Source organism: Rhodococcus sp. MEB032 (genome assembly GCF_030208925.1).
In the GTDB taxonomy this organism is placed as follows: Bacteria; Actinomycetota; Actinomycetes; order Mycobacteriales; family Mycobacteriaceae; genus Rhodococcus_F; species Rhodococcus_F qingshengii.
In genome coordinates, this window is sequence record NZ_JARVSY010000016.1 from 113,317 (window position 1) to 170,987 (window position 57,671).

Below are 57,671 nucleotides of genomic sequence, written 5' to 3' on the forward strand. Positions count from 1 at the left end.
GCGGACGAGAGTGACGGGTCGCTGCTGCAGTACGACCCCAACGTGATCGTCGTGACCAACATCGAGGCCGATCACCTCGACTATTTCGGGAGTGTCGAAGCGTATGTGAAGGTGTTCGACGATTTTGTCGACAAGTTGCGTCCGGGTGGGCTCTTGATTGCTTGCCTCGACGACCCGGGATCGGCGGATCTCGCGAAGCGAATCGTGGCCTCGGGCCGTTCGGACATCCGGGTACTCGGTTACGGATCGGCAGACGCGCAGGAAGTGGAGGCGGGCACCGCCTTCGAGCCTGTCGACGGTGTCGAGGTCGGAGTCCGACTACTGGGCTTCCATGCGCACGACGTCGGGGGAGTCCTGCAGTTCCACCTGGCGGGCGAGAGCGCCGCGCGAACCGTGCGGATGGCAGTGCCGGGTCGTCACATGGCGCTCAACGCACTTGCGGCTCTACTGGCTGCCCGTGACGCCGGCGCCGAGACGGAGGAGATCGTCGAGGGGCTCGCCGGATTCGGTGGCGTACACCGCCGGTTCCAGTTCACCGGCCGCGAGCGTGGTGTCCGGGTGTTCGACGACTACGCCCACCATCCGACCGAAGTTCGTGCGGTTCTCGGCGCGGCGGCGGATCTGGTTCGACCGGAGGACGATTCGTCGTCGACCAATTCGGCAGCCGGACGCGTGATCGTGGTCTTCCAACCTCATCTCTATTCACGCACCGCCGCGTTTGCCGAGGAGTTCGCGCAGGCGCTGGACTTGGCCGACGAGGTTGTCGTTCTCGATGTCTACGGCGCTCGCGAAGAGCCGATGCCGGGCGTCAGTGGTGCGCTGGTCGCTCAGTCGGTCACGAAACCTGTTCACTATCAACCGGATCTGTCACAGGCGCCGAAGCAGGTGGCGGCGTTGGCTCACCCCGGCGACATCGTCATCACGATGGGTGCCGGTGACGTGACCATGCTCGGCAAACAGATCCTCGATGCTTTGCGTTCGGCGCCGCATCCCGCGCCGCGATGACACCCGACGCACGAAGTCGGCGCGGGCGTCGAGATCCTCGAGCCAGACAAGCCACCAGTACGCGTCGGCGCAGTACTCGCACCGAATCGCGATACTCGACGCGGTCGACGGAGCCGGCTCCCGAACCCACACCGACTCGTAAGTGGTTCAAGCGACCGCTGATCGTGGCACCGCTGGCAATCGTGCTGGTGGTGGGAATTGCGTTGACGGCTTGGTTGTCTCCGGTGCTCTCGGTCCGGGGCACCGAAGTTCTCGGTGCGACGACCGTCAGTGAGGAACAGATCCTTTCGCTCCTGGCCGTACCGACCGGTCAGCCGTTGATGCGGGTAGACACCGGCGCCGCCGCCGCACGTGTGGCGACGATTCCGAAGGTGGCCTCGGCTCGTGTGCAGCGGATGTATCCGTCGACTATCCGCGTCACCGTCACCGAACGGGTACCGGTCGTCTTCGTCGACTCACCTGAGGGTGCACACCTGCTGGACGAGAAGGGCGTCGACTTCGAGATGGGCGTCCCGCCGCCCGGGGTTCCGCGTCTGGTGACACCGACGCCCGGGTGGAACGACGAGCCGACGCTTGCCGCGCTCGAGGTGTTGTCGGTGTTGCCGCCGGATCTGAGATTTCAAGTGGGAGAGGTTGCCGCTCGGTCGATTTCGAGTGTCACGCTGACTCTGCTCGACGGTCGCGTCGTAAACTGGGGCGGTGTCGAGCACTCGGATCGTAAGGCTGCTGTGACGCTTCCGCTGTTGACCCAACCGGGGCAGACGTACGACGTGTCCAGTCCCGATCTGCCGACGGTCCGATAGCGCACGGTGCAGCCGTGCGTCAGTGCGCAGCAAATACTTCGGTGTGTCTCGGCGCGCCTAATGGCGGAACGCGACGACGGTGCATAGCGTTTCGTTTCAGATCGAATACTTGACATAACTCTAACCCTGTGGTTGAGGTTTAGGGTTTATCTCGAACACCAGCAGTGACAAATACAGCAGCAGTAAAAAGACAGCAGCACTGACAAGCAGCGTGAAACACGACACGGAAGGCGAGAGCCGATGACGCCCCCGCACAACTACCTCGCCGTAATCAAGGTCGTCGGCATCGGCGGCGGCGGCGTGAACGCAGTCAACCGCATGATCGAACAGGGACTCAAGGGAGTCGAGTTCATCGCGGTCAACACGGACGCGCAAGCCCTTCTGATGAGTGACGCCGACGTCAAGCTCGACGTCGGTCGTGAATTGACCCGTGGCCTCGGCGCCGGTGCCGACCCGGAAGTGGGTCGCAAGGCAGCCGAAGATCACAAGGACGAGATCGAAGAGGTCATCAAGGGCGCCGACATGGTGTTCGTGACCGCAGGCGAGGGTGGTGGCACCGGAACCGGTGGTGCCCCTGTCGTGGCAAGCATCGCCCGGAAGCTGGGCGCACTCACCGTCGGTGTCGTGACGCGACCGTTCTCTTTCGAGGGCAAGCGTCGTGGGGGACAGGCGGATACCGGAATCCAGGCGCTCCGCGAGTCCTGCGACACGCTGATCGTCATTCCCAACGATCGCCTGCTCCAGCTGGGTGACGCGGCCGTCAGCCTGATGGACGCGTTCCGCAGCGCGGACGAGGTTCTCCTCAACGGCGTCCAGGGCATCACCGACCTCATCACCACTCCGGGTCTGATCAACGTCGACTTCGCGGACGTCAAGGGTGTCATGTCCGGTGCCGGTAGTGCGTTGATGGGAATCGGTTCCTCGCGGGGTGAGGGACGCGCGATCAAGGCGGCGGAATCCGCGATCAATTCCCCGCTCCTCGAAGCTTCGATGGAAGGCGCCCGCGGCGTGCTTCTGTCGATCGCCGGCGGTAGCGATCTGGGTCTGTTCGAGATCAACGAGGCGGCTTCGCTGGTGCAGGAAGCTGCCCACATCGACGCCAACATCATCTTCGGAACGGTCATCGACGATTCACTCGGTGACGAGGTTCGTGTGACGGTCATCGCTGCGGGATTCGACGGAGGAGCTCCGGCTCGTCGTCCCGTGGAGTCGACCGCGCAGGGACGTGGAGCTATCGGCGCCGGGCGCGCGGGTGAGGTCGGCCGGTCACCGGTGGCCGCCGAACCTGCTGGCGAGCAGCCGATTTCCGCAGCGCGCGAGACCACCGGTTCGGGCAGCTTGCCTCCGATCGGTGGCCCCCGCCATGCGCCGGTCCAGGAAGACGAGGGCGACGACGACGTCGACGTGCCGGTCTTCATGCGTCGCTGACGTAGGGCTACAAACAGTTTCGAGAACAGGGTGCCCGGAATTTCTGGGTACCCTGTTCTTGACTGGATGTCCGGTCACGTCTGAGCCGGACGACAACTTTCGACGTTTGTGAGCACACTTATCTTGAGTACCGAGAAGTCGACCACCCGCACCCGCATTCGCCGCGTCGTGACCAGCCGAGCCGGTGGTGTTTCCGCGTCACCGTACGAGTCGTTCAATCTGGGCGATCACGTCGGAGACGATCCGGCAGCCGTCGATGCGAATCGCCGACGTCTGGCACGCGAAATAGGCGTCGAGCCTGACCATCTCGTGTGGATGGAACAAATCCATTCGCGCAACGTCACTGTCGTGACGGAACCGACCGACGAGGTGATTCCGGTGACGGATGCTCTGGTCACCACTGTTCCCGGCCTGGCGCTCGCCACCCTCAGTGCAGATTGTGTTCCCGTTCTGCTCTCCGACGAGGAGGCCGGTGTGATCGCGGCCGTTCATGCCGGACGGATCGGTGCCCGCATCGGTATCGTCCCGCGCGTCCTCGCGGAGATGGTGCGTCAGGGCGCGGACGTTTCGCGTATCGGCGCCTTCCTCGGTCCGGCTGCGAGCGGACGCCAGTACGAGGTTCCCGCTGCGATGCGCGCGGACGTGGAAAAGCACTTGCCGGGCAGCGCAACTCGCACCGAGAAGGGCACGCCGGGGCTCGATCTGCGTGCGGGACTGCGTAAGCAGTTGCTCGCCGCGGGTGTGTCCGGTGTCGCCGAGGACCCGCGGTGCACGATCGAGGATCGCGCGTTGTTCAGTCATCGCCGAGAATCTCTGACCGGGCGTCAAGCTGCAGTGATCTGGATGGAAGCGCCCGCAGCGCAGGAAACCGTCTAGGCAGAAATGCGCGAGACGGAAATGCGGCTGACAGAAATATCGACGGCACTCGACTCGGTGAGGGCGCGATTGGCGGCCGCCTGCCTTGCCGCCGGTCGCGAGGTTTCCGACGTAGCACTGCTGCCGGTGACCAAATTCTTTCCGGCGTCCGACGCTCGAATCCTGTACGAACTGGGTTGCCGTGAATTCGGTGAGTCTCGTGAGCAGGAAGCAGTGGAGAAGGTCGCGGACTTCGACGGCGCTGCACAGACGGGCGCGATCGATGATCCGGTTCGCTGGCACATGATCGGACAGTTGCAGCGCAACAAAGCTCGATCGGTAGCGAAGTGGGCCTATGCAATTCACTCGGTGGACAGTGCGCGACTGGCCGATGCACTCGATCGGGCTGCGCTGAGTGCTTTGTCGGACGGTGAGCGCACGGAGCCGCTCCGGGCGCTCATCCAGGTAAGTCTCGACGGAGACCCCGCGCGTGGCGGAGTTCCGACGGGCGAGCTAACGCCTCTCGCCGAGAGGATCGAATCAGCCGAAGGTCTCGAATTCGCGGGACTGATGGCCGTCCCGCCGCTTGGATCAGATCCGGACGAGCAGTTCGAAATCCTCCGCAGGGCACATCTTTTGATCCTCGAATCGCATCCCCGGGCAACCGAACTCTCGGCCGGTATGACCGGCGATCTGGAGGCTGCAGTGCGCCACGGATCAACCTGCGTGCGTGTCGGAACCGCACTGCTCGGCTCACGACCAGTAATCTCGAGGTGATCGCTCAGGTGATCGCCCAACCCGTCCACACCGCTGCGACCGGTCGCAGTCGGATTGATTCCGCCGCGCCAAGGAAGGTCGATCAATGAGCAACCTGCATAAGTTCAAGGCTTACTTCGGCATGGTTCCCCTCGATGACTACGAGGACGAATACGTGGAGGAGCCCGATCAGGCTCGCCGCGCACCCCGTCGTAGTCACGACGGCTATGCCGAGCGCGACGACCGCGAGTTCGTCGAACCTGCCTTCTCGAAGGCGAGCTACGCGCCCAGTCGTCGTGACGAAGAGGACGCGGAGTTCGATCGCTACGATTCCCGGCCCCGCGTCGACACCGTTCCCAGCCGCAGCAGCCGCCCGGCGATGGCGCCGCGCCCGGCAAGCCGTGGCAACCTCGCGGTCGACGCGCGCGCAGAGCGACCCGAAGCGCGACGTGCGCCGGTTGTCGACGACGGCGGCCCGCTCGCCAAGATCACGACACTGCGTCCGCAGAGCTACGCAGAGGCGCGCACCATCGGTGAGCGGTTCCGGGACGGCACTCCCGTCATCATGGATCTGGTCGACATGAGCAACGCCGACGCGAAGCGTCTGGTCGATTTCGCGGCCGGCCTGGCGTTCGCATTGCGTGGTTCTTTCGACAAGGTAGCCACCAAAGTGTTTCTTCTCTCACCGGCCGACATCGACGTTTCCGCCGAGGAGCGCCGTCGGATCGCCGAGACGGGTTTCTACAGCCAGAAATGATGGTCTCGACCGCAGTCCGGCCCCTGAGCAGGGGTGACGTGAGCACATTCGAACGGCGGCCCGCCTCGGCGGACGCCGCATTCGGACCCATCGCCGGCCGTTACAAGACGGACTCGATGCGGACCGGTTCCGGAATTGCTGCGGTGTGTCTGTTTTGGACACACCGCAGAAGTCAGGCAGAGTGAGGGTGTGGACGCGCTTCTCTCTGTGATCTATCTGGTGCTGGTTGTCTTCTGGCTGTTGCTGATCGGCAGAGTGATCGTCGAGTTCGTTCGTTCGTTTGCCAGAGATTGGCGACCGACCGGATTGGTCGCAGTCATTCTCGAAACCATTTTTACGATCACCGATCCTCCGGTGAAACTGCTCCGCAGGTTGATCCCCCCGATCAACCTCGGTGGAGTTCGCTTGGATCTATCCATCATGGTCTTGCTTTTCATCGTCATCATCCTGATGTCGGTTGTTCGCTGAGCGCAGTCCGAGTGAGTGGTATGCCAGAATGGATGCCATAACTCATCCAGTGGTTCGCCACTACGTAGTTCGCCACTACGTAGACTGTGTTGCAACTGAATGCTTGCTAGACCGCCAAATGACGCGTGAAGGGATCCTTCCATGCCGCAACTGACTCCAGCTGACGTGCACAACGTTGCGTTCAGCAAGCCGCCTATCGGCAAGCGTGGCTACAACGAGGACGAGGTCGACGCATTCCTCGACCTCGTCGAGCAGGCGCTGTCGCAGCTCATCGAAGAGAATGCGGACCTGCGCCAGCGCGTAGGTGAGCTGGATCAGGAGCTCGCGGCTGCCAAGAAGTCGCCGGCACCTGCTCAGCAGGCAGCACCCGTCGCAGCGCAGCCCAAGCCGGAGCCCGCTCGGGTCGTCGAACCGCCCAAGCCTGCACCTGTTGCAGCGCCGGTTCCCGCCGCCGCTGCCGTTGCAGCGCCGCAGAGCGGCGACACCCACATGCAGGCCGCAAAGGTCCTCGGACTGGCTCAGGAGATGGCGGATCGCCTCACCAACGATGCCAAGACCGAGTCCGAGCAGCTGCTCGGCAGTGCCCGCACCAACTCCGAGCAGCTCATGAGCGAGGCTCGCAGCAAGGCTGACGGCATGATCGCGGATGCGCGCAACAAGTCGGAGGCGATGCTCACCGACGCTCAGACTCGCTCCGAGACCCAGCTTCGCCAGGCTCAGGAGAAGGCAGACGCTCTCAAGGCGGACGCCGAGAAGAAGCACACCGAAATCATGGCGACCATCAACCAGCAGCGTTCGGTCCTCGAGGGCCGTATCGAGCAGCTCAAGACGTTCGAACGCGAGTACCGGGTGCGCCTGAAGTCCTACCTGGAATCGCAGCTCGAAGAGCTCGAACAGCGCGGCTCGGCCGTTCCGGTCGACGGTGGACAGGATTCCTACAGCCCGTCCTTCGCCAAGGGAAACAGCTGACCGAGAGCGCCCCGTCGGCTCAGCTATCGGACCGGACAAAGGTTGATACGTGCTGGTCGTGACGTTGGTTCTCGCGGGAGTTGGTTTCGCTCTCCTGATCGTCGCCCTGACCACAGGGTCGTTGATCTGGGCGTGGGCATGTATCGCGATTTGTGTAGCAGGTGCCGTCCTCCTGCTGGTCAGTGCGCTGACCAGCAGGAAGGCGGTTCCTTCGTTGGATGACCCGGCATCGGGCAGCGGAATGTCGTCGCCTTACGGTCGAGTCGAGAGTTCCTCGAATTCGTCGATCGACGATGCAGCCACCGCCAACGATGACAATCAGAGAAATCATGGCGAGTCGCCGGGTGGCCCCGACAAGTCCTAGGGCGAGTTCCGACAAGGTCCAGGACGAGTATTAGACTGTCCAACACGAATACCAGGCTGTGATCCGGCAATCACCGGGGAGCTTTCGGAAGAACGGTTCTTGTCGCTTCAGGCGCCCAGAACTCAGTAGAACCGAACGGGTGAGCCCGTCACAGCTCGATCGAGTGGCACCTCGGGATCCAAGCGCGGATCTACGGGGTGCAAACGGGGTGGTACCGCGGTGTCGGCGCACAAGCGCCACGTCGTCCCCGTGCCGAGTCCGACTGGCACGAGGAGATCGCCATGGCGAGTAACGGGTATCCCAAAGTCGACTACGGTGTCCCCGCCGACACCGGAGTCAAGTTCCCCGAACTGGAACAGAAAGTCCTGAAACAGTGGGACGACGACGACACCTTCCGTGCGTCGGTTTCCAATCGGGACGGCAGCGAAGAGTTCGTTTTCTACGACGGACCGCCCTTCGCAAACGGTTTGCCGCATTACGGTCACCTGCTGACGGGGTACGTCAAGGACCTGGTGCCGCGCTTCCAGACCATGCGTGGACGCAAGGTCGAGCGACGCTTCGGCTGGGACTGCCACGGACTGCCCGCAGAACTCGAAGCGGAGAAGCAACTCGGCATCAAGGACAAGGCCGAGATCGAAGTCATGGGTCTGGCCAAGTTCAACGAGTACTGCAAGGCCTCGGTGCTCAAGTACACCGACGAGTGGCGCGACTACGTCACCCGCCAGGCACGTTGGGTCGACTTCGACAACGACTACAAGACCCTGGACGTCGACTTCATGGAGTCCGTCATGTGGGCCTTCAAGGAGCTGCACGACAAGGGCCTGATCTATCAGGGCTTCCGCGTGCTGCCCTACAGCTGGTACGAGCAGACTCCGCTGTCCAATCAAGAGACTCGTCTCGACGACGCGTACAAGATGCGTCAGGATCCTGCAGTCACGGTCGACATGCCGCTGGTCGCTCCGGGTTCACCATTGGACGGCGCAAACGCGATCATCTGGACCACGACTCCGTGGACACTGCCGTCCAACTTGGCCACTGCGGTTCATCCCGAGGTCGACTACGTCCAGGTGCTCGGCGAGGACGGAAAGCGGTACGTGCTCGCGGAAGCACGGGTTGCTCATTACGCACGTGAGCTGGGGGAGGACCCCGAGGTCGTTTCCCGTCACAAGGGCGCCGAGCTGGTCGGACTGTCGTACACACCGCCGTTCGACTTCTTCCTCGGACATCCGAACGCGCACGTCGTGCTTTCGGCCGACTACGTGACAACCGATTCCGGAACCGGAATCGTCCACCTCGCACCGGCTTTCGGTGAGGAGGATATGGATGTCGCCACGGCCAACGGTATCGAGGTCGTGCAGCCGCTCGATCCGGGTGGAAAGTTCACCTCGATGGTTCCGCCGTACGAGGGCTTGATGGTCTTCGACGCCAACCCGGTCATCATCAAGGACCTCAAGGCCGCTGGAAAGCTGCTGCGGCACGAGACGATCGAGCACTCGTACCCGCACAGTTGGCGCAGTGGGCAGCCGCTCATCTACATGGCGGTTCCCTCGTGGTTCGTCGCGGTCACCAAGTTCCGCGATCGCATGGTCGAGCTGAACAAGGACATCACGTGGGTGCCCGAGCACATCCGTGACGGCCAGTTCGGCAAGTGGCTCGAAGGTGCACGCGACTGGAACATCAGCCGAAACCGCTACTGGGGCAGCCCGATCCCGGTGTGGGTGTCGGACGATCCGCAGTACCCGCGTACGGACGTATACGGATCGCTCGATCAGTTGGAGGCAGACTTCGGTGTGCGTCCGACCGATCTGCATCGCCCGATGATCGACGACCTGGTCCGCCCGAACCCCGACGACCCGACCGGGAAGTCGATGATGCGCCGCGTTCCCGAGGTGCTCGACTGCTGGTTCGAATCCGGTTCGATGCCGTACGCGCAGGTGCACTACCCATTCGAGAACCGTGAATGGTTCGAGGGTCATTTCCCGGGCGATTTCATCGTCGAGTACAACGGGCAGACTCGCGGCTGGTTCTACACGCTGCACGTGCTGGCCACCGCACTCTTCGATCGTCCGGCGTTCAAAACCGTTGCTGCGCACGGCATCGTGCTCGGCGACGACGGACTCAAGATGAGCAAGTCCAAGGGCAACTACCCGGACGTGAAGGAGGTGTTCAACCGCGACGGCAGCGATGCGATGCGATGGTTCCTGATGTCTTCGCCGATCTTGCGCGGCGGAAACCTCATCGTGACCGAGCAGGGCATCCGCGAAGGTGTGCGTCAGGCATTGCTCCCGCTGTGGAACGCCTGGAGCTTCCTGCAGTTGTACGCCCCGGAATCCGGTGTGTGGCGTACCGACTCGGAGAACATCCTCGATCAGTACATCCTGGCCAAGCTCGCTACCACCCGCGACGTGATCACCGAGGCCCTCGAGGTCAACGACATCGCCGGCGCGTGCGACGAGCTTCGGTTGTTCTGTGATGCGCTCACCAACTGGTATGTGCGACGGTCTCGTTCGCGGTTCTGGGACGAGGATCGCGACGCGATCGACACCCTGCACACCGTGCTCGAGGTCGTGACGCGTCTCGCTGCGCCGCTGTTGCCGCTGGTGTCCGAGGTGATCTGGCGCGGGCTGACCGGGGAGCGCTCGGTTCACCTGGCTGATTGGCCCGAGGCGTCGGAGCTCCCCGCGAACCCCGAGCTGGTAGCGGCGATGGACGACGTCCGGACCGTGTGCTCCACGGTGCTGAGCCTGCGCAAGGCGCAGAATCTGCGTGTTCGTCTTCCGCTGCCCGAGGTCACGGTTGCGGCGCCGGATGCCGAGCGTCTGCGTCCGTTCCTCGGACTGATCGCCGACGAGGTCAACGTCAAGAAGGTTGATCTGACCGATGACGTCGACGTGCACGGGCGCTTCGAGATCGCGGTCAATGCGCGTGCTGCAGGACCGCGTCTGGGCAAGTCCGTTCAGACTGTCATCAAGGCGGTCAAGGCGGGCGACTGGACCGAGAACGCGGACGGCGTCGTGGTTGCGGCGGGCATCGAACTGCTGCCCGAGGAGTACACGCAGAAACTGGTTGCGGCCGAGCCGGATTCGACGGCAGCACTGCCGGACGGTGCGGGACTGGTCGTACTCGATTCCGCGGTGACGGAGGAACTCGAAGCCGAGGGATGGGCGAAGGACCGTATCCGTCAGTTGCAGGATGCGCGCCGCGCCGCCGGTTTCGACGTCTCGGACCGGATCAACGTCGTGCTCGAGGTTCCGCAGGACTGCAAGGAGTGGGCGGAGCGTCATCGCGAATTGATCGCCGGTGAGGTTCTGGCCACCTCCTTCTCGGTGGGTGAAGCGGGAGACGACGCCGTCGATCTCGGTGACGGTATCCGCGCCGCGATCACGAAGGTCTAATACCGCCATAGCTACTCCGGCTCCCCGATGAATGTCTGTATGTCGGGGTGCCGGAGTAGTTTGCTCTCATGAGCACGAGCAAGGAAACCGTGGCGCGCATTCTCGAGCAGTTGGAACCGCTCGACGTGCGGGCAAGGGCGATGTTCGGCGAGTACGGACTGTATTGCGACGAGAAGATCGTGGGCTTGATCTGCGGAGACGTTCTGTTCGTCAAACCCACCGAGGTCAGTACGGAGTTCGGATCAGAGGCCGATCTGGCTCCGCCGTACCCGGGAGCGAAGGATTATTACCGGGTGACGGAGGAACGGTTGCAGGACCTCGATCACCTGCACGCCTTCATTCAACGGACTGCCGACGTATTGCCCCTGCCGAAGAAGAAGTCGCCGAAGAAGAAGGCGCGGACGTAAATTCTGCACCTACTTTTGAGAGAACCGTAACGCCCGATGAATCAAGGTGATCCCACACGAAGTCGTAGGTGGGTGCTGCATCTCGACATGGATGCGTTTTTCGCTTCCGCCGAGCAGTTGACGCGTCCCACTCTGCGAGGTCGCCCGGTGCTGGTCGGCGGCTTGGGCGGGCGCGGGGTGGTGGCCGGGGCAAGTTACGAAGCGAGAGTTTTCGGTGCGCGATCGGCAATGCCGATGCATCAAGCACGCCGGATGGTCGGTGGTGGAGCGGTGGTATTGCCGCCACGGATGTCCCTGTACTCGGTTCTCAGTAAACGCACGTTCGACGCGTTGCGCCTTCGTATGCCGATCCTCGAGCAACTGTCGGTGGACGAGGCTTTCGGGGAACCGGTGGAGTTGGCCGGTGTCGGAGCTGACGAGGTCCGCGCGTTTTGCGAGGACCTGCGGGCGTTGATCAAAGCCGAGACCGGGTTGGTCGCTTCGATCGGGGCCGGCGCAGGTAAGCAGGTGGCCAAGATCGCGTCGGGACTGGCAAAGCCCGACGGCGTCGCAGTGATTCCTCCCGGGATGCAGCACGAGTTGCTCGATCCACTGCCGGTGCGAAAGCTCTGGGGGATCGGCCCTGTTGCCGAGGAAAAGCTCAAGCGTCTCGGCATCGAAACCATCGGAGGGTTTGCCCGCACTCCCATAGCGGAGGTGGCGTCGATACTCGGAACCACTGTCGGACCGGGGTTGCATCGGCTCGCACAGGGGATCGACGATCGGCCGGTCGCCGAGCGTGCCGAATCCAAGCAGATCAGCGCGGAATCCACGTTCGCCGCAGACATCGTCACGATGGCGCAACTGCGCGCCGCCGTCGAAAGTAGTGGTCGTGCAGCATTTTCCAGGCTGGAGAAGGACGGAAGAGCTGCTCGCACCGTCGTACTGAAGCTCAAGAAGTCCGACATGAGTATCTTGACTCGATCCGTGACGCTGCCGTTTGCCACCATCGACCGCCAAATCCTCATCGCGACTGCGCAGAAACAGGTCATCGATCCACAGGAATTGGGGCCGATTCGCCTGGTCGGTGTGGGATTCGCCGGTTTGTCCACCGTTCGGCAAGGATCACTTTTTCCCGAGTTGGATCAGGACGTTCCCGGCTATCCGGTCGAGACTCTCACGGGCGCCCTCGATGAGGCCGAACTCGACGTTCCGGTGGCAGCACGTGTCCCTCAGCGCTACTGGCACCCCGGTTTGGACGTGAAGCATCCAGAATACGGACACGGTTGGGTGCAGGGCGCCGGGCACGGTGTGGTCACCGTTCGCTTCGAAACCCGTTCCAGCGGAACGGGAATCGCCAAAACCTTTGCCGAATCCGATGAGGTGCTCGAGGTAGCAGATGCGGTCGACAGCCTTCTCTGAGGATGTCCTTAGACTTTTTCCGCTTACCGTTGGGTAATGTTGTCGACGATCCTCGAGCAAGCACGATGTTCGACTGACGCTCGAATGTGAACACCCGAATGGATAGGACTGAGAAGTTGAAGCTTCAGAAGATGACCGTTGCAGCCGTAGCGATCGCAGCAGCCCTGACGATGACCGCTTGTGGTTCGGACGGAGGGGACACCAAGGAATCCACTTCGGCGAAGCCTACGACCACTACCTCTTCGGCACCTACGACCACCGTTGAACTGCCGACGTCTGCTGAGCTCAACGGCAAGGTCGCCCAGGCACTCGACGAGACCGTTCCGGCCGCAGACAAGGTCAACCTCGTCCAGGGCGCCGAGCAGGATCCCGAGCTGATCAACCAGGTCGCCGCTGCCGCCAAGGCTGCCGGCGCCCAGGTCGAGATCCTCGACCCGGTCACCGACACAGGCAGCGAGACGGCAGCAGCTTCGCTGAACATCGTCGTCAACGGCCAGCCGCTGCAGCAGGGCCTGCAGGCGTCGTTCGTCTACGAAGACGGCGTCTGGAAGCTCTCGAAGACCACCGCTTGCCAGATCGTCGGCGTTGCAGGTCTGACCTCGCCGGCTTGCGCTGCTTGATCTCTGCGCAACACCTGAAACACCAGAGTGGCCGCCGACCCCCGAAAGGGAGTCGGCGGCCGATCTTCATGCAGTGAGCGTCGTCAGTGATGGAATCCCTCGGTGACGCGTGGCCGCGGCATCGGGCTGTCGAGTTCATCGAGGAACGCGGTTTCCTCTTCGATGATGCGCAGCAGATTGGCTGCCAGGTCCATGCTCAGTCCGTTACGAACCACGATGCGCTGCACTGTCAGATCTGAGAGATCGTCCGGCATGGGATAGGCCGGCACCAACCAGCCCTTGCCCCGCAGTCGGTCCGACAGGTCGTACAGCGTCCAGTTGGACGTGTGGCCCTCGGCGAGGCGCCACGCGAAGACCGGGATGTCGGAACCGTCGTTCCACAGTTCGAACGCGTCGAGCTTCCCGATTCCTTCGGCGAGAAATTTCGCCACGTCCTGTGAGGACTGCTGGATCGCGCGATAGCCGTCGTGGCCGAGACGCAGGAACAAGTAGAACTGCAAGATCACCTGAGCGCCGGGTCGCGAGAAGTTCAGCGCGAAGGTCGGCATACTGCCGCCGAGGTAGCTCACCTTGAAGACGAGGTCGTCGGGAAGTAGATCCTGCGATCGCCAGACCACCCAGCCGAGGCCGGGGTAGACGAGCCCGTACTTGTGCGCCGAGGTGTTGATGGAGTGGACGCGCGGGAGCCGGAAATCCCATTCGAGTTCGGGCTGAAGGAACGGTGCGATCATCGCACCGGAAGCGCCGTCGACGTGGATAGGGACGTCGAGTCCCGTCTTCGCCTGGATCGCATCGAGTGCCTTCGAGATTTCCAGGACCGGCTCGTACATCCCGGTGTACGTGACGCCCATGATCGCGACGACGCCGATGGTGTTCTCGTCGACGTACTTGTCCAGATCGTGACCGTCGAGGGTGCGGTGTTCCTCGCTGATCGGCACGTAACGCGCTTCGACGTCCCAGTAGTTGCAGAACTTCTCCCAGCACACCTGGACCGCGGAACTCATGATGAGATTTGGCTTTTCGGTGGACTTGCCCGCGGCTTTTCGTGCGTGCTGCCAGCGTCGTTTCATCGCCAGGCCGCCGAGCATGCAGGCTTCGGACGAACCGATCGTCGAGGTGCCGATTGCGTCCTTGGGGGAGGGTGAGTGCCAGAGGTCGGCAAGGATGCGCCAGCAATAGGTTTCGATCGCGGCGGTCTGCGGATACTCGTCCTTGTCGATCATGTTCTTGTCGAACGACTCGGCATACAGTTTGGTGGCGTGATCGTCCATCCACGTGCTGACGAACGTCGCGAGATTGAGCCGCGCATTGCCGTCGAGCATCGTTTCGTCGTGGACGATCTGATACGCGGTCTCGGGAAGCATGCCGTCGGGTTCGAGTGTGTACTTCGATGCAACCGAATCCTCGCCAGGCCTCGAGAAGATCGGATTGACGGCTACGTAATCGGTGTGATCTGACCTTCTGGGTTCCGGCATGAACTCTGGCTCCTCACATCAGTGTGTCGCGTTGGTCTGTTTCGTACCTACTCTCACCGTTCAGTGTGGACGGGCAGTTGTCAAAGGGTCCATGATCAATCAATTATCCGGTCTGAAGTCCTAGTCTGCACACATCGTAGAAAGCGGCGAAAGAACACACGGTGGTGACAATCATGAGTGGGCCTACGATGCGAGGCAAGGACAGGCGAGAATCAGAGGCCCTGCGCCCGCCGCGCCGCAATCGAGGACGGACTTCTGTTTCGCTGATCGCAACTGCGACGAAAGGGCCGGATCGCAGATGGCTTGCCTCCTGGAGCGATCCGCCGGTTGACATGAATTCGCAGAGTCACCGCGACTCCGACGGTCTTAGTAGCGTCACCCGGGAGATTTCGTGGCTGGAGGTACGCAGGCACGCTCGAACGCGAGTTGCGCCAGCGCGAGTGAGGCTTCGGGCCGGATCCTGTCGGCAAACATCCTTCGGCCGACAGGATCCGGCCCAGATCGCTCGTCAGTGCAGTGAGCGAGTTCGCATGTCTGTGCCGTGGCGACCTGATCGCCGGTGAGCCTGTCCGCCAGCGGATTCCACATTTTCGAAAACCGTCGAACTTTGGACGTTTGGTGAGTCGGGTGTCGGGGGCGCCTGGCCTCGGCGCTCGGCTCCTTTGGTGAAATTGCGTTCAGGGCGCCGTGCTTGGTCGTGGCGCATCATCGATTCACAGGCTCGCGAGCACCAAGATCCCGGCGCTGATGGCCAAGGTGGCGACCAGCAACACCAGCGCTGAATTTCGTGTTGGCCCCGGGAAGCTGCGGCCGATCCCGAAATCGTCGGATCTGCAGCGGTGCGCTCGGTGACTGATTGCAATAATGCCGACTGCACCGATCAGCGTGCTTCCCCCGAGAATACCGATTGCGACTGGTGGGCCGGGGACATAGCGCAGGTAGATCAGCGCCGCTGTAGCCAAGGAGGTACCAGTCCGAACCCATGCCATCGTGGTCCGTTCTGGCTGTAGCCCTCGGTCGGCATGCGTGGGTTGAAGGGGTGTCACCGCGTCACCTCGACCATCAACAACGTCAGCGCGGATCCCAGTACAAGCCCCGCGGCGATGCCTGCGAACGTAGGGACTGGGAGGCTTCGCCCCAACCGCAAAGCGCGTTCGACCGCGATCCATCGATGAAATGCACTGACAGACAGCATGGTTGACCCAGTCAACACGCCAACTACCAGGGTGGCGTGAACGGTGGGGCCAACCATCTCGGAGCCGAATGCCTCGAAGCCGACGGCGGCGGCTACCAAAGCCAGGGCGGTCCGGATCCAGGCGAGGAATGTGCGTTCGTTGGCCAGGGTGAATCGAGGGTCCGGGTCTTCGCCGACCCGGAACGCACCGGGGCACCAGAACGGTCTCATTTGGCGACGGCGACGAAGGGTGCCGGCGGGGTGAGCTTCGTGAGATGATCCGCGCGATATGCGGCGAAGGCCTCGAGGACCTCCGGCTGTGTGCCGATCCAGAATGCGCCTTTCGCGAGCTGAGCGAAGATGCTCTCTGCAGCCTGCTCGGGTGTCAGGCCCTGGCCGAGGTACCGGTCGAGTTGCTCGCGAAGCGCTTCACCGGCCAGGCCGCTGGCTGAAGCACCTGAATAGATCTGGGTCCGTACCGCGCCCGGGAGTACTGCCGATACCTGAATGGGAGCGCCGACGGTCTTCACGTCCAGGTAGAGCGTCTCGGTCAGGGCTAGCACCGCGTGCTTACTCGTGAGATATGGCGATTGCAGTGCGCCCGCGCTGAGGCCACCGATAGAGCTGAGATTGAGCACGTATGCCTCCCCGCCAGACGCGATCATTCGTGGGAGGAATGCGTGGACCCCGTTGACCACACCGCCCACATTTATCGACAGCAACCGCTGCCAGCGGTCTATCGGAACCTCCCAAAATAGGCCAGGGGCCTCGATCCCGGCGTTGTTGACGAGCAATCGGACAGAGCCGAACCGCTCGTACGCGGCCCGGGCCAGCCCCTCCACCGACGACGGGTCACTGACGTCCGTCTGGACCGCAGTGGCCTCGGTGGCTGCCGTTGACAGTTCGGCTGCGAGTTGTTCGGCCCGGGGCATGTCGATGTCCGCTAACACCACGTTCATTCCGATGGAGGCCGCGTGTCGTGCGAGCCCCTCGCCGATTCCGGATGCCGCGCCGGTGATGACGGCGGTGCCGCCGGAGAACTTGTCATGCGTGATAGTCACTTGTGGCCTCCGTGGGGGACTGTTGCTTGACCGGTATTGTCGGCGGCAGGACGTGCAGTATTCGCGCCAATCGTTGCTCCGCCGGTGGCGGGGGCGCGTCCGTGACTCATCGTGAACGCCACTATGAGACCGATGGCGCCGAGTGCACCGAGTAGCAGGAAGACGTAGGTGAATCCCGCATCCGTGTAAATGATCTGGCGTGTGCCTTGGTCGACGGACCAAATGTGCGCGGAGAGGATCGCGCTGAGGATGGTGACGCCGAATGCAGCGCCGAGGCTGTTGCTGGAGCCGAGTACGCCGGCGTTCGCCCCCGTCTGAGATGGCGGTACCGCTTCGACGACAAGGTTGGCGCTGGCTGCGTAGAAGAAACCCTGGCCGACGCCGAAGATGGCGACCAGTGTGATGATCTGCCACTGTTGGTCGTGCACAAAGGCCAGCAGGCTCAGGCTGATCATGATCGCGGTCATGGCGACGATGAGGCTCGCCCGGGGGCCACTGCTGCGCGCGAGCAGTCCGGCCAGGGGGCCGCTCGCCATGGCGAGGATGCCATGTGGGAGAGTCCACAGCGCGAAGGCGAAGGCAGTGAGCCCGAACCCGTAAGAGATGCCGTCAACCCGTGGCGTCATGAGCATCAGTGGCAACGCGAACGCGTATCCACCGATAGCGAATGAGCCGAGTAAGCTTGCGAGCATCGTGCTGCGCATGGCACGCGCCCACAGCACCCGCATGTCGATCAGAGGTTGTGTGGTGTGCAATTCGTAGAGGACGAACACCGCGATCAGGACCGCAGAGACCGCGAACGCAATCAGCGTCTTTGGTGAGTCCCATCCCCAAGAGCGACCCTGGTTGATGGAGAGCATCAGCAGCAATGATCCGCCGGCCAGCAGGCCCGCGCCTACCCAGTCGAGCTGGTGGGACAGGCGCAGCGGCGATTCCGGCGCGGTGAAATAGACCGCCGGGGCGATGACGGCGACATAGGCGAGGAGGAACCAGAAGATTGCGCGGTAACCGAACTCGGTCGAGAGGTAGCCGCCGATGAGCGGGCCGGCGATACCGTTGAATCCGATGCCGGTGGACACTGCCGACAGGGCCACGGGGATCATGCGTCGTGGGAAGACATCGCGGATGAGGCCGTAAGCGAGCGGGGTCATGCCGACGCTCGCGGCCTCGAGGGCGCGCCCGAGCAGCAGAATCGGAAAGGTCGGGGCGAGGGCGCAGGTCAGCGTTCCGATGGCGAATATGCCGGCGACGATCATCAGCATGCGCTTCTTGCCGTAGATGTCTCCGAGCTTGCCGATGATCGGCAAGCTGACGACCCCGACAAGACCGAGGATGGTCACCACCCAGCCGATGTCAGGAGTGTTGAATTCGGCCGCCATGTATCGCAGTGATGGGTACACCATGCTGTATTCGAGGGGAGCGACTTCGAACAGTAGAACGATCGAGATCAACAGGCCCACATAGTATTTGGTTGATCGTTCAGGCGCTCGGCGTTGTTGCGGCGGTGGGGGGGTAGGTCGAGTCACGACAGTCTCGTTTCCTTGAGTTGTGGTTTCGTGGCGATTCGAACGTCGATCCATGAGTCCGCGGGCCCGGAACATTCGGCGATGTCGGCCATGAGGGACTTTGGTAGCACGGAGTGCGCGTATCAAGGTTGTGTCGCAACTGGTCGAAATATCGACCGATGCGGTAAGGTGATGCGCGTTACTGTAAGTGCCTTGGGAAGGATTGGTCAATGGTTGATTCCGAAGTGGCGGACCGCTCGGCGGGCAGGGAGGTCGTGTCGCCGCCCACTGCGCGCGTAGTGCAGGTTATCGACTTTTTGGTGCGTAACCAGGGGAAGCGCTTCGGTCTTTCAGAGCTTGCGCGACGATGTGAAATCACCAAACCGACCTGTCTCGGCATCGTGACCGAACTGACCGCGTGCGGATATCTCATTCGTGACACACAGACCAAGTCTTACGGTCTTGGGCCAGCATTGGTCTCGGCCGGGCGGGCGGCCCAGCGCGATTTTGCGCTGGGCTCGATGGTGCGCGACCGTCTCGAGGGCCTGAGTGAGCAATTCAGCGCTATCTGTATGGCATCGGCTGTGGTTGGCGACAATGTCATGGTTCTCGAGATGGTCGCGCCCCCGGGCGTCGTGCCGCCGGCCAGTGTCGGCGACGTGTATCCGTTCGCGCCGCCGCTCGGGCTCATGTTCATGCTGTGGGAACCGGACGAGGAGCTGGAACGTTGGCTGCGGAGCGAGTCCGCGCTGGCTGTCGGGACAGACTTCGAACACATCCGGCTGATGGCCGCCGAGTGCCGGGCGGAAGGATATCTGGTTGAGAACCTCTCGCCGACCGTTCAGCGGTTGCACCGGCTGATGGCCGGGGTTGCTGCGCACGACGTGCCGCCTGCCGTACTCGAGCTTGTCGGTGACCTGGTGTCGAGTCTGGGCGAGCGGAGATTCCTCGGGGAAGCGCTTCGCGCTTCCGCTGAAAAACACCCAGTCAGCCTGGTAGCGGCCCCGACCTTCGACGCGGACGGTCACCAGTCTCTCGTTTTGACCGTCTACGTCGGCGGCGAGATCAGCAACCTTGAAATCGCCAACCGAGCGTTGGCACTGAAACAGGTGGCCGACGCGGTGACATCCGACGTCGGTGGCCGCAATCCCTTTGCCGGCCGCGGAAATTGACCGTTGACTGGTAAGGAATTGGCTTGTAGCCTCAATCCGTTCCCATATCCGACCGTGCTGGTCGATATTTAGACCGTCAAGGAAGTTTGCGGCGCCCGAGTCCGATTGCTCCCGGTCGCCGCACTGCCCGGGTCGTTCAGTTCTGGGACGCAATTTGTGTGAGGCGTATCGACGCTAAGGCTGCGGCCGTGCGAGGAGGCTGTCGCCGACGCCTCTTCGGCGATGTGTGGGGCTTTGCGTCGAGCCAATCTCACTGACACGTAACGACTCCCGAGGAGTTCCTTGATGACCACCATGATCGACCAGTCTCTGAGTGTCGACGATGTCAGCGATCTGATCGCCGATGCCTTCGACTGGGGTATACATCTTGCCGGGTTTTACGAATTGCGGCACGTCTACACGGGTTTGGAGGGGCAGCCGGCATATCGCGGGCTCAATCGTCTCCAGCCGATCCTCGATTTGTTCGACGCCAAGGTTCGCATCGCCACGACAGTAAATGCCTCGACGCTCTATTCCGGTGGGATGTTCGACTTGTCGAACGATCCGGTCGTCATCGAAGCTCCGGGCGTAGCTGACGGTCGGTACTGGAGTATTCAGGCACTTGGCCCGAACGTTGACTGGTTCTTCATGGCTGGATCGCAATTCACCGGAAATGGGCCGCAGCGATACGTGATCGTTGGTCCGAGGTGGAGAGGCCTCCTACCTGCCGGGTTCGCCGGCACTGAGGTCGTGCGATCACCGTCCGATGCATTCGTGCTCACTATTCGCGTGGCAGTGACTAGTCGAACTGAGCAGGACCTGGCCGGTGCACGGGCCGCGGTGACGGGCGTCCGCGCGGCTCCACTTTCGCTGTGGCACGCCGGCGGTGGCCGCGTTCCGGACCTCGTGGATCAGCCAATTGTCAAGTCCGACTACGCCACGTTTCCGCGGATGGACCTGATTGCCGACATCGGAAAGTCGATGACCGCGATCGACTATCTACAGCTCCTGAGTTTGGTAATCAACGATTCTTCCATGACTCGCCGGTCGGATTCGGTAAAGGAGCGGGAAGCCCTCGCGAATCTCGCTCGGCTCGGGTTGCGTCCGGGGACTTGCTTCGACCCCTCGCAGATCACCGATGAACAGCGCGAGGTGATCGATCGCGGATTCGCGCGGGCGCGGACCGATGCCAGGCAGGCGTTCGAGAAGACGCAGGTGGATATGAACGGGTGGAAGCTGCAATCCAGCCTTTTCTACGACGATCTCGACTACCGTGCCAAAGCTGGTGCTAACGACGTGGCGTGGGGCACCCCAGTGCCCTTTCAGTCCCACACAATTGGTTACCTGTTCGACGACGCCGAGGGTTTCCCTCTCGATGGTGCGAACTGCTACACCATTACATTCGACGTGGAGGATTTGCCGCCGGTCACCGAGTTCTGGGAGCTCCCGGTATACGACTCTCAGGGCTACTTTATCGATAACTCTGAGAACCGTTACAGCGCAACGAGTTACCTCGCGCGAGCCGGAGAATACGCCGTTCGGGACGGGAAGTTGACGTTCTACCTCCAGGCTGAGCGACCCTCTGATTCTGATCTTGCCAGGAATTGGCTTCCTGTCTCCGCGACGGATGGCTTCCAGATTGCGGCTCGCTTCTACGGCCCTCTGACGCAGCTGATCGACGGCACCTATCCGATGCCCCCGGTGGTGCGCGCGGGGGCATGACCCTCGGGTTTCGGTCCCCGCCTTCGAAGGCGCGAATGGCCCCTTTCATCGACTATCTGTGTATGAATTGAGTTGGTGTACAAGTTGAGTCGGATCCATGATGCGAGCCCCACCCGAGCCGGACCCAGTGCCGAGGCGGTCCGGCAGTAGTGGAAATCTGCCGGACCGTATCGGTTCCGCGACTGTCGAAGGCAACCTGTGCGAGATCAGATTACAGATGGCAGCCTATGTGCACTCGACGTCGATGTCCCGCTGACCGAACGGACCTGTCACGATGGCGGGCGCAGATGTTACTCCGAGTTGTCGACTCCTCTAACCGGTTTAACCCAGATGCAACGGGATTCGATGGACATCGACGATCCGATGCGCGCGGCGCCGACGGCACCTTCGGCAGGAGAATGCAGCCGCGGATCGCGAAACGCCGATACTCGGTCCCTTTGTCCGACGGCTGATAGGCGAAGAGTTCGACAAAACAATATGACTTCCGGCACCCGAGACCAATCGGTTCGTCACGACTTCTTCGACGGAACCAGTTCGGTTGCCCCGCCGGAGACGCAAAACGAGGGATTCCACTCTCCTAGGTCGTCGTCTGAATCACGGACTGAATCCATTCGAATGGCGAGATCATGAGGCCGACACCTCGACGAATCGACCTGAACATTTCTGGATCCAAGAGAAGGGCTAGCAGAGCGGTCCGCGGAAGTCCCTTGACGCCGACCTGTTCGCCGTACCGAATGGGCCTTCATGATCGAACCGGACCCATTCGGCACGGGGAACATGGAACGCGCGGCAGAGTGAGTTGCACATCTCCCATGCTGACAGCATGCCGCCCAGAGCAACCGCACGGATACATAAGTTCTGCACCCCTGTCTGGCGGAGTCGCTTTCGAGCCGGAGTTGGCGGATTACCTGCTCACTGATCGGGTGGATCGTTTGCCGGTCTGAGAATGAGGCCGTACGTGCCGCGAAACGATGTGCGCCATTTGGCACCAACAATCTCGGTTCTCGGATCGAATTGAGCCCTCGCGCGGGGCAGTCGGCAACACTGCGTAATGGCTTCGATTGCAGATCAAAGTATTTCGCTGAGGTCGCTCGCGCGTGATTTAGCCCCCCACCGCGCGTCGACCGGCGGTCGCCCCTCCGTCGACGACCAGATCGTGTCCGGTGACGTAGTTACCTTCGTCCGAGGCGAGAAACAGGATCCCAGCCGCCATCTGAGACGGATTCGCGGCATACCCGATGGGCTGGATCTTGTCGAGGACCTCAACGATTCCGTCTACGTCCGGTACCATACCGGTGAGCATCGTTCCGGGTGAAATCGTATTCACACGAACACCTTTGGGTGCCAGTTCAATTGCGCATGCCTTCGACAGTGCTACCACAGCTGCCTTCGTGCCGCAGTAGACGGCCATTCCCTCCGAGGGAGAACAACCTCCGTTCGAGGCCGTGTTGACGATGACCCCGGATCCCTGTTGCGCCATCACTCGGCCTGCCGCCCGCGTACCGTGGAAAACCCCTCCGAAGTTAACGGCCACCATCCGATTGTAGGCTTCGTCCGTCGTTTCGAGTACCGGCGTGGTGGCGATTACGCCGGCGTTGTTGCACATCACGTCAAGCCGTCCGAAACGGGTCACAGTACGTGTAACCAGGGCATCGACGTCCAATGGATTGCCGACGTCTGCGCGGATGAATTCCGCCCCGATGGTGTTTGCTACAACCTCACCCGTCTCTTGGTTGATGTCCGCAACGACCACACGCGCACCTTCGGCGATCATCAATTCGGCTGTGGCTCGCCCCAGGCCCGACGATGCGCCGGTAACAATGACGATCTTTTCCTGCATTCGGTTTGTCATCTATCAACCTTTCCTGGTTTCGTGCTGAGGATTCGAAGCCTGGCGCAGGTGTTTGGGCTCGCGCCGAACTGTTCGAGCAGAGCGACGATCAAAACATGTATCGTCGAAGTATTTGTCTGCCGGATGATCCTGGGTTGGCATCACCTCGCGAGTTCGTCCACCTCGGGTGGAGAGACTGCGCCAACCGGACTGACGTCGTGCTCGACGTTCATGTCCGATGTCAGCGTGTCCCAGGTATTCATCCACTTCTTCATGCGCTGCGGGGCATGTCGTGAATTCAACTGCAACGGTGGCAAATGCACTCCCGCGTCGAGCAAGGAGTTGTAATCAGGAGATAGTGAGTGGAGTGGTACAGCCGACGGGGTCCTGCGCCTGACCGCACCAGCGTAGCCATTGGCTTCAGCAGAGTCAATGGCTTACGTGGACTCTCTATCGTCTCTCCCACTGTCAGCCCCCAGATCGGTCGCGATCAGTCCGGACCTTTGTTTCGGCTCGGAGACGATCCTGTGAAAAGCGACAGGAAGTGTTGCGCTGCTTTAAGAGTCGATATCTCGGATGTAATTGTGTTTTGCGGGCGGTCGATTGCAGGGTGCATCGTGCTTGTGAACGGCTACGTTTCACGACCCCGAAACTGGAATTGATCTCCATGTGTCTTGCGCTGTCCGACGAAGTTGTGGAGCCAAGTGAGCAACGTCAATCCGGTGGCTGACGTCCGTCAATGCAAAGACTCCAATCGGGTAAGGCTCCAATCGGAATGTTCGATGGTCCAATCGCCACGGCGATGGAATCATGGCCTGATTGAGGTTCGTTGCGCCCGAGCGCAATTCCCGACCGGCGAATGAAACTCAGTTCTGAGTGCAGTCGGTTGAGGGAATCCGTTGATTGGTTGCAATGAGATGAATGTCCTGGCGAAAGCAGTCGGCGGCGGAGACTTGGTGAGGCGGCAAGAATTGCTTTGCCCATGCTGGTCCGGTGGGCCGGTGGTCGTTTGCCCGGCGGTGGCCAAATATCAGATTCTTTTCGGGAGTCCGGAATTCGAGCGATCATCACCAGGTCTTCGCCGTCGAGTGCACCCAGGTGGGTACCCAGCCTCGTGTGATGATGAAGAGTGACGAGGTGGGGCCACGCAGCCGTGTGTCGACTCACTCGGTTTCGAGCGTGATACCCAGTTTGAAAAGCCTTATCCCCAATTCGAATTGGTTGTGAACTTTGTGAATCCACCAGCTCTGACATGAGCTTCAACAGTCTGTTGGTGGAGTTGACAGGCAATCCGGTATTTCTCGATATCTCACGCGCGGCGAGTTGGGGGTGCATTGAATTGCAGTCAGGATGCGGGCTGCTCTCCCGAGCGAACACTTCTGGACGTCAAGTGGGATCAACGCAGGGTCCCTTTTTGGTTCTGGATGAGACTTCCGGTAAGGGCTCGGTTGGGTGTGACCGGTTACGCCATTTTTGAAATACCCTGTTGTATAGGGAATTTGGTCGATGTTTTTTTGGTCTTTCCGGCTGCTCGTCCCTCATCGAACGCCAGCCCCCGCAACCTGAGGCAACCTACTGCAGAGAATCGGTTACCGATACGTGTTCGGGTGCTCTACGGTAGCGATATCTTCCGCTTCTTCTCGAATCCCGCGTAGTCCTGAGTCGTTGCGCGAGTGCACCAGTTGGAGTACCGCGTGAATCCGCCTACATACATCAGGAGCGCTCTCGGCTTGCCAGGGATGTTCGCGCCGGTATACCAGGAGTCGGTCTTCACGTGCATCGTGCGTGAGGCAACAGCTTCCATCTCCGTGGCCCATTCATCCTCCTGATCGGGGGTGGCACCGAAACGAGAGATGTGGTTGTGTTCGAGAAAGCCGATTGTTCGCAGGATCCAGTCGACCTGCCACTCACCCGTGGTGATCATCTGTGCCAGAACCGACGGGCTGCCGGGGCCATGCACCATGAACAGATTCGGGAGGTCGGCGGTCATCAGACCGAAGACCGTCTTCGGACCGTCGGCCCACCTGTCGGCGAGTCGTACTCCGTCGATCCCGGTCGCGTTCAGCTTCAGCATCGAACCGGTCATCGCGTCGAAGCCGGTGGCAAAGATGATCACGTCGAGCTCGTAGTCCGAATCGTCTGTGCGAATCCCTGATTCGGTGACTTCCTCGATGGGATGCGCCCGTACGTCGACCAGCTTCACGTTGTCCCGATTGAAAGTCTGGTAGTAGCCGGAGTCCACGCAGATCCGCTTGCCGCCGATCGGATAGGTCTTCGGGCACAGTAGTTCGGCGGTCTCCGGGTCATCGACGACGGCCCGGATCTTGTTCCGGACGAACTCGGCGAGAATCGCGTTCGCCTCAGGATCACTGGAGGTGTCGGTGAACGTACGGATGAACTCGAGTCCGTTCCGGGCGTTCCACGCGCGCTCCATCACCTCTTCGCGCGCTTCTTCGGTGTAGTCGAAGATCGAGCGCTGCTCGGCCACATTGCTCATCAGCAGGGCGCCGTGGGTGTTCAGCACCTCCTTGCGTCGCTGTGGGTAGTCGGCCTTCCACTCCCGCTCGTACTCCGGATCCAACTCCCGGTTGAATGAGGGGAGGCTGAAGTTCGGTGTCCGCTGGAAGACGGTGAGGTGGTCGGCGACCGTGGCCACCTCCGGGGTGAGCTGAATGCCGGTGGAACCGGTGCCGATCAGGCCAACGCGCTTACCGGCGAGCTCGACGCCCTCCTTAGGCCACCGCGAGGTGTGGTAGGTCTCGCCGTGAAAACTGTCCAGGCCGGGCCAGTCGGGGACGTTGGAGACGTCCAGGCTGCCAGTGGCCGCAATCACGTACTTTGCGACAAAATGTCGACCTGACGCGGTGCCGACGTGCCATACGTCCTCGGCGTCATCGAAGGTCAGTTCGTTGACACGAGTCTCGAAGCGGATGTCATCACGCAAGTCGAAGCGGTCGGCGACGTGGTTGGCGTACCTCTCCAGATCCGGCTGCGGCGAAAAGTGCTCGGACCACGACCACTCCTGTTGGAGGGTCTCGTCGAAAGAGTACGAATACTGCATACTCTCGATATCGACACGGGCACCCGGATAGCGGTTCCAGTACCAGGTGCCGCCGACGCCGTCGCCCGCTTCCAGGCACACCACCCGTCGGCCCTGCTGGCGTAGACGGTGCAACGCATACATTCCGCTGAAACCCGCGCCGATGACGACGACGTCGAAGTATTGGTTTGTGCGGTCGGCTGTCGCGGTCGAGGTGGACATGTTCCTCCAAATTCGGATCTGCATGATGGTGCATTGTGGGGTCGGCTGGGGAATGGAGCTGCTACCCGAGTAGGGATCCGCCATCGGCGATGACGTCGGTTCCGTTGACGAACGACGCGTCGTCGGAGGCGAGGAAGAGCACGACACTTGCGGTTTCCTGGGGGTCGGCCTGCCGTTTCAGGCCGGTCGGCGAGTCGGCGGATGCGGTCGTCGGTGACATCCCGGTCCGGATGTTGCCGGGGAGAACAGCATTCACGCGGATGTTCGACGGCGCGAGTTCGATTGCCGCGGTCCTTGTCAATCCACGCAGGCCCCACTTGGACATGCTGTACGACGCGTGCGCCAGGTATGATGTCGCTCCAGCGAGGGACGAGACGTTCACTATCGCGCCTCCTCGTCGAGCACGCATGGCGGGAGTAACGGCCTGGATGCCGAGGAATGGTCCGCGAAGGTTCACGGCAAGGATCTTGTCGAGGTCGGCGACGGTCTCGTCCTCCAGCAGCTGCCTGCGGTAGATCGCCGCGTTGTTGACGAGGACGTCGAGCCCACCGAACGTCGACGTCGCCACAGTGACGGCCTTTGCCCAGTCGGTCGGGGCCGTGACGTCGAGACGGGTGTAGACGACGGACGCGCCGAGGTCGTCGGCGACGACCTTTCCCTGATCGTCGAGGACGTCGCCGATCACGACGGAGCAGCCTTCGCGTGCCAGCATTCGAACTATCTGTTCGCCCTGTCCACCTGCGCCTCCGGTGACGATCGCAACTTTTCCTTCAAAGCGGTTCCTCATGATTCTCCAATTTCAGTGGTGCTCGTGCTTCAGCTGTCAAGCGCTCGCCGGATGGCGGCTGTGTAGTCGGCGTGGATCCGATTCGAAATCGCGGTCTGTGGGAACACCCCCGACGAACCGTGAAAGGTTCCGGGGGAGAGGTGCAGTTCGGTGGGCACTCCGGCCTGCGTCAGCCGTCGTGCGTAGTCGATCCCCTCGTCGCGGAGAGGATCGAACGACGAAACGGCGATATACGCTGGCGGAAGCCCGGCGAGGTCTTGGGCGCGTGAGGGAGCGGCGTATTCCGATGTCTGATTTCGGTCGACGTCTGCGTCGGTGCCGAGGTAGTGACGCCAACTGTCGATAGCGTTTTGTCTGTTCCACAGCGGGGAATCGGTGTATTCGGTCGCAGAGATGGTGTGTAGGCGGTCGTCGAGGACCGGCGAGTCCAGTGCCTGGAAATGGACAGCGGGACCGCCGATATCGCGTGCTTTGAGCGCAACCGCAGCTGCAAGCCCGGCGCCGGCGCTGATTCCGGCGACGACGAGTCTGGCCGGGTCGATACCGAGGTCGATGTCGCCTGCAATCCAAGTCAGAGCGTCGAAGCAGTCGTTGAACGGTGTGGGGAACGGGTACTCAGGGGACAGGCGATAGTTCACCGACACCACCACCGCGCCGAGATCTGCAGCGAGTGCCGATGGAACTCGGACATCGGTGCTGGCATCGCCGAAGACAAACCCTCCACCGTGAAAGTAAGCGATACAGGGGAGTAGCTGTTTTCTGCGGTGCTCCGGGCTGAACACGACAAGCCCGATATCCGATCCGTCAGCTGCCGGCGCTTCTCGACGGTTCACCACTACTCCTTCGGGGACACCCGCCATCGGGTCCACCTCGCCCATCGAGCGAACGAGCGCACGGACCGACACAGCGTCCGAGACATCAAGACGCGGGACGTATCCCATCATCGGCAAGTACTCGGGGTCGACGGTGTATGACATCGATTCCTCTCTTGATGTACTCGGGGTTGACGCCTCATTGCGCCCCTGAGGGCTCGACGCAACGTGAGCGCAATCACTGTGGTTCTCTTCAGATGAGACCGTAGCCATTGGCTACTCTGGCGTCAACTGAATGTTCGGATGAGTCTGTCCCGACAACTGTCAATGCATGTAATTACGTTGGGTAATAAGGAAATTCGCGTGAATGCGATATCTGTGGATTGGTCGTAGTGCCCCTGGATTCGGTGGTTGTCGCGTCGAGAGACCTCATGCGCGTGCGTGCACGTGGATCGTGTCCACGTGGCCCTTGTTCTTCGCGAGCGACGCCCAAATGTCGGAGGTCGCACAGTTTTCCCATGCTCGGAGTGGCTTCACCGCCCGACCGTTGGGCGGCCGCATCCTCGGGCGGCCCGGCCCAGCGGATGAGAGCATTCCCGACCTTCGGTGCGATCGCCATCGCTGCTCCGTCGTAGCTTTGTTGCGTTCGGCCGCCAGAGGATTCTCGGCCTACGGCGAGCTGGCAGCGTCGAGAATGCGGGTGCAAGCGGATTTTCAGGCTGTACTTGGGGATCGGCCGAATTCGGAATTCAAACTACTGCCAACAGACCGACGACGTGACGAAGTGGCAGGGCGTTGTTGTTGTCGGCGCCGCGGGTTCGGCGACGATGCGCGAATTGCGCTGCCGCCTATCATGATAGAGTTCGTCGGGTATGGGAACCATCCGCAAACTCACCGTATCCGCCGACGACGTCTGGAGCACGACGCAAGCGGCGAAGTTTCTGGATATCAGCCGTCAGGCGATCAATAGGCGCGTCCAGAATCGTAAGATGCTCGGTTATCCGGGTGGCGGAGCGACGTTATTCCCAGTGTGGCAGTTCGATGTGGAGAATCGAGGAATCCGTCCGGAGATCCCCGAGTTTCTTGCGGCGTTCGACGAGGATGTCGAGCCGCAGGTGATAGCCGAGTGGTCGATCACGAAAATCGACGAGTTCGATCGAACACCTGCCGAACTGTTGTTATGCCCGAACACCAAGCGAGATGCGCTTCACTTGGCCGGCATCTGCAAGGCCGCAGCGATCGAAGAAGGTCCGGTATCGACTGCGGAGTCCAATGTAAAGCGCGCGGGCAAGGAAATCGCCGAGTGGCGACCGTCTCAGCCGGGGTCGACGGGCGCGCAACACGCGATCCTTCTTGCTGCCGCGGATCTCTTCTCCCGCAAGGGGCCTGCGAAGGTGACGCTACGGGAAATCGCCGCCGCGGCGGATGTGTCTTACGGCCTGATCTACCGGTTCTACCGCACGAAGGAGAACCTGTTGGTAGCGGTCATGGAGCTGCTGGTCAGTTATGGCGGCGAGCGTCTCTCCGGCGAGGAAGACGTCTACGCTGCGATCGACCGCTCGTTCGGCGCCGACATCGACTCCGGTCAGTTCGGTCGAATGTTGATGTGGTCGATCTTCGAGGGCACGTCACCGGATCGTCTGCTGGGTGGAGCTCGTTCGGGCGGCTATTTGTCTCAAATAAACGCACTGTGGGAGAACCCCGTCGAGCCGCAATTGCGGGCCGAGTTCGATTCGAGCGTGCTGGCGTCGCTGATCGGCCTCGTCGCCTCGGTGTGGGATCTGTACGAGCCGTATCTTACCGAGTTGGCCGACAATCCGGGTCGTGATCGGGAAGGCTCCAGGCAACAGGTCACAGACCTGCTCAAGCTTCTCGTTTACGCGGCCCGGCCGAACAGATGAGGCGGAGGATCGAGTGCGCGGAACAGGCGGACGGAGGCGGTGGCTTCCACCCGTTCCAGCGAACGGAGTGTCGTCGTCAGGACGGCATCAGCAGTACGCCGCGATCGAGCTTTCCGTTCCGGGCGTCCTCCGTGAGGGACTCGAAGTCTTCGAGGTCGTAGGTCTTGGTGACGAGTTCGTCCAGCAGGAATCGTCCGGAACGGTACAGGTCCAGATATTTCGGGATGTCGGCGCCGGGTCGTGACGAGCCATAGCGGCAGCCCAGTACCGATCGATCCATGTAAAGACTAGTGGCCAGAACCGAAAGCTTGGTCTCCGGAGCAGCAACACCTAGCATGATCATCTGCCCACCCCAGTCGAGCATCTCCATAGCCTGGCTGGTGATCGCCTCGCCGCCGACGCAGTCGAAGACGTGATCGACCCCACCGTCGGTGAGTTCACGGACGGTAGCGACGGCAGTGCCTGCTTTCGCATCGATGAAGTGCGTGGCACCGAACAGGCTCGTCCGCGACTCCTTGTCTGGATTCGTGTCGATGGCGACGATCGTCGCCGCGCCCGCGAGGCGAGCCGCTTGAATTACGTTGAGACCGATGCCACCTGCGCCGATGACGGCTACTGAGTCGCCGGGGCTTACGCGGGCTCGGTTCAGCACCGCTCCGGCGCCGGTCAGTACGGCGCAACCAATGAGACACGCGGTCGACATCGGAATGTCCTTCGGTATCGACACTGCCTGCCCGGCCTGGACGACGATTCGCTCGCAGAAGGTCGAGAGCGCTGCGAAATTGTGGATCGGTTTGCCGCCAAGGTCGAACGGGGTTGCCTTCTTCCCGAACGACTCGCGGCACATGGTGGGATGTCCGGAAGTGCAGAAGGCACATTGGCCGCACGTCACCAGCGTCGTCAGCACTACGTGGTCGCCGACCGAGGGTATGGTGACGCCCGGCCCGACTGCCTCGACGATGCCCGCACCTTCGTGCCCGAGGATCACCGGGGACGGGAATGGGATCTTTCCGTTGGTCACGCTCAGATCACTTTGGCACAGGCCGCTCGCGACGATGCGGACCTGGACTTCACCGGGGCCTGGTTCGCGGACGGTAACACCGTCGACCAGCTTGTTGTCGGTGCCGTCGAAGACGATTGCTTTCAATTTGTGACCTCGTTCTTTGAGAAGCCCCGCACGATGCGCGAAAGCGCAGCAAGTTGCAGCGCGATATGGAGGGTGATGAGGAAATGAGGCCCAGCTCTAGGGCATCCGTCTCATTGCTGGTGATGCTAAGGGCAGAAAGTTTCACCGTCAAGATCTGGGTTCGAGTCAACTGAAACGTCCGGCGCCTCATGTACTTGTGCTCGCCCACCACGCGAATGTAGCCGAGTCAGCGAGACCTGCGACAGGATGGGCAGCGTATCGACTGCAAACCATCTGTGCAGCTTGGCAATTCGAGCAAGATTTGGAAACTGGAGACGACGTCGAGATTTGATTCAACCTGCGTGGGGACGATGCCGACGCTGACTGCGGTCCGTATTTCAGGGCTGCACCTAATACAAGGCTGCACTGAATCTGTGGAGTGCGAAGTGCTTATGCGGTAGCCGATTTGGGATTTGGTTGCGGGATTCGGCCTTGCGCGCGCCCCATGGTGTGCGGCGGTGTTGGCGGAACGTCGTGCACCGTCGAAGGCCTTTCACCTGCGACGATTGACGATCAGTCCCTTCGTGTTGACGCAAGCGTAGCCAATGGCTACAGTGATGGCAGTCACGATTGATGTCTGAGATCCGTGGTCATGATGGCGGGTCGCTCGGCCGGTTTCGCGCTCCAAGTGGAGCGTTGACACATTCTGTCGGTTGAAATCCGTGAAAGCCCTTGTCGTAGAGCAACTTCTGCGCAGTTTCCGAAAGTGCTGCTGTTGCAACAGTTCAGGAGGATGAAGTGTCACCAATGGCGTTATCGATGAAGCCGACGGGATGGTTCCAGATCGGCTGGTCTGGCGACCTCCTGGCCGGAGACGTTAAGCCGCTGCGCTACTTCGGGCATGACCTGGTCGCCTACCGCACCCAGAGTGGCCGCCTCGTGGTTCTGGATGCATACTGCGAGCACCTCGGGGCCCACCTGGGGCATGGGGGCTCGGTGTTCGGCGACAACATTCAGTGCCCGTTCCACGGCTGGCAGTGGAGTCCGGAAGGTCGAAACACCTGCATTCCGTACCAGAAGGCCACCAACCGGGTACGCAAGATCGGTACCTGGACCACCGCCGAGCGTGACGAAATCATGTACATATGGCATGACGTCGAAGGCGGCCAGCCGCAGTACGACGTACCCAGCATCTTCGAGCTCTTCCCCGACTCGGGCCCGGCGAGCGATTACCACGACTTCGGTGAGGCCGGGCGCTTCGAGACCGCCGAGCTGGCGATCCACCCGCAGTACGCGGCCGAGAACGGCGTCGACTTCGCGCACTTCAAGTATGTGCACCGTGCCGACCAGATCCCGACCGTCGTCGCCCGGGAGTTCGGCGAGTACGACTTCCGGACGCAGCTGTCGCTGCACTTCAAGCGGCGCGGCGCCGACGGCGAGCTCGAGACCGTCGAAGGACGCACCTTCGCCTCGCTCCTGGGCCTCGGTCTGGGCTTCTCGTTCGCCGACGGTGTCGGCGGCATCTGTGCGCTCACCGCGGTGACGCCCGTCGATGACGAGCACTCGATCCTGCGGTTCTCCGCGTGGGCCAGCAAGGAGGACGGCGAGGACGACTCCCGCGTGGCCAAGCGGCAGCGTAGTGCAGTCGGGCAAGTCAAGGCTGACGTCGCAATCTGGGAGCATCAGCGCTACACCGAGCCTCCCGGCCTGGCGACCGCCGAAGCCGCAGGCTTCCGCGAAATCCGCAAGTGGGCTCGTCGCTTCTACCCCGAGGGTCACCTCGGCCATGGCGCCGCAGAGCAGACCGCAGGCGCCGATGAACTACAGGCGGAATTCGCGTAATGAGACTTGCACTGACACAAGAGCACGAGGGCTGGCGCGCTGAGATCCGGGAGTTTCTCGACGCCGAGCTGCCCAAGGCGAACGCCTTCAACCCAGAATTCGACGATGCCCCGGACCAGTGGGCGATCGCCCTCGAGTTCAGCAAGAAGGTTGCGGCTAAAGGCTGGATCGGCCTCACCTGGCCGGTGGAGTACGGGGGTAAGGGTTTGTCACCCATCGTGAACCAAATCTTCCTGGAGGAGCTGTACGCGGCCGACGCACCGATGATCAACTCGGTCGGAATATTCCTCGCCGCGGGCACTATCTTGGCGGGGGGTACCGAGGAGCAGAAGAAGCGACTGCTTCCGGACATCGCAGACATGCGGACCCTTTGGGCCGAGGGTCTGACCGAGCCGGAAGCCGGCTCCGACCTCGGCTCCCTGCAGACCAAAGCAGTCAGGGACGGTGACGAGTGGGTCATCACCGGGCAGAAGGCATACACCTCGTGGGGGCCGATGTCCGACGTTTTGTACGTGGCCGCTCGCACGACGACCGGCGAGGTCGCGCGCGATGAGATCAGTATCTTCGTGGTCGATCTGACGAGTCCAGGCGTCACCCTCCATCCCATGCGCAATTATGGGGGCGGCGTCCAGTCCAGTACCTACCTCGACCACGTCCGCGTGCCGACCACCTCGCTGATCGGTGAAGAGGGCCGAGGCTGGCAGTACATCATGCGCGCCTTCTACGCCTCAGGGACTGTCGAGCCGATTTACGCAATGCAAGAAGCGCGGCTACGCGATCTCATTGCGCACTGCAAAAATGTTCCTGGCAAGCTCGACGATCCGCACGTGCAGGCTGACCTGGCTGAACTTGCCGAGATTATCCAGACTCAGCGTCTGCTCGCCTACGAGATCATCGGCGACAACACCACCGGTCGACAGACCCCGTGGGGCGGCGGTGTCCAGCAGGTCGCAGCCAAGGAATACGAGCCGCTGTTCGCTCAGATTTACGACCGAGTACTAGGCCCGACCAGCCAGCTCCGATCGGGATCGTCGTACGCCCCCCTCAACGGAAAACCCGAAGCGTGGTATCGGCAGTCGTTTGCCAACCATGCCGGAGGAACGTCCCAACTCAAGCGGATGGTGCTCGCGACGCGGGGCCTCGGCCTGCCGCGATAGGAGCAGATGATGGAATTGGCATGGGGCGAGGACTTCGCCGCCCTCGCAGATGTGAGCAAGTCGGTCTTTACACGCTACTCGCCGCTGGAAGACCGGTCGAACGATGTTTCGTTCGTGGATCAGATTGCGCAGTTCGCCGAACTCGGCTGGCTGCAACTCGGCGATCCGATCGGGGTCGACGCCGATAGCCCATCGCTCGGAACAATCGCCGGCGTCTTCGTAGAGATGGGCCGCGCTTTGGCCGATACGCCTCTGCTCGATCTGACAATGGCACGCGACGCGGCGCTGGTGATCGGCACAGAGAAGTCGGCAGCCGTGGCCGAACGGATCGGCAACGGCGAGGCCGTGGTGATTCCGGTATTCCCGTCCGCGAACTGGGGCTCGGCGGTGACGTACGAGAACGGGGCCTTGAACGGAGTGGCGCTGGCCGTAGGCTACGCCGACCGCGCCGACAGCTTCCTTGTTCACGCCGTTGCGGGCGAAAGCGTTGTGGTCGTGTTGGATTCGAAATCGTTGATCCGCTTCGAAGCAATGCCGAATATCGGCGAGCACCCGATGTTTGCTCTGACCTTCGAGAATGTGCCGGTGGCTGACGGCGCCGTGCTGGCGCGCGGCGGCAATGCCGACCGCGCCGTCGAGGTCGCCAATCAGCGCGGCGCTGTACTGCGCGCCTCGCAGGTCTACGGCGCGGCGCTAACGCTGCTAGACATGACCGTGCTGTACGCGAAGCAGCGGCACCAATTCGGTGGACCGATCGGCCGATTCCAGGCGGTGCAGTACCTGTGCACCGACATGGCGATCGCCGCGCACCTCACTTCGGCACATGCGCGCTCGGCCGCCGGAGCCCTCGACGCCGGCATCGACCCGCAACCACACATCGGGCTGATGTGCAAGCAAGCTGCGAAGGCGGCGCTGCAGATCGTCCACTCGGCGCACGAGGTCCATGCAGGAATCGGGTACATGGTCGAGTCGAACGTGCACCTTTTCACCGACGCAGCCAAACGCTGGCAGTACGACTTCGGTTCGGCGGCGTACAACGACGCCGCGATCGTGTCAGCCCTCCACCGGATCTACATGGGAGCATGACGATGAGTTTCATCGATTACGAGGTGGACGGCGCCGTCGCCGCAATCACCCTCAACCGCCCGGACAAACACAATGCCCAGGACGAGTCCCTGTTGCGCGACCTCGATGCCCGCTGGCAGCAGGCATCTGCCGACGACGCGGTCAAGGTGATCGTCGTGCGCGCCAACGGCGACCACTTCTCGTCGGGCCACGACCTCAAAACGCCGGCACCGGGCTACTTTCGGGAGGGCAAGACCGTGTTGGAGAGCGCCTACGACTGGGAGAACGAGCACTACCTCGGCTTTTCCCGCAAGTGGCGCGACGTGCCTAAGCCGTCGATCGCGGCGGTCCAGGGCGCCTGCGTCGCCGGTGCCCTCAACGTGATCTGGCCGTGCGACCTGATCGTCGCGGCCGACAATGCCTCTTTCAGCGATCCGGTCGTGAAATTCGGCGTCGGCGGCGTCGAGTATCACGCGCATACGTGGGAGCTCGGCGCCCGACGCGCCAAGGAGATGCTGTTCACGGCGCGAAACTTCACAGCCATCGAGGCATTCGACGCCGGCATGTTGAACCGGGTGGTCCCGCTCGACGAGCTCGATGCGCGGACGATGGAACTTGCGCACGAGATCGCCGAGATGGACGCGTGGGGACTGGCCACCGCAAAACGTGCCGTCAACCAGACTCTCGACATCATGGGCCAGCAGGCCGCGTTGAAGTCGGCGTTCGACATCCACTGGCACGGACACGCGAATGCGCTGCTCCGTACCGGCTACCCGCTTCTGGCGCCAGACCCGCTTCCGGCGAAAGCCATTGAGAAGAAGGAGGACTCGTGAACTTGGACATCTCGCCGAACGATGCGACCTCTCTGTGGGATCTGCTAGCGCTGCGGGCAGAGGCTACCGGCGACGCCGTCGCCGTCATCGACGAGTTCGATCGACGTTTGACCTTCGCTGCGGTGGCCTGCGCTGCCGAGCGTGTCGCGGCAGGGCTGCTGGCCTGGGGTATCGAGCCAGGTTCCACGGTGAGCTGGCAGTTGCCTACCCGCATTGAAACCATAGTTCTCAGCCTTGCTCTTTCTCGTCTCGACGTGACCCAGAACCCGATCATTCCGCTTTACCGGGCGCGCGAGGTCACGGCCATGACCGAACAGTGCGCATCCGAATGGTTTATTACCGTTCCCGAGTTCCGCGGTTTCGACCATGCGGCGATGGCCGACGATCTGCGGGCGGCCAGCGGCGAGAGCCTAGAAGTGCTGATCCTCACCGATGAGCTGCCCGATGGCGACCCGGCCACGCTGCCCGCCCCGCCGCTCAGCCGCGAGGAGGAGCGCTGGATTTACACCACCTCCGGCACCACGTCAGCACCGAAGGGCGTCTGCCACACCGATAGCACGCTCATCGCCGGAGGAGTTGCGCTTGCGGATGCGATCGGCGCCGGCTCCGACGATGTGGCAACAATCCTGTTCCCCTACGCCCATATAGGCGGCCCCGACATGCTGATTGCATCGCTTGTCAGCGGCATGGCGCTGGTGGTCATGGAGGTCTACGAGCCGGTTGCCGCGGTCGAGCTGATGCGGCGGACGGGTGCGACCGTCACCGGAGGATCGACCCCGCACTACGCTCTTCTGCTCGAGGAACAGCGGAAGAACCCGGGCACCCCGGTGGTTCCGACGTTGCGCATGGTCACCGGCGGCGGAGCGCCGATGCCGGAGAAGCTGTTCCGGGAGGTACTCGCCGAGATCGGCATCCCTGTTCTGCACGCCTACGGGATGACCGAGTGCCCGATGATCACATCGGCGCGGATGAGCGACAGTATCGAAAAGTTGGCCAACACCTCGGGACGTCCCGTTCGGGGATGCGAAGTGCAGATCCGCTCCGAGGAAGGCGAGATACTGTCGTCCGACGAGGTGGGTCGGGTGTGGCTGCGCGGTCCTATGCTGTTCAAGCAGTACAGGACCGCCAGCGAGATCGTCCGCCCCTTCGACGCCAACGGGTGGATGTTCACCGGTGACACCGGAAAGCTCGATGTGGCCGGGCATCTGGTCCTGGTGGGCAGGGAGAAGGACCTGATCATCCGTAAAGGTGAGTCGATCAGTCCCGTCGAGATCGAAGAGGTGCTGGCGAAGCATTCCGCGATCGTCGATGTCGCCGTCATCGGATTGCCAGACGACACGTCGGGCGAGCGCATCTGTGCAGTGCTTCAGTTGCGCGAGGGCACAACGGCCGCGGATCTCGGCATCGAGCAGATCCGAGATTGCTGCCGCGCCGCAGGTATCTCGCCCGTGAAGTTCCCCGAAGAAGTCGTGATCGTCGCGGAGATACCGAAAACACCGACGATGAAGATCCGCAAGCAGAGCCTGCGACAGTCCGTCATCGACCAGCGGGTCGGGACAGGCGCAAGCGCTCACTGAGGTGTACCCCCTTTGCTGCCAACAGATTTGAGAATTGGAAGTTCTTATGCCAGGACGTGACTATATAGAGCGCGCCGTCGAGTTCGCCGACGCGAACGCGTTGCGGATGGCGCTGTACCAGGCGACCCGAGATGTAGACATCGCCGCGATCACCCCCGAGCGCGTCTTCGGCCCGGTTGCGGACTCCGTCGAATTCTCCGACGTCGATATTGCGCTCATCCGGGCGAAGGCCGTCGAATACTTGCTGACCGAACCGGACGAGAGTGCGCTGCCGATCCCTTCGCGTGACGAGATAGTCGAACTGCTCGAAATGGCAGAGGCTCGAAAACTGGCACCGGACGACGTGGTTATGCGACACCACATCCCGGCCTTCGTCGACATGCCCTTCCAGGCAAAATGGACCGGAGAGAAGGTGATCCCAGATGGCTACCACGTCGCGATCGTCGGTGCCGGCTTCGCCGGGGTCGCCATGGGGGTGCAGTTGTCTCAGCTCGGCATTCCGTTCACCGTGTACGAGCGTCGTGCCGATGTCGGCGGCGTGTGGAGTATCAATACCTACCCGGACGTCCGTGTCGACACCCTGAGCTTCACTTACGAGTACGCGTTCGAGAAGAAATATCCGTGGACCGAATACTTCGCTCGTCAGTCGGAGGTCCGTGCGTACATCGATCACGTGGCACGCAAGTACGGAGTCTACGAGCACATCGAGTTCGGCTCCGATGTTCAGCAAGCCCGCTTCGACGAAGCGACGCAGCGTTGGACTCTGACTGTCCAGGGCGAGGACTCGGTCCTTGACGTCGAGGCGAATGTGGTGGTCGCCGCCAGCGGTGTGTTTGCGACTCCGCGGGATTTACCGTTGGAGGGCATCTCCGGATTCAGCGGACAGATCGTGCACACCACCGAATGGAATGACGACATCGAGTACGCAGGTAAGAAGGTCGCTGTCATCGGAAACGGATCGACTGGAGTCCAGCTCCTGTCGAAGGTGGCCGAGAAGGCGGAGTCCGTTGTCGTTTACCAAAGGACGCCGCAGTGGATCTCACCGCGCGCCAACTACGGTGCGCCCATCGCAGACGAGCTCCAGTGGCTGATTCAGGAAATGCCCTTCTACTGGAACTGGAACAAGTACGTCGCCGGTCTGAGCACTATTGATCTGCGGAATGCGCTTATTCCGGATCAGGAGTGGATCAAAAATGGCGGCGCCGTCAGTGAGCGCAACGACATGCTGCGCGAGATACTGGTCGGCTACATCTCGCGCCAGGTCGACGGTCGGCAGGAACTCATCGATCAGCTCGTACCGAACTACCCGCCGATGACTCGTCGTCCGGTGGTCGACAACAATTGGTATGTCACGTTGACCAGGGACAATGTCGAGCTTGTCACGGCGCCGATCGATCGCGTAACTGAAACCTCTATCGTCACAGCAGACGGCGAGAGTCTCGATGCAGACCTGATTATCGCCGCTGTCGGCTTTCAGACTGAGAAGTACATCTGGCCGACTCGTTACTACGGCATCGGCGGTATGACGCTGGAGGACGTCTGGACCGCCCACGGGGCGCAGGCCCATCTCGGAATGACCGTCCCGGGATTTCCGAACATGTTCATGCTGTACGGCCCCAACTCGCAGCCGGTGGCGAGCGGATCGGGACTGCCCACGTGGTTCGAGATATGGACCCGTTACATCGCCGAAGGCATTGTCGGCATGCTGGAGAAGGGTCGTTCGTCGATGGTCGTTCGCCGTGATGCGTTCGACGAATACAACGACCAACTGCACGAAGAGGCCAGGAAGCTCATCTACCTCTCGCCGAGCACCGCGATGGTGAGGAATTACTACGTCAACGAGTTCGGGCGGCTGCAGATGAATGCACCGTGGAGCGGCGAGAGATTCTACGAATTGTGCGCGAGCCCCGATGAGTCGCAGTTCGACTTCACAAGCGCGCCATAGTATTTGTTCGACGATACATCGTGCCAGTGCTGTGTCCGGCGGAGTTTCTGTAATCCGAGACGGTAGTCCGCAGACGGAAATCGATCGCGACGGGGCAAGGCACTTCTTCCGATATCGCTTCGCCTCCAGTGTCTCCCGACGCAGATCGAGATTCAGGTGGGCGGCTGTGTGCCTTGCCGGTTGCTGCTCGGCGAATCGCAGGAAACGACTGGCGGAGCGACGGAGTAGTTGCTCAATTTCGGTCTCAAACCGGTTGCCCCACAGCTGATTGCACCATCGGCTATTTCCTTCCGTGCAGCGCACAGGGGGATGTTTCCGGGCCGGTCAGGTGACCACGTCTCATCTGTTGACGCACGAGTAGCCGATGGCTACAGTGAGTCCAGTCACAATCGGATGACCAGTGATGCGGCTGAAATCGTGGGCACGCGGCATTCGATTCATTCAGAGCCGATTGGCAGCCACCCCGAACCTCGCTACCGAGGACATGAATGTTAGGAGTCAATGTTGAGCACTCGGAAGACGAACTGGGGTCGCTGGGGCGAATCGGATGAATTGGGTGCGCTCAATCTCCTCACTCCCGAGCGGGTGCTCGCTGCGCTTAGCCTGCCGAAGACCGGCAAGACCTACAGCCTCAGCATTCCGATCCAGCGGTCGGGTGTGCCGAACCTCGACTACCGCGGCATTCCGCAGCGACTGACCTTGACCAACCACGAAGACGAAGCAATCGCCCGTGCCAACGGTGGCGCTCCCGGTGTAGGCGCCAACGAGGATCAGTTGATCATGCCGTCGCACACTTCGACTCACATGGACGCGCTGTGCCATGTGTATGCAGACAACAAAATCTACAACGGATACTCGGCCGACCAGGTCACGCCGTACTCCGGCGCGGCTAAATGCAGCATCGACAAGGTAGGCGGCATCGCCGGTCGCGGCGTCCTCATCGACGTCGCGGCGTCGAAAGGAATCGATTTACTCGACCCCGGATATGTCATTACCGCGGACGATCTTCAGAAGGCCCTGGACGGTCAAGGCGTCGAACTGCACTCGGGTGACCTGGTGCTCATCCGCACGGGATGGCTGGAGGATTACATGGCCAATCAGGGTGAGATGATGCCGCAGCCGGGCATCGGCCTCGAAGCAGCCACTTTCCTCGCCGAGAAAGACGTCGCGCTGGTCGGCTCGGACAACGCAGCCATCGAGCCGATCCCGTTCGACCAGCACGTCTACCTCGGTGGACACATCGTCCTACTCGTCGAGCACGGCATCCACCTGGTGGAGAACATGAACCTGGCAGAGCTGGCCGCCGACCAGTGTTACGAGTTCCTCCTGACCATCGGCGCGCTGAAGATCACCGGTGGCACTGCGAGCCCGGTCACTCCTGTGGCTATCGGGTGACCGAAACATCTCACAAGACAAGGACCCCGATGACTGAAAACTCCGACACGGTCGGGCATTCGTACCGCGCGTCCCATATAGGGCTGTGCGTCTCCGACCTTGCGAAGAGTCTTCGCTTCTACTGCGACGGACTGGGTTTCGTCAAGATCATGGAATACGACCTCGACGAGCAAATTCCCGAGGTCGATGCGCCGTGCAGCCTCACCTCGACTTTCCTGGAGAAAGACGGTCTGCGAGTCGAGCTGCTCACTTACCGGCAGCCCGGTGTGATCGGTGCCCCGCCTACTCGACGCAACCATCTTGGAATGACTCACCTGTCGTTCTTCGCCGAAGACGTCGATGCCGCATCGGAAGCGCTGCGCGTGTACGGGGGAGTGCTGGTGCCCGACACACGCGCCGGCACCGACGACCCGACCGCACCACAGATCGTGTTCGTGGCCGACCCTGACGGCAACCGAGTTGAGATCATGCACATCCCTGCCGGCGTCCCGTGGTGACCCGCGGGCGCCGATCACACCGGATTCGGGCCGCCAATCATTCAATCGTCGAACGCATCTCGGTGACGGACCCTTCTGCCGCCGTAACGCACAGTTGACGCAGTGACAAGCAAAGGACACTTATGAGCACCCCAGAAAAGACCGCACGAGATCCGCACCTCTGGGTACCACAACGGAAGGTGGAAGATCTCGAATCGTTTCGGGAGAAGTACGCGGCCGAGCGCGACAAACGTCTGCCGAATACCGGGGCCGACACCGTTCAGGCGATTGATTTCGAAGGTACTTTCGCATCGTTCGACAGCGATCCGAATGCGAGCGATTCTCGCACCGCACCGCCGTTGACCGCCGATCTCGACGTGCTCATCGTCGGCGCCGGTTTCATGGGCATCAGTGCTGGCGTCGAACTGAAGAAAGTCGGTGTCACCAACTTCAAGATTCTTGATGTCGCAACGGACTTCGGCGGCACCTGGTATTGGAATCGGTACCCGGGTGTGCGCTGTGACGTCGAGTCGTACGTCTACCTGCCTTACCTGGAAGAGACCGGTTACATCCCGACTGAGCGGTACACTCGCGGCAGTGAGATCTTTGCGTACTGCCAGTCGCTAGGCGAACTTTTCGGCCTCTACGACCATGCCCTGTTTCAGACCAGGGTCACCGACATGGAGTGGGACGAGGACACCGCGCGATGGACGGTTCGGACCGATGGCGGCGACGAGTTTCGCGCGCGCTTCGTCTCGACGCAGAGCGGTACATTCAGCCGCCCCCAGTTGCCCAGCATCCCAGGGGGCGAAAGGTTCACCGGCCGCAGCTTCCACACGAGTCGCTGGGACTACGAGTACACGGGCGGCGACATCACCGGGAATCTGGACAAGCTCCGCGACAAGCGCGTGGCTGTCATTGGAACGGGTGCCACCGGTGTGCAGGCTATTCCGCAACTCGCTGAATATGCGAAATCTCTGGTCGTATTCCAGCGCACGCCTACTCAGATTGCTCCCCGGGAGAACGCGCCGACCGACGTCGAATGGTTCAAGTCGCTGCCGGAGGGTTGGCACCGTGATCGTCGCGCGACCTTCGACAAATGCGCGATGGACCGTGCCACCGCCGATTGCGACGTCGACGACGGGTGGATCAAGTTCGCGAAGTACCAGCTCGGAGCGGTCTACGATGCCGGCGGCGCGGAACCGACCCTGGACCAGTTCATGGACGCGATGGAGCGTTCGGATTACGAGTGGAACGAGATGTTGCGAGATCGCATCGACGCCATCGTGACTGATCCTGCCAAGGCCGAGAAGTTGAAGAGCTACTACCGCACCATGTGCAAACGGCCGGGCTTCAGTGACGACTTCTTGCCTGCCTTCAACAAAGAGTCCGTGGACATCGTAGATACTTCGACCACTCCGATCGACCGGATCACCGAGAAGGGCATCGTCGTTGGCGACCGCGAGTACGAAGTGGACCTCATCGTCTATGCGACCGGGTTTCAACTGGGGCGCTCTTGGACCGACAAGGCGGGCTACGACGTGGCGGGTCGAAATGGCAACAGACTGTCGAAGAAGTTCGCCGACGGAGTCAGCACTTATCACGGTTTCCTCAGCGCAAACTTTCCGAATCTGTTCTTCCTGGGCTTCATCCAGTCTGCGCAGGTGTCGAATATCGCTAACCTCATCGACCACCAGGCCAGACATATGGTCTACATGATCGACAAGTGCCTCACCGAGGGTTTCCGAGCCATCGAACCTTCCGCCGAGGCCGAGGCCGGGTGGAACCAGACCATTCTCGAGCACGCGGAGATGCGACGGGAATGGAATATGACGTGCACCCCAGGCCAGTACAACAACGAAGGCCGCATCGACGACAAGCGCAGCACGCTGGTGGGTGGCCTTTACGCACCCGGGTACGAGTACTTCGATCTGCTCCGCAAGTGGCGCGAGGACGACATGCTTGATGGCATTGCCGTGACCCGTTAAGTCGCCCAGCGCTTTTCGCGTGAATATTTCGAGGTCTGCAGACAGCCGATAACCATGGCTATCAGTCCGTGCTCGTTGACGAAGGAGATGGTAATGACATTGACACCTGTGAGAATCGGTCAGGCACTGTTCACCCTGGTGGATCCGACGCGCGGCCACGAGGTCGCTTACAACCGCTGGTACGAGCGAGACCATATCTACTCGGGCTGCATGATCGGTCCAGGCTGGTTCGCAGGTCGCCGTTGGGTGGCGCCGATGCGACTCAAGGACCTGCGCTTCCCGGCGAGCGGACCGGTCGCGGCCGAGATCGCGGACGGTTCGTACCTTGCGATCTACTGGGTACACGAGCCGGAGACGGAACAGGCCGAGGCATGGGCCCGTACCCAGGTTGGCGAGCTGTACGCCGCCGGCCGCGGATTCGCCGAGCGTGAGCACGTGCACACAGGCCAGTACTTGCCGGACTCTACCTTCAGTGCGCAGGAAGACAGCGTCCCCCTCGAACTCGCACTCGACCATAACTACCGTGGCCTCGTCACCGTGATGATAGAGCCGGTCGGCGGCGTCGACCGAGCCGAAGCAATCGAGACCATCAATGGAGGCCCAGTCAAGTTGTTGCTCGACACCGGTGCTGTCGACTTGTTGAGCAACTGGCGGATGAAGCCCTGGCCCGCCGATCACAGCGTGCCTATGAAGATGGGCAACGACGGTGGAACCACTGAGCGAATCCTGCAGTTGTGTTTCCTCGAGGGAGATCCCGTCGATAGCTGGGACCACATCGTCGACTACGCCGCAAACATCGAGCGCTCGGGCGCCGGCCTGGTCACCTTCGCTTCACCGTTCATTCCGACTGAGGTCGGTACGGACAAATACACAGACGAACTGTGGTGACCCGCGTGTTGAATGGTGAGAAAATCCTGGTGACCGGGGTCTCCGGTCAGATCGCCTTCCCGATCGCGAGCATGCTCGCCGCCGAGAATGAAGTGTGGGGGTTGGCGCGGTTCAGCAGCCCCGACGATCGGCGGCGGGTGAGCGCAGCGGGGATCACCCCGGTCGCCTGCAGCCTCGGTGACGGTGACTTCACGGGTGTCCCAGACAATTTCACCTACGTCGTGCATCTCGCGGCAAATCAGGCTCCGGGATGGGACTATGACGCTGCTATCCGCGCGAATGCGGAGGGAACCGGACTCCTCCTTCAGCACTGTCGTTCGGCCAAGGGCGCCCTGGTGATGTCGACTCATTCAGTCTATCGGCCACAGGCTGACCCCCTGTACGTGTTTACCGAGGAATCGCCGCTCGGGGAGTGCAACAGTAGTCACGCCCCTACTTACTCGGTATCGAAGATCAGTCAGGAGGCAAGCGCACGGCTCGCTGCGCGTGCCTTCGGCGTTCCGGTCACGATCGCTCGGATGAACTCCTCGTACGGCCCGAACGGAGGTCTGCCGGCCATGCATATCGACGCCGTCGCCGATGGTCGGCAAATCACGACCCGTTGGGATCCGTGCATGTACAGCCCGATCTACGAAGACGACATCAACTTGCAGGTCAGTGCGCTCCTCGATGCAGCATCCGTACCGGCCACCATCGTCAACTGGGGTGGAGACGAAGTGGTCAGCGTCCAGGAGTGGGTGGCCTACGCCGGCGAGCTGATGGGTGTCGACGCGACCGTTGAAGTCGTCCCGGTCGAGGGGACGCTGCGCGGATCGATCGCGGACACGAGTCGGCGCGCATCCATCACTGGACCGTGCGCTGTGGACTGGCGCGAAGGCATCCGCCGGACAGTGGCGCTCCGCCATCCGAGCAAGCTCGTCGAGATGACGCAGTCGTGAGCATCACTCTGTGGAACACATTTGGGTAGAACACATTTGGGAGACGACAATGCCTACGACACTGCGCGCGTTGCTGCCCGCAGAGCGAGCTGGTGGACCGGCGAGCCCGGAGCTGTTGGAACGCCGTGCGAAGTTCATCGCGACCGAGATCGACCCCGAACTGAGGGTCACGGCGGGTGATACAGACTTTGCAGGCGTAGATTGCCGAACCGTCTGTGCCGGAGACCGTATCACCGTTCTCTACCTCCACGGGGGTGGATACCGGATGGGCCGTCCGGAGGCATACGACGCTTATGTTGCGGCGCTGGCGGCAGGCGCCGAGACAACGATAGTCGCTCCGCGGTATCGGCTCGCGCCGGAGAATCCGTTCCCGGCCGGACTGAGCGACGCTCTGGCGGTTTACGAGGAACTTGCATCTGCGACGGACAGACCGATCGTTGTAGCCGGAGATTCGGCGGGAGCCGGTCTCGCCGCCGCTGTCGTCGTGGCTGTGAGCGCCAGCGACGTTCGCACTCCAGGCGGACTGATGTTGCTGTCTCCGTGGCTCGACCTGCACTGTTCGTCGCCGTTTTATGGGACCTCCACCGACACCTACTTTCCGCTTGCGAACGCGGAGTCGGCGCGGGATGACTATCTGCAGGGTGCCTCCGCGGGAGACCCGTTGGCCTCGCCGTTGTTGGCCGACCACACCGGCTTCCCACCTACCCTGATTCAAGTCGGCGGCAACGAGGCACTGGTCGGCGACGCTCTCGGCCTGGCTCGGGCGCTCGCGACCGCCAACATCACCTGCACACTGGAAGTGATTGCGGATCAGGGACATACGTGGCCGCTGATCTGTCCCGATCACGGCGATTCCATCCTTTCTATCGAGTCGTGCGTCCGGTTCCTCCGGACGATCGACGCCGGCAAGCTTTCGACTGATGGAGCCCGGGTGAGCAGGGGCCTTCCCAAACCTGATGGCCGAATCAGCGAGGAGACGAGATGAACGACTTCTCTGGTCACGTGGCACCGGTGACCGGCGCTGCCACAGGACATGCACGCCGTCTCGCTCGCCGAGGCCGGCGCCGATGTTGTCAACTGTGATTGTGTGAGGACGGCGCCTGTGTCGCAGCCGCTCGGCACCAAGGACAAGTTTGACGAGACTTCACGTATCGTCGAGTCGACCGTGCGGCTGTCGCCGCTCTGGTCATGAGGGTGGAGGGTACTCGGAAGAGTCGACATTGCGGTTGCCGACGCCGGGTGTCGGCCGGCGCCCCATCCACGAGGTATCCAGTAGACAGTGGGCGGCGGTACTCGGATCGAACCTGACCGGTGCGTTCCACACTATCTCTTCTGGCGCTCCCGGAATGGTTGCGTGGGGTCATGGCCGCATCGTCACGATCGCCTCAATGCTCGGCCGGGGCGCGGCACTTGGTCGGGCAGCCTCCTGTGCCTCGAAGTGGGGTGTAATCGGATTGACCAAGAGTGTGTTACTCGACCTCGCAATGCGTAGAATTACGGTCAATGAGGTTGCGCCAGAATATATTTCAACCCCATGGTGCATAATGACGCCTGTCGAATGAGGCACCCTGATCTCGATACGCCGGCGCGTGCGGACATCGAGCCGATATTTTGCGAGCCTTAACGGCCAGTCGGTCGACGCGGGCGCGGTGGCCGTCACCAATTGAAATTCCCTGCTCGGCGTAGATGTTCGAGACGGTGCTGTTCACTGCGGTCGTAGATGCATTCGCACGCTCGCCAGGGTGCCGGTGAACGGAACGGAATCGACGGCTGTCGGCGCTCTGCGAACGCCGCCGTCCTTTTCGTGTTCCAAGGCCGAAGACAGCGATCTTCCGAGCGCTGACAGACCACAGAAGCGTCAGCGAGGCAATTCCATTCACAAGAACATAGTCCGGAGGTTCGCGAGAGTGTTTCCGGCCGAACTGTTTACGGTGACTGGGCGCGCAGGCGATCTGCGGCGGCCGATGCCATCGAGTGGAGAACATCGGGGGCGATCGGACTCGGCGCCGTCGCGGACAGCTGAGTCAACGTCGTCCCGACTGCGGCCACGATCGCGTCGGCAACCAAGGTGAAACCGCCACTCTCCGTGATGATTCGGAAAGCGAAAGACGCATCGCCGATGTTCGGGTCCGACGCTCCGCCGACGCGATAGGTGATTGTCGTTCCGTCGGCATCGGTTCCCGAATACTCCGCACACTCAGCCAGCGTGGTCTGAAGTTTCTCGAAAGCTGCTACTGCCGCGGTGCCGTCGGCGTACGAAGCAGAGTCCTGATCGATGCTCGTGAATTCGGGGCCGGTGAACATGTCGGAGAGGTCGGCGACCGATCCGGGAGCCTGGGTGGCTATCGGCGCCAGAACCTGGGCGCAGACGGCGGGGTCGGTGCTCGACTTGTCCGCCTCCGAATTCTCCGGCGCCGGTGCGAGGCCGAGGTCGTCGACCGGGTCGGGAACTACGTCGAAGTCGGCAGGTAGCTCGGACAGGGTGAGCGCGGCTCGTTGCAGGCCGTCACGGTCGAGAGGCGCCCCGCTCAGCGGTGCGGCCGGAGCAGCCGTGAACGGCGCCAAGCCGACCTGTGGGGCGGAAACCTGCGTAGTCGTGTCGGCACCAGGCGAGTCGTCCGAGCCGCAACCGGTCACGACGAACAGTGCCGCCGTTGCGGTCAGACCAAGTGCGAGAAGCGACCGGCGTGTCACGATTCCCACCGAATGCTGTTGGAGATGGTCTGCCGGATCACCGAGGAGCTGTCCGGGTCGCCGTATGCCTGGTCGCCGCCGACGGTCATCTGTCCGTCGATCGGCAAGGGGAGTGAGAGGTCGACGGTGAGGTTTCCGGAGCCGGCCATGACGTACTGATCGATGTTCAGCGTTCCGGCGTCACCGGCCAGGTTCCAGACCGGGCTCTGCGGGGTCTGCGATACGTCCACCGCGAGCGAAAGCCGATTGCCCTCGCGCGCGGTGAGCGTGACGGTGGTTGTCTGATCGAGCAGGATTTCGCTGCTGACTTGCTGCCGAACCACCCAACGTGCGCCGACACCGACCGGAGCGTCGGGGAGTGCGACGGTCCGGTAGACCGCTTGGCCCAGCGCTTGTTCGATTGCAGCGCGGGCAGCATTGGCCGAGTTGGCGGAGGGCTTCAACCGTAGGGCGGTGATGGCGCCCGAATCCGTGACCGACAATCCGGCCGCAGACCCGTCGGCCCCGCTCAGCGCAGCCTGCAGCGTTGCATCGGGCGAGGTCATCGACGACAGCGTGAGGTCAACGACTGCGGTGGGATCGTCAGCGGTCACGTTTGCCGAGAGCGGGATCGTGATCTCCGGCGAAGAGAAATCCTGCGCCGGTTGTTGATCGATCTGCTGACTCACGACGGCCTGGGTGACGAGCGTCGCCGTCTGCGTGGTGCCGACAGGCAAGTTCGTACGCAAAACCTCGCGCGGCTCGCTTCCCGCCTCGAGAACTTCGACCGTCGCGGCGGTCACCGGAACAGTCACCTCACTCGGCGAGGAGGTCGGGGTGTTCGGAGGTTGATCCGAACCGCCGCAAGCGGTGAGAACGGTGGTGAGAGCGAGGGCAGCGAGGGCGAACGGAACGCGTCGGCCGGTCGTGGACAGCAGTGGCACGCGCTCCAGGCTAGCCGCAGTTGCAGAGTGCGTGACCCGGTGCGGTGAACATGAGGGATGATGGTTGCGTGAGTACAGACCACCCAGACCGAGATGTCAACGCGGAGGATCAGCCGATTACCGAAATCTCGAAGGCCGACGAGTCCGAAACCGTGAAACCGGAAGCCGTGAAATCGGAAGACGGTGACCTGGCGGTTGCGCCGGTCGAAAAGCCCCGCCGGCTGACCATGCTCATTGCCATCGCCGCTGTCATCCTGCTCTCGGACATTCTCACGAAGGTGTGGGCAGTCGCCGCGGTCAAACCGGGGCAGCCGATCGAAATCATCGGTGACGTGGTCACATTCACGATGGTGCGCAATCCGGGGGCAGCGTTCTCGATGGCGACGTCGATGACGTGGATCCTCACTCTCGTCGCAATGGGTGTGGTCATCGGTGTGATCAAGATCGGTCGCACGCTCCGATCACCGTGGTGGGCGCTCGGTCTCGGCCTCGTTCTCGGCGGCGCGCTGGGTAACCTCGTCGACCGATTCTTCCGCTCTCCCGGAATCATGCGCGGACATGTGGTGGATTTCGTCTCCGTCGGCTGGTGGCCGGTGTTCAACATCGCGGATTCCGCGATCGTCTGTGGCGCGATTCTGCTCGTCGTCCTGACACTGTTCGGCTTCGAACCCAACGGTGAACGCCTGCGTGATCACAAGGCGGACGACAAGAAGCTCACCGAATCGAAGGCTGCAGCCGAGGGAGAAACCAAGTGAGGGAATCCCGTTCGATGCCAGTGCCCGACGGTCTCGATGCCATGCGCGTCGATGCCGGCCTCGCGCGCCTTCTCGGACTCTCGCGCACCGTGGTCGCGACACTCGCGGAAGAAGGCTCGGTACTCGTCGACGGTGTGGCCGTCGGCAAGTCCGATCGTCTGACCGCAGGGTCGTGGCTCGAGGTAGTCCTGCCCGAACCGCCGCGGCCCCTGACCATCGAAGCGACACCGGTCGAGGGAATGGAGATCCTCTACGCCGACGACGACGTCGTGGCAGTCGACAAGCCCGTCGGAGTTGCCGCGCACGCCAGCGTCGGGTGGACGGGACCGACCGTCATCGGCGGACTTGCCGCGGCCGGTTTCCGCATCTCGACGTCCGGTGCCCACGAGCGTCAGGGCATCGTCCACCGCCTGGACGTCGGAACGTCGGGTGTCATGGTGGTTGCCACATCCGAGCGCGCGTACACGTTGCTCAAGCGCGCTTTCAAGCAGCGGACCATCGACAAGCGCTACCACGCTCTCGTGCAGGGACATCCCGACCCGAGCAGCGGAACGATCGACGCGCCCATCGGACGCCATCACGGGAACGACTGGCGATTCACGGTCACGGCCGACGGCAAGCCCAGCGTCACGCACTACGACACCATCGAGGCGTTCCAGGCAGCGAGTCTGCTGGACGTGCACCTCGAAACCGGTCGCACACACCAGATCCGTGTCCACTTTTCGGCGTTGCGCCATCCGTGCTGCGGTGACCTGACTTACGGCGCGGACCCTCGACTTGCCGAAAGGCTCGGCCTCGAGCGCCAGTGGTTGCACGCCGTGTCTCTTGGATTCGCACATCCGGCGGACGGTCGCTGGGTCGAGATCAAGAGCAAGTACCCGAAGGATCTCGAACACGCACTCGAAGTTCTCCGGTCCTCATGACACCGCGCGGGCTTACCCCCGCGCCGGCCGTCGTCGCGGTGGTGGTCGGTGTGGCGGCGGTGGTGGGCGTAGGGTTCGCGAATCCCGTGCCGACCCCGCCGATCCGGACGGACACCCTGGGTCCGGACAGTGGGGAAGCTGTCCCGGACTACCTCGACCGAGCGCGAGATTCCGTCGCGTCGGTCGATGGGCCGGTATGGGCGTTGGTCTCGTTCACGAAGGCACTCACCGTCGACGAGGTCATCACGTCGACCAGCAGTGTTCAGGTGCCGGGCGCTGAGGTCTCGGGCGTTCGCGTGTCCAGGGTCATGTTCCGAGTTCCGATCGAGCGCGTCCAGACGCCGCTCATGTCGGTGCCCGTTCCCGACAACGACGAAGCAGTACGCAGATCGCCCGGTGTTGCAGCCACGCGACTGGTCTCGCTCGGCGGCGACACCGATCGCCAGCAACAGGTGGCGCTCGCGTCGGCGAAGCAATTGTCGGCCGGGTGCGCCTGCGCGGTGGGCGTGCTGGTGCGAGCGACTCCCGAAGGACTCGAAGCGATCGAACATGACTCGAACGTCCGTGCAGTGGAAGCGTTGCCGTCCGACGCCTCGCCGTGGTTGGCAGCCGTCCGTCCCTTGCTGCCGGAGTACGTGGACGTCGTTGCTCCCGGCCCCGACGATGGTCCGGTCCCGTGAACTCCGGTTCTGTGAACAAGGACGAACGCGCTGAGTCCCGTTCGTCCTCGGGGATCTTCTACGGTGTGGCGGCTTTCCTGTTGTGGGGAACGTTCCCGGCATTCTTCGGGCTACTCGACTTCGCCGATCCGGTCGAGATCCTGGCGCACCGGGTGGTGTGGACCCTTCTGTTGATGCTGATCGTGTTGGCCTTTGCCGGCCGCCTCGGATCGCTTCGCGGAATCAGCGCACGCACCTGGCTGCTGGTGACCGCGGCGTCAGCCGCGATCGCCGTGAACTGGGGAACGTACATCTATGCCGTGGTGTCAGGCCGCGTCGTGGAGGCGGCTCTCGGGTACTTCATCAACCCGCTGGTCACCGTTCTGCTCGGCGTCGTGATCTTCCGCGAACGATTGCGTCCCGCCCAGATCGCCGCGCTCGTTCTCGCTGCCACGGCAGTTGTGGTGATCACGGTCGACTTCGGGAAACCTCCGATCGTCGCTTTGCTGCTCGCCGGCTCGTTTGCCACCTATGGGTTGGTCAAGAAGGTGGTTCCGCTCGATCCTCGAACCAGTTTGACTGCCGAGGGAGTCGTTGCCGCACCGTTCGCGGTCGGCTATCTCGTGTTTCTCGGCCTGACCGGGGCCGGTGCATTCATCAGCAGCGGTACCGGGCACAGCCTGTTGCTGCTTGCCGCCGGCCCGGTCACCGCGCTGCCGCTGCTCCTGTTCGGCGTCGCCGCTCAGAGAGTTCCGTTGGCGACGATGGGCATGCTGCAGTACCTCACCCCGGCGCTCCAGATGGCGTGGGGTGTGGCCGTCATGCACGAGGACATGCCGGCCTCACGCTGGATCGGCTTCGTTCTGATCTGGGCTGCACTGGTGATCTTCACGACAGACACCTTCGTCGCCGGTCGACGTTCGCGGCGTTCGGTGAGGTCGAGCGCCGAACCCGAGGTTCCGGTCACGTGACCGGAGGCGGCGCACGGCGATTCCGCTACGTCGGTCGCCGGTCGTGTCGGCAGCGCGGCATACACTCGATCTCGCTCCCAGACCTTCAGAGAGGCGCACGTGGCTGACTCGTTCGTACATCTTCACAATCACACCGAGTACTCGATGCTCGACGGTGCGGCCAAGGTCGGCGCCATGTTCGAGGAGGCCGCTCGTCTCGAAATGACCGCAGTCGGCATGACCGACCACGGAAACATGTACGGCGCCAGCCAGTTCTACAACGAGGCAAAGAGCGCCGGCATCAAGCCGATCATCGGCATCGAGGCCTACATCGCACCCGAGTCTCGCTTCAACACCAAGCGAGTTCTGTGGGGCGATCGCAGCCAGAAGTCCGACGACGTCTCCGGTAGCGGTGCGTACACCCACATGACGATGGTGGCCGAGAACGCGACCGGACTCCGCAACCTCTTCAAGCTGTCGTCGCTCGCGTCCATCGAGGGCCAGCTCGGTAAATGGCCACGGATGGACGAGGAGCTCATCGCCGCGCACGCCGAGGGCATCATCGCGACCACGGGTTGCCCGTCCGGTGAGATCCAGACCCGCCTTCGTCTCGGTCACGATCGCGAGGCTCTCGAAGCTGCCGCGAAGTGGCAGGAGATCTGGGGCCCGGACAACTTCTTCCTCGAACTGATGGATCACGGTCTCTCGATCGAGCGCCGTGTGCGAGAGGGTCTGCTCGACATCGGCAAGCAACTCGGTATTCCGCCACTTGCCACCAACGACTGCCATTACGTCACCAAGGACGCCGCCGAGAATCACGAGGCGCTGCTCTGCATTCAGACCGGCAAGACGCTCTCCGACCCCACTCGCTTCAAGTTCGACGGCGACGGCTACTACCTCAAGTCCGCTGCCGAGATGCGCGCCATCTGGGACAACGAGGTACCGGGGGCATGCGACAACACCGTTGCCATCGGCGAGCGTGTGCAGTCGTACGAGGACGTCTGGGCATTCCACGACCGGATGCCGATCTTCCCGGTCCCGGAGGGACACACGCAGCAGACCTTCCTGCGCGCCGAGGTGATGCGCGGACTCGATCGCCGCTTCCCGAGCGGACCGCCGCAGGAGTACCTCGCCCGCGCCGACTACGAGATCGGCGTCATCAACGAAATGGGCTTCCCGGCCTACTTCCTCGTGGTCGGCGACCTGATCAACCACGCCAAGGACGTCGGGATCCGTGTCGGGCCCGGCCGTGGATCGGCTGCCGGTTCGTTGGTGGCCTACGCGATGGGTATCACCAACATCGACCCCATCCCGTACGGGTTGCTGTTCGAGCGATTCCTCAACCCCGAGCGTGTGTCCATGCCCGATATCGATATCGACTTCGATGATCGCCGTCGCGGCGAGATGGTTCGCTACGCGACGGACAAGTGGGGCAACGACAAGGTCGCCCAGGTCATCACCTTCGGCACCATCAAGACCAAGGCTGCCATCAAGGACTCGGCTCGCGTCCAGTTCGGCAAGCCGGGCTTCGCCATCGCCGATCAGATCACCAAGGCACTCCCGCCGCCCATCATGGCCAAGGACATCTCTGTCTCCGGTATCACCGATCCGAAGCACGAGCGGTACAAGGAGGCCGTCGAGGTTCGAGCACTCATCGACTCCAGCCCGGACGTCGCGAAGATCTACAAGACCGCGGTGGGTCTGGAAGGGCTGATCCGTAACGCCGGTGTGCACGCCTGCGCGGTCATCATGTCGTCCGAACCGCTCACCGACGCAATCCCGGTCTGGAAGCGCGCCCAGGACGGCGCCATCATCACCGGGTGGGACTACCCCTCGTGTGAAGCCATCGGCCTGCTCAAGATGGACTTCCTCGGTCTGCGAAACCTCACGGTCATCGGCGACACGCTCGAGAACATCAAAGCCAACCGCGGCATCGACCTCGACCTCGACACTTTGCCGATGGACGATGCGGCAACATACGAACTGCTCGCCCGCGGTGACACTCTCGGTGTGTTCCAGCTCGACGGCGGCGGTATGCGCGAGTTGCTGAAATTGATGCAGCCCACCGGATTCGGCGATATCGTCGCCGCCTTGGCGCTGTATCGACCGGGACCGATGGGTGTGGACGCCCACATCTCGTACGCCAAGCGCAAGAACGCCTTGGAAGACGTCAAGCCGATTCACCCCGAACTGGAGGAGCCGCTCGCGGAGATCCTCTCCGAGACCTACGGCCTGATCATCTACCAGGAGCAGATCATGCAACTGGCGCAGAAGGTGGCCGGGTACACCCTGGGTCAGGCCGACTTGCTGCGTCGCGCCATGGGTAAGAAGAAGCTGTCCGAGCTGGAAAAGGCCTACGCCGGCTTCCGGCAGGGCATGTTGGACAACAACTTCAGCGAAGCCGCCATCAAGGCGCTGTGGGACACGGTCCTTCCCTTCGCCGGCTACGCGTTCAACAAGTCGCACTCCGCCGGCTACGGACTCGTGTCGTACTGGACTGCGTACCTCAAGGCGAACTACCCGGCCGAGTACATGGCGGGTCTGCTGACCTCCGTCGGTGACGACAAGGACAAGTCCGCGATCTACCTCGCCGACTGCCGCAAGTTGGGCATCACCGTTCTCCCGCCGGACGTCAACGAGTCACGCGTCGACTTCGCGACCGTCGGCGACGACATCCGTTTCGGTATGGGGTCGGTGCGCAACGTCGGCGCCAACGTCGTCGCCTCGATCATCAAGGCGCGCACCGAGAAGTCGAAGTTCACAGATTTCTCCGACTATCTCGGCAAGATCGACGCGATGGCTTGCAACAAGAAGGTCACCGAATCGCTCATCAAGGCCGGTGCTTTCGACTCGTTGGGTCATCCGCGCAAGGGCCTGATGTTGGTCCATGCCGACGCCATCGATTCCGTGATGAGCACCAAGAAGGCGGAGGCGATCGGACAGTTCGACCTCTTCGGCGGTGCCGAGGCGGACGAGTCGATCACCTCGGTGTTCGACGTCAAGATTCCTGACGAAGAGTGGGATTCCAAGCATCGCCTGGCGCTCGAACGAGAGATGCTGGGGCTGTATGTCTCCGGTCACCCGCTCAACGGCGTCGAGCACATTCTTCGCCAGCAGTCCGACACGTCCATCGCCGCGATTTTGGAAGGCGGCGTCCAGGACGGTGCCCAGGTAACTCTCGGCGGCATCATCGCCTCGGTGGACCGCCGGGTCAACAAGAACGGTCTGACCTGGTGCATCGTGCAGCTCGAAGATCTCGTGGGTGGAATCGAGGTGCTGTTCTTCCCGCAGGCGTACGCCGTGTACGGAATGGACATCGCCGAGGATGCCATCGTGTTGGTCAAGGCTCGCGTTTCGATCCGAGACGATCGGATGTCACTGATCGGCAACGACCTTGCGGTACCTGATATTTCGGCGATCGGGGTTGCGCGTCCGCTGTCGGTCTCGCTGCCGCTTCGGCAATGCACCAAGGACAAGCTCAGTGCTCTCAAGCAGGTGTTGACCAGGCATCCGGGGACGTCCGATGTCCATGTCCGACTGATCGGCGGAACCGAAATCAGCTTGTGGAAGGTCGACGACGTCCTTCGGGTCGAACCGTCCTCGGCACTGATGGGCGACCTGAAGGCATTGCTCGGACCGAGTTGCCTGACGGTCTGACCGCCGAGCGGACCTGAACCGAACGAAGGGACCTTGCTGCTGATGCAGCAAGGTCCCTTCGTGGTTCGCGGGAGTTCGGGGGAGTGCGGTGATCAGGTGGTGCGTGAGTAGTGCACGCGCCGTACCCACCACGTGACTACAGCGGCCGTTGCGGCAGTCAGTACGGCCACCTGCATCGACTGCGTGACGGCACCGGCGACGACGAACAGCACGAACCCGACCACGAGAGCTTCGATCTTGTACAGCGGCCACCGAGTTCCGGCCAGATCGACGCAATAGTCGGGGGAGGGGCGTGATTCGCGAGTGGAGATATCTGCGGTGGTCATCTCGTCCCCTTCTGATACGGCTGTTCGAAGCTGTGGTTTCAGAGTAGCCAGAGATGAGAGTTCGGGCAAGCGAACTTTATTGATCGGCAGCTCACTTAATCGATCAACCAGGGGAGTGCGCGGGCGACAGGCCTGGTCGGCGTGGTTCGGTGGCCAAGGTGCTCGAGTGGGTGTTCACTGGTATACATGCCAATCACAGGTGAGTACGAACCCAGTCCAGCGTCGTGGGCCGCCGATCAGGTCGCACGCATCGAGAACTCCGGTGGCACCGAGGGAAACGACATGAACGGCATGCCCGTCGTCGTTCTCACGACCATCGGGGCAAAGTCCGGAAAGGTCAGGAAGACGCCGCTGATGCGGGTCGAGCACGACGGTTCGTATGCCGTTGTGGCTTCGCTCGGTGGCGCCCCGAAGAATCCGGTCTGGTACTACAACGTCAAAGCCGACCCGCACGTCACGCTGCGTGACGCGACGCAGGTCTTCGACCTGGTTGCTCGGGAAGTCACCGGCGACGAGAAGGCGGTCTGGTGGGAGCGCGCTGTCGCTGCGTACCCCGACTACGCCGATTATCAGACGAAGACCGATCGTGAGATTCCGGTGTTCGTGCTCGAACCCAAGTAACCCCGCATTCCACAAGAAGCGCTGCATCAATCACAAGTAAATCGTCACTCCCGGGGGTCGGCGATCCCGACTCCCGGGAGTGTGTCATGGAGGTCTGATGAGTCCGAAAACCGTTGCAGATCAATTGGTTCAGCAGCTCGTTGACGCGGGTGTCAGTCGGATCTACGGCATTGTCGGTGACAGTCTCAATCCCATCGTCGATGCGGTTCGTCGCACCGGTGGTTCCGAGAAGGGCGGAATCGATTGGATACACGTCCGGCATGAGGAAGCAGCCGCCTTTGCGGCCGCAGCGGATGCCCAGATCACCGGAAAACTCGCAGTGTGTGCCGGATCCTGCGGTCCCGGAAACCTTCACCTGATCAACGGCCTGTACGACGCTCATCGTTCGGGCGCGCCGGTCCTCGCGATCGCCTCACACATCCCCAGCGCCCAGATCGGAATGGGCTACTTTCAGGAAACGCATCCCGAGCGGATCTTCATCGAATGTTCGAGTTACACCGAACTCGTCAGCACGGCAGTCCAATCACCACGCGTGGTGCAGTCGGCGATTCAGCATTCGGTGGCTCGAAACGGCGTCTCGGTGATCGTGCTTCCCGGGGACATCGCCGATTGTCCGGCAGAAGGCACCCCGCCGACGCTCGTCGAAACCCGAAGGCCGACAGTCGTTCCGGATGCCGGTGACATCAAGGCGTTGGCAGATGTGATCAACGGCTCGCGTAAGGTTGCGATCTTCGCCGGCGCGGGCGTGCGAGATGCGCGCGCGGAGGTTCTGGCGTTGGCCGAAACCGTCGGCGCTCCCATCGGGCATTCACTGCGTGGCAAGGAATGGATCCAGTACGACAATCCATACGACGTCGGGATGACCGGATTGCTCGGTTACGGTGCGGCGCACGACGGTATCCACGGCGCCGATCTCCTGCTCCTGATCGGTACGGACTTTCCCTACGATCAGTTCTTGCCCGACGACGTTCGTACCGCTCAGATCGACATCGCGGCCGAGCGGTTGGGGCGTCGAACCAGCCTG

The 57,671-nt window shown here is 62.1% G+C and carries 50 protein-coding genes (2 of these 50 only partly in view); 36 read left to right on the forward strand and 14 right to left on the reverse strand.

Annotation, left to right across the window (positions count from 1 at the left end):
• The 13 genes from murC to QRN54_RS18390 all read left to right on the forward strand — a co-directional run.
• Positions 1-1,005: the 3' portion of a UDP-N-acetylmuramate--L-alanine ligase gene (gene murC, locus QRN54_RS18330; protein WP_030537033.1), read on the forward strand. The gene continues 504 nt to the left of window position 1, outside the view; only the last 1,005 of its 1,509 coding nucleotides appear in the window; its start codon lies off the left edge, out of view; it ends in the stop codon at positions 1,003-1,005.
• A gap of 164 nt (positions 1,006-1,169) precedes the next feature.
• A complete protein-coding gene (locus QRN54_RS18335) occupies positions 1,170-1,808 on the forward strand; it encodes a cell division protein FtsQ/DivIB (protein WP_007733212.1) in 639 nt (212 codons plus the stop codon).
• A gap of 240 nt (positions 1,809-2,048) precedes the next feature.
• Positions 2,049-3,236 carry a cell division protein FtsZ gene (ftsZ, locus tag QRN54_RS18340; RefSeq protein WP_003941788.1) on the forward strand — a complete coding sequence of 396 codons (1,188 nt, stop codon included), beginning with the start codon at positions 2,049-2,051 and terminating at the stop codon, positions 3,234-3,236.
• 108 nt (positions 3,237-3,344) lie between these two features.
• Positions 3,345-4,112, forward strand: a complete 768-nt coding sequence (pgeF, locus tag QRN54_RS18345; protein WP_007733207.1) for a peptidoglycan editing factor PgeF — start codon at positions 3,345-3,347, stop codon at positions 4,110-4,112.
• Between the two features lie 6 nt (positions 4,113-4,118).
• Positions 4,119-4,868, forward strand: coding sequence for a YggS family pyridoxal phosphate-dependent enzyme (locus QRN54_RS18350; protein WP_030537030.1), 750 nt, complete (start codon positions 4,119-4,121; stop codon positions 4,866-4,868).
• Between the two features lie 85 nt (positions 4,869-4,953).
• Positions 4,954-5,604 (forward strand): cell division protein SepF, encoded by a 651-nt coding sequence (locus QRN54_RS18355; RefSeq protein ID WP_003941752.1) that lies wholly within the window; start codon positions 4,954-4,956, stop codon positions 5,602-5,604.
• A gap of 189 nt (positions 5,605-5,793) precedes the next feature.
• Positions 5,794-6,072, forward strand: coding sequence for a YggT family protein (locus QRN54_RS18360; protein WP_003941780.1), 279 nt, complete (start codon positions 5,794-5,796; stop codon positions 6,070-6,072).
• 141 nt (positions 6,073-6,213) lie between these two features.
• On the forward strand, positions 6,214-7,041 hold the full coding sequence (gene wag31, locus QRN54_RS18365; RefSeq protein ID WP_003941722.1) for a DivIVA-like cell division protein Wag31: 828 nt from the start codon (positions 6,214-6,216) through the stop codon (positions 7,039-7,041).
• A gap of 49 nt (positions 7,042-7,090) precedes the next feature.
• Entirely contained in the window at positions 7,091-7,405 is a 315-nt protein-coding gene (locus QRN54_RS18370) for a hypothetical protein (RefSeq protein ID WP_007733197.1), read from the forward strand.
• Between the two features lie 281 nt (positions 7,406-7,686).
• The gene (ileS, locus tag QRN54_RS18375; protein ID WP_047270136.1) at positions 7,687-10,800 is read left to right on the forward strand and encodes an isoleucine--tRNA ligase; all 3,114 of its coding nucleotides are present in this window, start codon (positions 7,687-7,689) and stop codon (positions 10,798-10,800) included.
• Positions 10,801-10,868: 68 nt separating this feature from the next.
• Positions 10,869-11,207, forward strand: a complete 339-nt coding sequence (locus QRN54_RS18380; protein ID WP_003941748.1) for a TfoX/Sxy family protein — start codon at positions 10,869-10,871, stop codon at positions 11,205-11,207.
• Between the two features lie 36 nt (positions 11,208-11,243).
• Positions 11,244-12,608, forward strand: coding sequence for a DNA polymerase IV (locus tag QRN54_RS18385; protein WP_042452844.1), 1,365 nt, complete (start codon positions 11,244-11,246; stop codon positions 12,606-12,608).
• 116 nt (positions 12,609-12,724) lie between these two features.
• Complete coding sequence (locus tag QRN54_RS18390; protein WP_502944060.1) at positions 12,725-13,228, forward strand: WKL family lipoprotein; 504 nt, start codon at positions 12,725-12,727, stop codon at positions 13,226-13,228.
• Between the two features lie 83 nt (positions 13,229-13,311).
• Here QRN54_RS18390 and gad read toward each other — a convergent pair whose 3' ends face one another.
• From gad to QRN54_RS18415, 5 genes are all read right to left on the reverse strand, one after another.
• Positions 13,312-14,703, reverse strand: a complete 1,392-nt coding sequence (gene gad, locus QRN54_RS18395; protein ID WP_285182743.1) for a glutamate decarboxylase — start codon at positions 14,701-14,703, stop codon at positions 13,312-13,314.
• Between the two features lie 713 nt (positions 14,704-15,416).
• Positions 15,417-15,749, reverse strand: coding sequence for a DUF202 domain-containing protein (locus QRN54_RS18400; RefSeq protein WP_165638807.1), 333 nt, complete (start codon positions 15,747-15,749; stop codon positions 15,417-15,419).
• Complete coding sequence (locus QRN54_RS18405; RefSeq protein WP_054781930.1) at positions 15,746-16,108, reverse strand: YidH family protein; 363 nt, start codon at positions 16,106-16,108, stop codon at positions 15,746-15,748. The genes QRN54_RS18400 and QRN54_RS18405 overlap by 4 nt, the downstream gene beginning before the upstream one ends.
• Positions 16,105-16,938, reverse strand: a complete 834-nt coding sequence (locus QRN54_RS18410; protein WP_285182744.1) for an SDR family NAD(P)-dependent oxidoreductase — start codon at positions 16,936-16,938, stop codon at positions 16,105-16,107. Before QRN54_RS18410 ends, QRN54_RS18405 begins: the two co-directional genes overlap by 4 nt.
• A complete protein-coding gene (locus tag QRN54_RS18415) occupies positions 16,935-18,389 on the reverse strand; it encodes an MFS transporter (protein WP_285182745.1) in 1,455 nt (484 codons plus the stop codon). Before QRN54_RS18415 ends, QRN54_RS18410 begins: the two co-directional genes overlap by 4 nt.
• A 284-nt stretch (positions 18,390-18,673) precedes the next feature.
• Between QRN54_RS18415 and QRN54_RS18420 the strand changes: the two genes are divergently transcribed.
• Positions 18,674-19,615 (forward strand): helix-turn-helix domain-containing protein, encoded by a 942-nt coding sequence (locus tag QRN54_RS18420; RefSeq protein WP_285182746.1) that lies wholly within the window; start codon positions 18,674-18,676, stop codon positions 19,613-19,615.
• 285 nt (positions 19,616-19,900) lie between these two features.
• On the forward strand, positions 19,901-21,316 hold the full coding sequence (locus tag QRN54_RS18425) for a DUF1254 domain-containing protein (protein ID WP_285182747.1): 1,416 nt from the start codon (positions 19,901-19,903) through the stop codon (positions 21,314-21,316).
• Between the two features lie 1,102 nt (positions 21,317-22,418).
• Here the strand turns inward: QRN54_RS18425 and QRN54_RS18430 are convergent.
• The 5 genes from QRN54_RS18430 to QRN54_RS18445 form a co-directional block, all read right to left on the reverse strand.
• Positions 22,419-23,168, reverse strand: a complete 750-nt coding sequence (locus QRN54_RS18430) for an SDR family NAD(P)-dependent oxidoreductase (protein WP_285182748.1) — start codon at positions 23,166-23,168, stop codon at positions 22,419-22,421.
• A 693-nt stretch (positions 23,169-23,861) separates the two neighbouring features.
• Entirely contained in the window at positions 23,862-24,482 is a 621-nt protein-coding gene (locus tag QRN54_RS33625; protein WP_350318880.1) for an IclR family transcriptional regulator domain-containing protein, read from the reverse strand.
• A 277-nt stretch (positions 24,483-24,759) separates the two neighbouring features.
• The gene (locus QRN54_RS18435; RefSeq protein WP_285182749.1) at positions 24,760-26,409 is read right to left on the reverse strand and encodes a flavin-containing monooxygenase; all 1,650 of its coding nucleotides are present in this window, start codon (positions 26,407-26,409) and stop codon (positions 24,760-24,762) included.
• 61 nt (positions 26,410-26,470) lie between these two features.
• Complete coding sequence (locus QRN54_RS18440; protein WP_285182750.1) at positions 26,471-27,196, reverse strand: SDR family NAD(P)-dependent oxidoreductase; 726 nt, start codon at positions 27,194-27,196, stop codon at positions 26,471-26,473.
• Positions 27,197-27,225: 29 nt separating this feature from the next.
• Entirely contained in the window at positions 27,226-28,173 is a 948-nt protein-coding gene (locus tag QRN54_RS18445; RefSeq protein WP_285182751.1) for an alpha/beta hydrolase, read from the reverse strand.
• 707 nt (positions 28,174-28,880) lie between these two features.
• On the opposite strand from QRN54_RS18445, the gene QRN54_RS18450 reads away from it, so the two are divergent.
• Positions 28,881-29,909, forward strand: a complete 1,029-nt coding sequence (locus QRN54_RS18450) for a TetR/AcrR family transcriptional regulator (protein ID WP_285182752.1) — start codon at positions 28,881-28,883, stop codon at positions 29,907-29,909.
• 76 nt (positions 29,910-29,985) lie between these two features.
• On the opposite strand, the gene QRN54_RS18455 is transcribed toward QRN54_RS18450, so the two are convergent.
• Complete coding sequence (locus QRN54_RS18455; protein WP_285182753.1) at positions 29,986-31,056, reverse strand: Zn-dependent alcohol dehydrogenase; 1,071 nt, start codon at positions 31,054-31,056, stop codon at positions 29,986-29,988.
• Positions 31,057-31,854: 798 nt separating this feature from the next.
• On the opposite strand from QRN54_RS18455, the gene QRN54_RS18460 reads away from it, so the two are divergent.
• The 13 genes from QRN54_RS18460 to QRN54_RS33630 all read left to right on the forward strand — a co-directional run bounded on the left by QRN54_RS18460 (position 31,855) and on the right by QRN54_RS33630 (position 46,701).
• Complete coding sequence (locus tag QRN54_RS18460; RefSeq protein ID WP_285182754.1) at positions 31,855-32,877, forward strand: Rieske 2Fe-2S domain-containing protein; 1,023 nt, start codon at positions 31,855-31,857, stop codon at positions 32,875-32,877.
• Positions 32,877-34,034, forward strand: coding sequence for an acyl-CoA dehydrogenase family protein (locus QRN54_RS18465; RefSeq protein ID WP_285182755.1), 1,158 nt, complete (start codon positions 32,877-32,879; stop codon positions 34,032-34,034). The genes QRN54_RS18460 and QRN54_RS18465 overlap by 1 nt, the downstream gene beginning before the upstream one ends.
• Positions 34,035-34,043: 9 nt before the next feature.
• Positions 34,044-35,120, forward strand: coding sequence for an acyl-CoA dehydrogenase family protein (locus tag QRN54_RS18470; RefSeq protein WP_285182756.1), 1,077 nt, complete (start codon positions 34,044-34,046; stop codon positions 35,118-35,120).
• Between the two features lie 2 nt (positions 35,121-35,122).
• Positions 35,123-35,932 carry an enoyl-CoA hydratase gene (locus QRN54_RS18475; protein ID WP_285182757.1) on the forward strand — a complete coding sequence of 270 codons (810 nt, stop codon included), beginning with the start codon at positions 35,123-35,125 and terminating at the stop codon, positions 35,930-35,932.
• The gene (locus QRN54_RS18480; RefSeq protein WP_285182758.1) at positions 35,929-37,509 is read left to right on the forward strand and encodes a class I adenylate-forming enzyme family protein; all 1,581 of its coding nucleotides are present in this window, start codon (positions 35,929-35,931) and stop codon (positions 37,507-37,509) included. The genes QRN54_RS18475 and QRN54_RS18480 overlap by 4 nt, the downstream gene beginning before the upstream one ends.
• Before the next feature lie 46 nt (positions 37,510-37,555).
• Complete coding sequence (locus tag QRN54_RS18485; protein ID WP_285182759.1) at positions 37,556-39,454, forward strand: flavin-containing monooxygenase; 1,899 nt, start codon at positions 37,556-37,558, stop codon at positions 39,452-39,454.
• 501 nt (positions 39,455-39,955) lie between these two features.
• Positions 39,956-40,849 (forward strand): cyclase family protein, encoded by an 894-nt coding sequence (locus QRN54_RS18490; protein ID WP_285182760.1) that lies wholly within the window; start codon positions 39,956-39,958, stop codon positions 40,847-40,849.
• Between the two features lie 29 nt (positions 40,850-40,878).
• Positions 40,879-41,346, forward strand: coding sequence for a VOC family protein (locus QRN54_RS18495; RefSeq protein WP_285182761.1), 468 nt, complete (start codon positions 40,879-40,881; stop codon positions 41,344-41,346).
• A gap of 122 nt (positions 41,347-41,468) precedes the next feature.
• Positions 41,469-43,313 (forward strand): flavin-containing monooxygenase, encoded by a 1,845-nt coding sequence (locus QRN54_RS18500; RefSeq protein WP_285182762.1) that lies wholly within the window; start codon positions 41,469-41,471, stop codon positions 43,311-43,313.
• Positions 43,314-43,406: 93 nt separating this feature from the next.
• Positions 43,407-44,201 carry a hypothetical protein gene (locus QRN54_RS18505; RefSeq protein ID WP_285182763.1) on the forward strand — a complete coding sequence of 265 codons (795 nt, stop codon included), beginning with the start codon at positions 43,407-43,409 and terminating at the stop codon, positions 44,199-44,201.
• The gene (locus QRN54_RS18510) at positions 44,198-45,139 is read left to right on the forward strand and encodes an NAD-dependent epimerase/dehydratase family protein (protein ID WP_285182764.1); all 942 of its coding nucleotides are present in this window, start codon (positions 44,198-44,200) and stop codon (positions 45,137-45,139) included. Before QRN54_RS18505 ends, QRN54_RS18510 begins: the two co-directional genes overlap by 4 nt.
• Positions 45,140-45,188: 49 nt before the next feature.
• Positions 45,189-46,124: an alpha/beta hydrolase fold domain-containing protein gene (locus QRN54_RS18515; protein WP_285182765.1), complete on the forward strand. Its 936-nt coding sequence runs from the start codon at positions 45,189-45,191 to the stop codon at positions 46,122-46,124.
• 241 nt (positions 46,125-46,365) lie between these two features.
• Positions 46,366-46,701, forward strand: a complete 336-nt coding sequence (locus QRN54_RS33630) for an SDR family NAD(P)-dependent oxidoreductase (protein WP_350318881.1) — start codon at positions 46,366-46,368, stop codon at positions 46,699-46,701.
• A 364-nt stretch (positions 46,702-47,065) separates the two neighbouring features.
• Here QRN54_RS33630 and QRN54_RS18520 read toward each other — a convergent pair whose 3' ends face one another.
• Entirely contained in the window at positions 47,066-47,833 is a 768-nt protein-coding gene (locus QRN54_RS18520; RefSeq protein WP_285182766.1) for a sensor domain-containing protein, read from the reverse strand.
• A complete protein-coding gene (locus QRN54_RS18525) occupies positions 47,830-48,756 on the reverse strand; it encodes a hypothetical protein (RefSeq protein WP_063316140.1) in 927 nt (308 codons plus the stop codon). Before QRN54_RS18525 ends, QRN54_RS18520 begins: the two co-directional genes overlap by 4 nt.
• Positions 48,757-48,824: 68 nt before the next feature.
• On the opposite strand from QRN54_RS18525, the gene lspA reads away from it, so the two are divergent.
• The 5 genes from lspA (at position 48,825) to dnaE (ending at position 55,700) form a co-directional block, all read left to right on the forward strand.
• A complete protein-coding gene (gene lspA, locus QRN54_RS18530; RefSeq protein ID WP_285182767.1) occupies positions 48,825-49,511 on the forward strand; it encodes a signal peptidase II in 687 nt (228 codons plus the stop codon).
• Entirely contained in the window at positions 49,508-50,434 is a 927-nt protein-coding gene (locus QRN54_RS18535; protein ID WP_007733161.1) for an RluA family pseudouridine synthase, read from the forward strand. The genes lspA and QRN54_RS18535 overlap by 4 nt, the downstream gene beginning before the upstream one ends.
• Positions 50,431-51,114 carry a hypothetical protein gene (locus QRN54_RS18540; RefSeq protein ID WP_007733159.1) on the forward strand — a complete coding sequence of 228 codons (684 nt, stop codon included), beginning with the start codon at positions 50,431-50,433 and terminating at the stop codon, positions 51,112-51,114. The genes QRN54_RS18535 and QRN54_RS18540 overlap by 4 nt, the downstream gene beginning before the upstream one ends.
• Positions 51,111-52,064 (forward strand): EamA family transporter RarD, encoded by a 954-nt coding sequence (gene rarD / locus QRN54_RS18545; RefSeq protein ID WP_007733157.1) that lies wholly within the window; start codon positions 51,111-51,113, stop codon positions 52,062-52,064. The genes QRN54_RS18540 and rarD overlap by 4 nt, the downstream gene beginning before the upstream one ends.
• A gap of 99 nt (positions 52,065-52,163) precedes the next feature.
• A complete protein-coding gene (gene dnaE / locus QRN54_RS18550; protein ID WP_003941755.1) occupies positions 52,164-55,700 on the forward strand; it encodes a DNA polymerase III subunit alpha in 3,537 nt (1,178 codons plus the stop codon).
• Between the two features lie 92 nt (positions 55,701-55,792).
• Here the strand turns inward: dnaE and QRN54_RS18555 are convergent, their stop codons facing one another.
• A complete protein-coding gene (locus QRN54_RS18555) occupies positions 55,793-56,026 on the reverse strand; it encodes a hypothetical protein (protein WP_003941759.1) in 234 nt (77 codons plus the stop codon).
• A 186-nt stretch (positions 56,027-56,212) separates the two neighbouring features.
• Here QRN54_RS18555 and QRN54_RS18560 point away from each other — a divergent pair, with 186 nt between their 5' ends.
• Positions 56,213-56,647: a nitroreductase family deazaflavin-dependent oxidoreductase gene (locus QRN54_RS18560; protein ID WP_003941666.1), complete on the forward strand. Its 435-nt coding sequence runs from the start codon at positions 56,213-56,215 to the stop codon at positions 56,645-56,647.
• A 97-nt stretch (positions 56,648-56,744) separates the two neighbouring features.
• Positions 56,745-57,671, forward strand: the 5' portion of a protein-coding gene (locus QRN54_RS18565; protein WP_285182768.1) for a pyruvate dehydrogenase. It continues 849 nt past the right edge of the window; the window shows 927 of its 1,776 coding nt (coding positions 1-927); its start codon is at positions 56,745-56,747; the stop codon falls past the right edge of the window.

Coding starts and splice junctions, on each gene's coding strand:
- QRN54_RS18505 (WP_285182763.1), top strand. CDS start 43,407: ATGACATTGACACCTGTGAGAATCGGTCAGGCACTGTTCACCCTGGTG.
- QRN54_RS18500 (WP_285182762.1), top strand. CDS start 41,469: ATGAGCACCCCAGAAAAGACCGCACGAGATCCGCACCTCTGGGTACCA.
- ftsZ (WP_003941788.1), top strand. CDS start 2,049: ATGACGCCCCCGCACAACTACCTCGCCGTAATCAAGGTCGTCGGCATC.
- QRN54_RS18350 (WP_030537030.1), top strand. CDS start 4,119: ATGCGCGAGACGGAAATGCGGCTGACAGAAATATCGACGGCACTCGAC.
- QRN54_RS18425 (WP_285182747.1), top strand. CDS start 19,901: ATGACCACCATGATCGACCAGTCTCTGAGTGTCGACGATGTCAGCGAT.
- QRN54_RS18385 (WP_042452844.1), top strand. CDS start 11,244: ATGAATCAAGGTGATCCCACACGAAGTCGTAGGTGGGTGCTGCATCTC.
- QRN54_RS18540 (WP_007733159.1), top strand. CDS start 50,431: ATGACACCGCGCGGGCTTACCCCCGCGCCGGCCGTCGTCGCGGTGGTG.
- QRN54_RS18495 (WP_285182761.1), top strand. CDS start 40,879: ATGACTGAAAACTCCGACACGGTCGGGCATTCGTACCGCGCGTCCCAT.
- QRN54_RS18485 (WP_285182759.1), top strand. CDS start 37,556: ATGCCAGGACGTGACTATATAGAGCGCGCCGTCGAGTTCGCCGACGCG.
- QRN54_RS18405 (WP_054781930.1), bottom strand. CDS start 16,108: ATGAGACCGTTCTGGTGCCCCGGTGCGTTCCGGGTCGGCGAAGACCCG.
- QRN54_RS18420 (WP_285182746.1), top strand. CDS start 18,674: ATGGTTGATTCCGAAGTGGCGGACCGCTCGGCGGGCAGGGAGGTCGTG.
- QRN54_RS18450 (WP_285182752.1), top strand. CDS start 28,881: ATGGGAACCATCCGCAAACTCACCGTATCCGCCGACGACGTCTGGAGC.
- QRN54_RS18430 (WP_285182748.1), bottom strand. CDS start 23,168: ATGACAAACCGAATGCAGGAAAAGATCGTCATTGTTACCGGCGCATCG.
- QRN54_RS18435 (WP_285182749.1), bottom strand. CDS start 26,409: ATGTCCACCTCGACCGCGACAGCCGACCGCACAAACCAATACTTCGAC.
- QRN54_RS18355 (WP_003941752.1), top strand. CDS start 4,954: ATGAGCAACCTGCATAAGTTCAAGGCTTACTTCGGCATGGTTCCCCTC.
- QRN54_RS18440 (WP_285182750.1), bottom strand. CDS start 27,196: ATGAGGAACCGCTTTGAAGGAAAAGTTGCGATCGTCACCGGAGGCGCA.
- QRN54_RS18445 (WP_285182751.1), bottom strand. CDS start 28,173: ATGTCATACACCGTCGACCCCGAGTACTTGCCGATGATGGGATACGTC.
- gad (WP_285182743.1), bottom strand. CDS start 14,703: ATGCCGGAACCCAGAAGGTCAGATCACACCGATTACGTAGCCGTCAAT.
- QRN54_RS33625 (WP_350318880.1), bottom strand. CDS start 24,482: ATGCACCCCCAACTCGCCGCGCGTGAGATATCGAGAAATACCGGATTG.
- ileS (WP_047270136.1), top strand. CDS start 7,687: ATGGCGAGTAACGGGTATCCCAAAGTCGACTACGGTGTCCCCGCCGAC.
- QRN54_RS18470 (WP_285182756.1), top strand. CDS start 34,044: ATGGAATTGGCATGGGGCGAGGACTTCGCCGCCCTCGCAGATGTGAGC.
- QRN54_RS18560 (WP_003941666.1), top strand. CDS start 56,213: ATGCCAATCACAGGTGAGTACGAACCCAGTCCAGCGTCGTGGGCCGCC.
- QRN54_RS18380 (WP_003941748.1), top strand. CDS start 10,869: ATGAGCACGAGCAAGGAAACCGTGGCGCGCATTCTCGAGCAGTTGGAA.
- QRN54_RS18465 (WP_285182755.1), top strand. CDS start 32,877: ATGAGACTTGCACTGACACAAGAGCACGAGGGCTGGCGCGCTGAGATC.
- QRN54_RS18475 (WP_285182757.1), top strand. CDS start 35,123: ATGAGTTTCATCGATTACGAGGTGGACGGCGCCGTCGCCGCAATCACC.
- wag31 (WP_003941722.1), top strand. CDS start 6,214: ATGCCGCAACTGACTCCAGCTGACGTGCACAACGTTGCGTTCAGCAAG.
- QRN54_RS18515 (WP_285182765.1), top strand. CDS start 45,189: ATGCCTACGACACTGCGCGCGTTGCTGCCCGCAGAGCGAGCTGGTGGA.
- QRN54_RS18555 (WP_003941759.1), bottom strand. CDS start 56,026: ATGACCACCGCAGATATCTCCACTCGCGAATCACGCCCCTCCCCCGAC.
- QRN54_RS18460 (WP_285182754.1), top strand. CDS start 31,855: ATGAAGCCGACGGGATGGTTCCAGATCGGCTGGTCTGGCGACCTCCTG.
- QRN54_RS18490 (WP_285182760.1), top strand. CDS start 39,956: ATGTTGAGCACTCGGAAGACGAACTGGGGTCGCTGGGGCGAATCGGAT.